Source organism: Castellaniella sp. UC4447_H14, assembly GCF_052978285.1.
The window spans coordinates 2,653,159-2,710,829 of the sequence record NZ_CM129666.1 but is presented as its reverse complement, the minus strand read 5'-3'; the positions used below and the strand labels follow the sequence as shown (position 1 = coordinate 2,710,829).

50 protein-coding genes and 1 pseudogene (2 of these 51 only partly in view) are annotated in these 57,671 nt (G+C 63.3%); 17 read left to right on the top strand and 34 right to left on the bottom strand.

Annotation, left to right across the window (positions count from 1 at the left end; all coding sequences use genetic code 11):
- The 21 genes and pseudogenes from ACVCMJ_RS13060 to ACVCMJ_RS12960 all read right to left on the bottom strand — a co-directional run.
- Window positions 1-1,507 carry the 5' portion of a cation:proton antiporter gene (locus ACVCMJ_RS13060; RefSeq protein WP_447081827.1) on the bottom strand. It extends 1,049 nt beyond the left edge of the window, so 1,507 of the gene's 2,556 nt are visible here — the first part of the coding sequence; the start codon lies at window positions 1,505-1,507; its stop codon lies off the left edge, out of view.
- A 347-nt stretch (window positions 1,508-1,854) separates the two neighbouring features.
- On the bottom strand, window positions 1,855-2,757 hold the full coding sequence (rpoH, locus tag ACVCMJ_RS13055) for an RNA polymerase sigma factor RpoH (protein ID WP_447081826.1): 903 nt from the start codon (window positions 2,755-2,757) through the stop codon (window positions 1,855-1,857).
- A 285-nt stretch (window positions 2,758-3,042) separates the two neighbouring features.
- Window positions 3,043-3,894 (bottom strand): endonuclease/exonuclease/phosphatase family protein, encoded by an 852-nt coding sequence (locus ACVCMJ_RS13050; RefSeq protein WP_447081825.1) that lies wholly within the window; start codon window positions 3,892-3,894, stop codon window positions 3,043-3,045.
- Between the two features lie 10 nt (window positions 3,895-3,904).
- Window positions 3,905-5,698: an aspartate--tRNA ligase gene (aspS, locus tag ACVCMJ_RS13045; RefSeq protein WP_447081824.1), complete on the bottom strand. Its 1,794-nt coding sequence runs from the start codon at window positions 5,696-5,698 to the stop codon at window positions 3,905-3,907.
- A gap of 31 nt (window positions 5,699-5,729) precedes the next feature.
- Window positions 5,730-6,380 (bottom strand): DUF502 domain-containing protein, encoded by a 651-nt coding sequence (locus ACVCMJ_RS13040; protein WP_447081823.1) that lies wholly within the window; start codon window positions 6,378-6,380, stop codon window positions 5,730-5,732.
- An 18-nt stretch (window positions 6,381-6,398) separates the two neighbouring features.
- Window positions 6,399-6,626 (bottom strand): FmdB family zinc ribbon protein, encoded by a 228-nt coding sequence (locus tag ACVCMJ_RS13035; protein WP_447081822.1) that lies wholly within the window; start codon window positions 6,624-6,626, stop codon window positions 6,399-6,401.
- A gap of 104 nt (window positions 6,627-6,730) precedes the next feature.
- A complete protein-coding gene (locus tag ACVCMJ_RS13030; protein WP_447081821.1) occupies window positions 6,731-8,002 on the bottom strand; it encodes a putative Na+/H+ antiporter in 1,272 nt (423 codons plus the stop codon).
- A gap of 50 nt (window positions 8,003-8,052) precedes the next feature.
- Entirely contained in the window at window positions 8,053-9,678 is a 1,626-nt protein-coding gene (locus tag ACVCMJ_RS13025; protein WP_447081820.1) for a GMC family oxidoreductase, read from the bottom strand.
- Between the two features lie 130 nt (window positions 9,679-9,808).
- Window positions 9,809-10,804 carry an acetamidase/formamidase family protein gene (locus ACVCMJ_RS13020; RefSeq protein ID WP_447081819.1) on the bottom strand — a complete coding sequence of 332 codons (996 nt, stop codon included), beginning with the start codon at window positions 10,802-10,804 and terminating at the stop codon, window positions 9,809-9,811.
- Window positions 10,805-10,852: 48 nt separating this feature from the next.
- Entirely contained in the window at window positions 10,853-12,250 is a 1,398-nt protein-coding gene (locus tag ACVCMJ_RS13015) for an amidase (protein WP_447081818.1), read from the bottom strand.
- Between the two features lie 38 nt (window positions 12,251-12,288).
- A complete protein-coding gene (locus ACVCMJ_RS13010) occupies window positions 12,289-13,017 on the bottom strand; it encodes an ABC transporter ATP-binding protein (RefSeq protein ID WP_447081817.1) in 729 nt (242 codons plus the stop codon).
- Window positions 13,017-13,766: an ATP-binding cassette domain-containing protein gene (locus tag ACVCMJ_RS13005; RefSeq protein ID WP_447081816.1), complete on the bottom strand. Its 750-nt coding sequence runs from the start codon at window positions 13,764-13,766 to the stop codon at window positions 13,017-13,019. The genes ACVCMJ_RS13010 and ACVCMJ_RS13005 overlap by 1 nt, the downstream gene beginning before the upstream one ends.
- The gene (locus tag ACVCMJ_RS13000) at window positions 13,759-14,784 is read right to left on the bottom strand and encodes a branched-chain amino acid ABC transporter permease (RefSeq protein WP_447081815.1); all 1,026 of its coding nucleotides are present in this window, start codon (window positions 14,782-14,784) and stop codon (window positions 13,759-13,761) included. Before ACVCMJ_RS13000 ends, ACVCMJ_RS13005 begins: the two co-directional genes overlap by 8 nt.
- A 65-nt stretch (window positions 14,785-14,849) precedes the next feature.
- Entirely contained in the window at window positions 14,850-15,719 is an 870-nt protein-coding gene (locus tag ACVCMJ_RS12995) for an ABC transporter permease subunit (protein WP_447081814.1), read from the bottom strand.
- A 78-nt stretch (window positions 15,720-15,797) separates the two neighbouring features.
- Window positions 15,798-17,354 carry an ABC transporter substrate-binding protein gene (locus ACVCMJ_RS12990; protein ID WP_447081813.1) on the bottom strand — a complete coding sequence of 519 codons (1,557 nt, stop codon included), beginning with the start codon at window positions 17,352-17,354 and terminating at the stop codon, window positions 15,798-15,800.
- A 134-nt stretch (window positions 17,355-17,488) separates the two neighbouring features.
- Complete coding sequence (locus ACVCMJ_RS12985; protein WP_447081812.1) at window positions 17,489-18,175, bottom strand: ANTAR domain-containing response regulator; 687 nt, start codon at window positions 18,173-18,175, stop codon at window positions 17,489-17,491.
- A 5-nt stretch (window positions 18,176-18,180) separates the two neighbouring features.
- A complete protein-coding gene (locus ACVCMJ_RS12980; RefSeq protein ID WP_447081811.1) occupies window positions 18,181-19,329 on the bottom strand; it encodes a transporter substrate-binding domain-containing protein in 1,149 nt (382 codons plus the stop codon).
- 499 nt (window positions 19,330-19,828) lie between these two features.
- Entirely contained in the window at window positions 19,829-20,713 is an 885-nt protein-coding gene (gene ubiA / locus ACVCMJ_RS12975) for a 4-hydroxybenzoate octaprenyltransferase (protein ID WP_447082593.1), read from the bottom strand.
- A gap of 55 nt (window positions 20,714-20,768) precedes the next feature.
- Complete coding sequence (locus ACVCMJ_RS12970) at window positions 20,769-21,971, bottom strand: aminotransferase-like domain-containing protein (protein WP_447081810.1); 1,203 nt, start codon at window positions 21,969-21,971, stop codon at window positions 20,769-20,771.
- 105 nt (window positions 21,972-22,076) lie between these two features.
- Window positions 22,077-24,656: a cyanophycin synthetase gene (gene cphA / locus ACVCMJ_RS12965; protein ID WP_447081809.1), complete on the bottom strand. Its 2,580-nt coding sequence runs from the start codon at window positions 24,654-24,656 to the stop codon at window positions 22,077-22,079.
- An 85-nt stretch (window positions 24,657-24,741) separates the two neighbouring features.
- Window positions 24,742-26,892, bottom strand: a pseudogene (locus ACVCMJ_RS12960) (cyanophycin synthetase); the annotation flags it as partial.
- Window positions 26,893-27,093: 201 nt separating this feature from the next.
- On the opposite strand from ACVCMJ_RS12960, the gene ACVCMJ_RS12955 reads away from it, so the two are divergent.
- Complete coding sequence (locus ACVCMJ_RS12955) at window positions 27,094-29,343, top strand: cyanophycin metabolism-associated ABC transporter (RefSeq protein WP_447081808.1); 2,250 nt, start codon at window positions 27,094-27,096, stop codon at window positions 29,341-29,343.
- Complete coding sequence (locus ACVCMJ_RS12950; protein WP_447081807.1) at window positions 29,333-29,812, top strand: cyanophycin metabolism-associated DUF1854 family protein; 480 nt, start codon at window positions 29,333-29,335, stop codon at window positions 29,810-29,812. The genes ACVCMJ_RS12955 and ACVCMJ_RS12950 overlap by 11 nt, the downstream gene beginning before the upstream one ends.
- An 86-nt stretch (window positions 29,813-29,898) precedes the next feature.
- Here the strand turns inward: ACVCMJ_RS12950 and ACVCMJ_RS12945 are convergent, their stop codons facing one another.
- The 7 genes from ACVCMJ_RS12945 to ACVCMJ_RS12915 all read right to left on the bottom strand — a co-directional run bounded on the left by ACVCMJ_RS12945 (window position 29,899) and on the right by ACVCMJ_RS12915 (window position 37,699).
- On the bottom strand, window positions 29,899-31,023 hold the full coding sequence (locus ACVCMJ_RS12945; RefSeq protein ID WP_447081806.1) for a hypothetical protein: 1,125 nt from the start codon (window positions 31,021-31,023) through the stop codon (window positions 29,899-29,901).
- Window positions 31,024-31,130: 107 nt separating this feature from the next.
- Complete coding sequence (locus ACVCMJ_RS12940) at window positions 31,131-31,763, bottom strand: DNA-3-methyladenine glycosylase family protein (protein WP_447081805.1); 633 nt, start codon at window positions 31,761-31,763, stop codon at window positions 31,131-31,133.
- Between the two features lie 55 nt (window positions 31,764-31,818).
- Window positions 31,819-32,556, bottom strand: coding sequence for an ABC transporter permease (locus ACVCMJ_RS12935; protein ID WP_447082592.1), 738 nt, complete (start codon window positions 32,554-32,556; stop codon window positions 31,819-31,821).
- An 82-nt stretch (window positions 32,557-32,638) separates the two neighbouring features.
- A complete protein-coding gene (locus ACVCMJ_RS12930) occupies window positions 32,639-33,799 on the bottom strand; it encodes an ABC transporter ATP-binding protein (protein WP_447081804.1) in 1,161 nt (386 codons plus the stop codon).
- A 127-nt stretch (window positions 33,800-33,926) separates the two neighbouring features.
- On the bottom strand, window positions 33,927-34,967 hold the full coding sequence (locus ACVCMJ_RS12925; protein ID WP_447081803.1) for an extracellular solute-binding protein: 1,041 nt from the start codon (window positions 34,965-34,967) through the stop codon (window positions 33,927-33,929).
- A gap of 122 nt (window positions 34,968-35,089) precedes the next feature.
- Window positions 35,090-36,190, bottom strand: a complete 1,101-nt coding sequence (locus ACVCMJ_RS12920) for an ABC transporter permease (RefSeq protein ID WP_447081802.1) — start codon at window positions 36,188-36,190, stop codon at window positions 35,090-35,092.
- A 168-nt stretch (window positions 36,191-36,358) separates the two neighbouring features.
- A complete protein-coding gene (locus ACVCMJ_RS12915) occupies window positions 36,359-37,699 on the bottom strand; it encodes an aminotransferase family protein (RefSeq protein WP_447081801.1) in 1,341 nt (446 codons plus the stop codon).
- A gap of 457 nt (window positions 37,700-38,156) precedes the next feature.
- Here ACVCMJ_RS12915 and ACVCMJ_RS12910 point away from each other — a divergent pair, with 457 nt between their 5' ends.
- On the top strand, window positions 38,157-38,765 hold the full coding sequence (locus tag ACVCMJ_RS12910) for a GntR family transcriptional regulator (RefSeq protein ID WP_447082735.1): 609 nt from the start codon (window positions 38,157-38,159) through the stop codon (window positions 38,763-38,765).
- Window positions 38,766-38,825: 60 nt separating this feature from the next.
- Here ACVCMJ_RS12910 and ACVCMJ_RS12905 read toward each other — a convergent pair whose 3' ends face one another.
- From ACVCMJ_RS12905 to ACVCMJ_RS12895, 3 genes are all read right to left on the bottom strand, one after another.
- Window positions 38,826-39,392: an NADPH-dependent FMN reductase gene (locus tag ACVCMJ_RS12905; protein WP_447081799.1), complete on the bottom strand. Its 567-nt coding sequence runs from the start codon at window positions 39,390-39,392 to the stop codon at window positions 38,826-38,828.
- 145 nt (window positions 39,393-39,537) lie between these two features.
- On the bottom strand, window positions 39,538-40,455 hold the full coding sequence (locus ACVCMJ_RS12900; RefSeq protein ID WP_447081798.1) for an EamA family transporter: 918 nt from the start codon (window positions 40,453-40,455) through the stop codon (window positions 39,538-39,540).
- Window positions 40,448-41,401: a LysR family transcriptional regulator gene (locus ACVCMJ_RS12895; RefSeq protein WP_447082734.1), complete on the bottom strand. Its 954-nt coding sequence runs from the start codon at window positions 41,399-41,401 to the stop codon at window positions 40,448-40,450. The genes ACVCMJ_RS12900 and ACVCMJ_RS12895 overlap by 8 nt, the downstream gene beginning before the upstream one ends.
- A gap of 219 nt (window positions 41,402-41,620) precedes the next feature.
- Here ACVCMJ_RS12895 and ACVCMJ_RS12890 point away from each other — a divergent pair, with 219 nt between their 5' ends.
- The 13 genes from ACVCMJ_RS12890 to ACVCMJ_RS12830 all read left to right on the top strand — a co-directional run bounded on the left by ACVCMJ_RS12890 (window position 41,621) and on the right by ACVCMJ_RS12830 (window position 52,736).
- Window positions 41,621-42,835 carry a CaiB/BaiF CoA transferase family protein gene (locus tag ACVCMJ_RS12890; protein WP_447081796.1) on the top strand — a complete coding sequence of 405 codons (1,215 nt, stop codon included), beginning with the start codon at window positions 41,621-41,623 and terminating at the stop codon, window positions 42,833-42,835.
- Entirely contained in the window at window positions 42,832-44,052 is a 1,221-nt protein-coding gene (locus ACVCMJ_RS12885) for a CaiB/BaiF CoA transferase family protein (protein ID WP_447081795.1), read from the top strand. Before ACVCMJ_RS12890 ends, ACVCMJ_RS12885 begins: the two co-directional genes overlap by 4 nt.
- A 41-nt stretch (window positions 44,053-44,093) precedes the next feature.
- Complete coding sequence (locus ACVCMJ_RS12880) at window positions 44,094-45,260, top strand: acyl-CoA dehydrogenase family protein (RefSeq protein WP_447081794.1); 1,167 nt, start codon at window positions 44,094-44,096, stop codon at window positions 45,258-45,260.
- Window positions 45,261-45,344: 84 nt separating this feature from the next.
- Window positions 45,345-45,755 carry a hypothetical protein gene (locus ACVCMJ_RS12875; protein ID WP_447081793.1) on the top strand — a complete coding sequence of 137 codons (411 nt, stop codon included), beginning with the start codon at window positions 45,345-45,347 and terminating at the stop codon, window positions 45,753-45,755.
- A 5-nt stretch (window positions 45,756-45,760) separates the two neighbouring features.
- Window positions 45,761-46,201 carry a MaoC family dehydratase gene (locus tag ACVCMJ_RS12870; protein WP_447081792.1) on the top strand — a complete coding sequence of 147 codons (441 nt, stop codon included), beginning with the start codon at window positions 45,761-45,763 and terminating at the stop codon, window positions 46,199-46,201.
- Between the two features lie 56 nt (window positions 46,202-46,257).
- Window positions 46,258-46,554, top strand: coding sequence for a hypothetical protein (locus ACVCMJ_RS12865; protein ID WP_447081791.1), 297 nt, complete (start codon window positions 46,258-46,260; stop codon window positions 46,552-46,554).
- Window positions 46,555-46,619: 65 nt separating this feature from the next.
- Complete coding sequence (locus ACVCMJ_RS12860) at window positions 46,620-47,372, top strand: enoyl-CoA hydratase/isomerase family protein (RefSeq protein ID WP_447081790.1); 753 nt, start codon at window positions 46,620-46,622, stop codon at window positions 47,370-47,372.
- A gap of 36 nt (window positions 47,373-47,408) precedes the next feature.
- Window positions 47,409-47,918: a TRAP transporter small permease gene (locus ACVCMJ_RS12855; RefSeq protein ID WP_447081789.1), complete on the top strand. Its 510-nt coding sequence runs from the start codon at window positions 47,409-47,411 to the stop codon at window positions 47,916-47,918.
- 13 nt (window positions 47,919-47,931) lie between these two features.
- Window positions 47,932-49,221, top strand: a complete 1,290-nt coding sequence (locus ACVCMJ_RS12850; RefSeq protein WP_447081788.1) for a TRAP transporter large permease — start codon at window positions 47,932-47,934, stop codon at window positions 49,219-49,221.
- Window positions 49,222-49,288: 67 nt separating this feature from the next.
- The gene (locus ACVCMJ_RS12845) at window positions 49,289-50,281 is read left to right on the top strand and encodes a TRAP transporter substrate-binding protein (RefSeq protein WP_447081787.1); all 993 of its coding nucleotides are present in this window, start codon (window positions 49,289-49,291) and stop codon (window positions 50,279-50,281) included.
- 29 nt (window positions 50,282-50,310) lie between these two features.
- Window positions 50,311-50,763, top strand: coding sequence for a MaoC family dehydratase (locus ACVCMJ_RS12840; protein WP_447081786.1), 453 nt, complete (start codon window positions 50,311-50,313; stop codon window positions 50,761-50,763).
- An 80-nt stretch (window positions 50,764-50,843) separates the two neighbouring features.
- Window positions 50,844-51,776 carry a dihydrodipicolinate synthase family protein gene (locus tag ACVCMJ_RS12835; RefSeq protein ID WP_447081785.1) on the top strand — a complete coding sequence of 311 codons (933 nt, stop codon included), beginning with the start codon at window positions 50,844-50,846 and terminating at the stop codon, window positions 51,774-51,776.
- A gap of 15 nt (window positions 51,777-51,791) precedes the next feature.
- Window positions 51,792-52,736: a dihydrodipicolinate synthase family protein gene (locus ACVCMJ_RS12830; protein ID WP_447081784.1), complete on the top strand. Its 945-nt coding sequence runs from the start codon at window positions 51,792-51,794 to the stop codon at window positions 52,734-52,736.
- A gap of 74 nt (window positions 52,737-52,810) precedes the next feature.
- Here the strand turns inward: ACVCMJ_RS12830 and ssb are convergent, their stop codons facing one another.
- On the bottom strand, window positions 52,811-53,296 hold the full coding sequence (gene ssb / locus ACVCMJ_RS12825; protein WP_447081783.1) for a single-stranded DNA-binding protein: 486 nt from the start codon (window positions 53,294-53,296) through the stop codon (window positions 52,811-52,813).
- A gap of 131 nt (window positions 53,297-53,427) precedes the next feature.
- Window positions 53,428-54,657 carry an MFS transporter gene (locus tag ACVCMJ_RS12820; protein ID WP_447081782.1) on the bottom strand — a complete coding sequence of 410 codons (1,230 nt, stop codon included), beginning with the start codon at window positions 54,655-54,657 and terminating at the stop codon, window positions 53,428-53,430.
- Between the two features lie 70 nt (window positions 54,658-54,727).
- On the opposite strand from ACVCMJ_RS12820, the gene uvrA reads away from it, so the two are divergent.
- Window positions 54,728-57,574: an excinuclease ABC subunit UvrA gene (gene uvrA, locus ACVCMJ_RS12815; RefSeq protein ID WP_447081781.1), complete on the top strand. Its 2,847-nt coding sequence runs from the start codon at window positions 54,728-54,730 to the stop codon at window positions 57,572-57,574.
- 37 nt (window positions 57,575-57,611) lie between these two features.
- Here the strand turns inward: uvrA and ACVCMJ_RS12810 are convergent, their stop codons facing one another.
- A protein-coding gene (locus ACVCMJ_RS12810) for a deoxyguanosinetriphosphate triphosphohydrolase (protein ID WP_447081780.1) crosses the window boundary here: on the bottom strand, window positions 57,612-57,671 show its final stretch. Its footprint extends 1,068 nt past the window's final position; 60 of the gene's 1,128 nt are visible here — the last part of the coding sequence; its start codon lies off the right edge, out of view; the stop codon is at window positions 57,612-57,614.

Sequence of the window (57,671 nt, the reverse complement as noted above, 5' to 3'; positions counted from 1 at the left end):
CGAAGAACATTTCCTCCTCGCGGCCAGCGAGGATGCTCATGCCGACGGCGACCTTCTGCTCTTCCGCCAACTGGCGGACCTGGCCGGCGCCCACTCCCGCCTGGCCAGCGTCGAATACCGCGTGCAGGCGGTTGAGGACTTCCGGGCCGATATGCTCGTGGCGCGCGATCTCGTCGATCTTCAGGCGCAGAGCCTCCAGTTCCACCACCTGGGCCTGATCCCGCAACGTCCGGTCCACCGGTGTGAGCTGGTTCAGGCCCAGCCGGTGGATCAGCGGCCGCAGCGTCAGGCCATTGACGAACAGCGTCATGAGCACGAATCCGGTCGTCACCACCGCGATGAACTGGCGCGCGTCATGCGGAACGGCCGGCTGTTCAGTCACGGCCAGCGCCAGAGCCAGCGAGACGGCGCCCCGCAAGCCGCCCACCAGCATCACAGTGCGATAAGAACGACTGACCTGGGTACTGAGCCGCAGGCGACCCAGCAGCGGCAGCAGCCCATAGACGATGACGCCGCGCGCGCACAAGGTGACGATGAACACCACGAGGATGAGCAGGACTTCCATCCAGGTGATCTCGGCCATCATCCGCGGAATCAGCATGGCGGCAAACAGGAAAATCAGGGAATTGGCCCAGAAGCCGAATTGCGCCCAGGCACCTTCGAGCTGCTCGAACGTGGTGGGCGACATGCGGGTGCGCCCGGTCGAGCCCACCACCAAGCCGGCCACCACCGTGGCAACCACCCCTGAAACGCCCAGATAGTGCTCGGCGACGAAAAACGTCAGATAGGCCAGGGCCACAGTGAGTGTGACTTCGGCGGCCGGCCAGCCGCGCAGCCAGCGAAACAACAGCCCCGTCATCCGGCCCATGACGAGGCCGGCCAGCCCTCCGCCGATGAAGCTCACCAGGAAGCTGCGCACGACTTCCGTCACCGACAGTGTGTTGCCGCCAAACAGCATGCTGAGCAGCACCGAATACAGCGCAATGGATGCCGCATCGTTGAAGAGCGATTCGCCTTCAACCAGCGTGGTGAGGCGGCGAGGCGCCCCCACCTCGCGGAAGATACCCACCACGGCCACAGGATCGGTCGTCGCCACGATGGCGCCCAGCATCAGGCAAACGATCAGCCCGTACGGCGAAATCGCCGCCAGCGAGAACCCCACGGCCACCGTACAAGCCACCACGGCGACGATGGCCATCACCAGAATGGTACTGATGTCGTTGAGCAGCCGCCTGATGTTCATTGCCAGCGCTGTTTCGAACAGAAGCACGGGCAGGAAGACGTAGAGGAAGGTCTCCGACGAAATATCGAAGTGCTGCAGCGAGTCCAGAAAATCGGCCACCACGCCCGGTGCCCAGCCATGCACATGGATCACCACGCCCAGCACGAAGCCCACGATCGCCAGCAGGACCGAGTAAGGCAGTCTCAGGCGGCCCGCCAGCGGCGGCATGAAAGATACCAGCGCCAGAAGCCCGGCCAGACCAAAGACCAGCAGGCCTATTTTCATGTTGAAGAATCGAAATGGAGGGAAGCCACCCAAAGAATAGCGGTTTTAGCGGGTCTTCGTGGCCCAAAAAAAAGGATGCCTTGGGGGCATCCTGTGAACATCTGCTCCAATAGGGAGGGGAAGAGGAGAAGCTGAAGCAGACGACAGAACGATGCGACCGGAGGTCGAGCATCAGTTCATGGTGATTTGTCCGACGGACAGAGGAAAAGTTCTGGGTTCCACTGGCCAAAAATGAAAGAATTTATGTCTGAAGTGTGCGGCGCGGCCCCGCTCGTTCCGGGTTCGCCGGGACAGGCCGGACAAGCCGGGCCAGCGGAGGCAGCGGAGCCAGCCCACTGACCGGGCGTCTATGCGGTCTGGAAGTCCGGTGCCTGGCCGTCCAATGCCGTGCGCAGCTTCTTCAGCGCGGCCGCCTCGATCTGGCGAACACGCTCGGCCGAGATCCCATATTCGGCCGCCAGCTCGTGCAGCGTGCTGCCCTCGTCAGCCAACCAGCGCGCCCGCATGATGCGCTGTGAGCGGGCATCCAGCGACTGCAGCGCCTGCTCCAGACGCTCCCCTTGCAGCGCATCCATGCCGCGCCGCGCCAGAACCTGGGCCGGCTCGTGCGACGGATCCGCGATCCAGGACGCCGGAGCAAAGCGGTCTTCATCGTCGGCTGGCGCATCCAGGGCATATTCGCCGCCGGACATGCGCACTTCCATCTCGGCGACGTCCTCCGGGCGCACGTTCAGCTCTTGCGCGATATCCGCGGTCTGGGCGGTCCCCAGGCTGCCCCCGTCCGGGCGCATGCGGCGCAAGTTGAAAAACAGCTTGCGCTGCGCCTTGGTCGTCGCGATTTTCACCAGCCGCCAGTTACGAATCACGTATTCGTGAATCTCGGCACGAATCCAGTACACGGCAAACGATACCAGCCGCACCCCGCGATCGGGATCGAATCGGCGCACTGCCTTCATCAAGCCGATGTTGCCTTCCTGGATCAGGTCCGCATGCGGCAGGCCATAGCCCAGATACTGGCGGGCGATCGACACCACCAGACGCAAATGGGAGAGAATCAGTTCCCGCGCGGCATCCAGGTCATTCTCGTCGCGCAAGCGGTGCCCCAGGCTGGTTTCCTGGTCACCCGTCAACATGGGGAGGCGATTCACCGCGCCGATGTAGGCTTCGATGGAGCCTAATGCACCGGGATTGGAGATGGCCAGCGCGAGTTGGGCCGGCGCCAATGCCATGGATGACGAAGCATGGGTCATAGAGTCAGGATCCTCCTCAGAATTCTACGATGATGTTAGCACTCCATGATGGCGAGTGCTAATGCCGGGCTGCCGCCTGATACAGATGGCATCGCAAACGCCGTCCGGGCAGCGCCCTCTGCGATCGATGCGCCCGCGGCTCCCGCCCTGCACAGGCCAGGCGTCGCGCACCCCGAATTCGAATGAGCCAGAGAGCACACCCGTTGGACGGTTCCGAAGCGGAAAAGTTCGGGCACCGGGTCCTTCTCCGGCCGCCGTGCTGCGCCCCCGCCCGGTGCCGTGCCCTCAGGGCAACTCCAGCTCGGTGACCAGCGGTGCGTGGTCGGACAAACGCTTCCATGGGGCACCGTGCAAGACCCGTGCCCGCCGCACCGCAAAGCCTCGCTGATAAATGCGATCCAGCCGCAGCCATGGAAAAACGGAGGGAAACGTCCGTGGCGGCGGCGTCAAACGGGCCTGGCCATTGACGCCCAGGGCCGGGACCATGACCCTAGGCTGCCCCGGCAACCAGGACAGACGCTCGCGCAAGCGCGCCACCGTCCGCCGCAGGCGGTAGATTTCGTCCACACCCTGGGGAGCCAGGGCAAAGACTTCGGACAGTCCCAACTGTTCCACGAACAGCGGCGCAAGCCGATTGGTCCAGTCATTGAAGTCCCCTGCAATGAGCAGAGGTTCCTGATCCGGCACCAGCCGCCGGATACGCTCCGCCAGGGCGCGCACCTGGCGTGTCCGGCCACCGGCCAACAACCCCAGATGGACCACCATGCAGTGGATCTGCACATCTCCGACCTGAACGACGCTGTGCAACAGCCCGCGCTGCTCAAGCCGGTGGTCCGAAATATCCTGGTTTTCGTGGAAGACGATGGGGTAGCGCGACAGCAGCGCATTGCCGTGATCCGTCTGGGCCCGGACGGCGTTGCAGCCGTAGACCGCGTTCAGATGCAGGGCCGCCGCCAGCGATTCATGCTGCGCGTCCAGGCTGCCGTGGATCTGATTGCGGCCCTGGACTTCCTGCAAGAACAGCAGGTCGGGCCGCAAGCCATAGAGCCCCAACCGCAGATCGGCCAGCGATTCCCTCCCGCCGGTCGCGGAGCGGCCCTTGTGGATGTTGTAGCTGACGACCCGCAAGATGGGCACGGGAAACCTCCTATTTGGCCTCCGTCTGGCGCAGGCGGATATGCAGTTCCCGCAATTGCTTTTCGTCCACCGGAGACGGCGCATGCGTGAGCAGATCTTGGGCGCGCTGCGTCTTCGGGAAAGCAATCACGTCGCGGATCGAATCGGCACCGGCCATGAGCGTGACCAGACGATCCAGGCCGAAAGCCAGGCCGCCGTGCGGCGGAGCCCCGTATTGCAAGGCGTCCAGGAGAAAGCCGAATTTCAGGCGGGCTTCCTCTTCGTCGATCTTCAGCGCCTTGAAGACTTTGGTCTGGACGTCGGCCCGGTGGATACGCTCCGACCCGCCACCGATCTCCCAGCCATTCATGACCATGTCATAGGCGCGTGCAAGCGCCTGTTCGGGGTGCGTTTCGAGCAGATCCTCATGGCCCTTCTTGGGGCACGTGAACGGGTGATGCGCCGCCGTGTAGCGACCCTCTGCCTCATCGTACTCGAACATCGGAAAGTCGACGACCCACAGCGGCTTCCAGCCTGCCGTGAACAGTCCGTGCGTACGGCCGAATTCCGACAGGCCGATCTTCACCCGCAGGGCGCCCATGGCGTCGTTGACGACCTTCGCGCGGTCGGCCCCGAAGAAAATCAGGTCGCCGTTCTGCGCCCCGGTGCGCTCGATGAGCGCGCGCAAGGCGTCCGCGTGGATGTTCTTGACGATGGGCGACTGCAGGCCTTCCGGGACCGCGGTGGCATCATTCACCTTGATGTAGGCGAGGCCCCTGGCGCCGTAGATGCCGACGAACTGGGTATAGGCGTCGATCTCGCTGCGCGCCAGGCTGCCGCCGGCGGGAACCCGCAACGCCACCACGCGACTGGCGGGATCGTTGGCGGGACCGGCAAAGACCTTGAAGGCCACGTCGCGCATGAGATCGGCGATATCCGTCAATTCCAGATTCACGCGCAAATCGGGCTTGTCCGATGCATAGCGGCGCATGGCCTCGCCCCAGGTCATCACAGGGAAAGGATCGGGCAGCGCCACGTCCAGCACCTGCTGGTAAATGGTGCGCACCATGCCTTCGAAGATTTCGCGGATCTGAACCTCGTCCAGGAAAGACGTTTCGCAATCGATCTGAGTGAATTCCGGCTGACGGTCGGCGCGCAGGTCCTCGTCGCGGAAGCACTTGGTGATCTGATAGTAGCGATCAAAGCCCGCCACCATGAGCATCTGCTTGAAGAGCTGGGGCGACTGCGGCAGCGCAAAGAATTCGCCCGGATTGACCCGCGATGGTACCAGATAGTCGCGCGCGCCTTCCGGCGTGCTGCGCGTCAGCATGGGCGTCTCGATGTCGATGAAGCCCAGTGCGTCCAGAAAGTTGCGGGCCACCATGGAGACCCGATAGCGCAGCATCAGGTTGCGCTGCATCTGCGGCCGGCGCAGGTCCAGCACCCGGTGCGTCAGGCGCGTGGTTTCCGACAGATTGTCATCGTCGAGCTGGAAAGGCGGCGTCACCGAAGCGTTCAGGATCTCGATCTCGCGGCACAGGACCTCCACATCGCCGGACTGCAATTCGGGATTGCGGGTGCCCTCCGGGCGCAAGCGCACCAGGCCGGTGATTCGCACGCAATATTCATTGCGGATGCGTTCCGCGATGGCGAAGCCCGCCTCATTGTCCGGATCGACCACCACCTGGGCCAGGCCCGTCCGGTCGCGCAGGTCGATGAAAATCACGCCGCCATGATCGCGGCGGCGATGAACCCAGCCGAACAGGGTCACGGTCTGGTCGAGGTGGGCTTTGGACACCTCGCCGGTGTAGCAAGTGCGGTTCAAGAATGGCTCCGTCTGAGGAAATGTTCGAAGATCAGTGAGATTCGGGCGGGATGAAGTTCGGCATCGGGGGCTCCGCATGCCGATGGCGCTGCACCACGGCTGGCGCAGCCACCCCCATGGACACGATGTACTTCAGCGCCGTCTCGACCGACATGTCCAGAATCTGCACATCGGCGCGCGGCATCATGAGGAAGAATCCCGATGTGGGATTGGGCGTGGTTGGCACGTATACACTGACGTACTCGCCCTTGAGGTGTCCCGCGACCTCGACGCTGGGGGTACCGGTGAGGAAGGCGATGGTCCACGATCCCGCCCGGGGGTATTGCACCAGGACAGCCTCGCGAAACGCCTGGCCATTGGGCGCAAACAACGTGTCGCTGACCTGTTTGACCGAGTTATAGATGGTGCGGACCAGCGGGATCCGCCCCAGCAGCGATTCCCAGCGCGACAGGATGGCTCGGCCGATGAAGTTGGCAAACAGCAGGCCAGTGGCCAGGATGACGATCAGCACCAGCGCCAGTTCGAAACCCGGAATGCGCACCCCGAAGAGCGCCTCCGGCGACAGGAACGACGGCACCAGCGCCCCGAGCGTGCTGGCCAGCGTGACCAGCACCCAGACAGTCGCGATCAACGGCAGCCAGATCAGCAGGCCGGTAATGAAGTAGCGTTTGAAAAAGCGCATGAACCCGTGGCCGGGGCGTCAGCCCGGTGTCGCGGCCGAAGAGGCGCCCTTGGACGCGCTGGCGCTGTGCGCAGGACTGTCCGAAGAAGCGGTAACGCCGGATGAATGGCTGGAGTGGGAGCCGCCCCCCCGGAAGTCGGTTTCGTACCAGCCCGAGCCCTTGAGCCGGAAGCCGGCGGCGGTCACCTGTTTTTCGTAAGTCTCATGTCCGCACGCCGGGCAATGCGTCAGCCGAGGGTCGGACATCTTTTGCAGCGCGTCCTGCTGGTGCCCGCAGTCGCTGCAACGATATACATAAATAGGCACAACCTGTGTCCCATAATAATCAGTCAACGGGATTTTAGTCCTTTTTAACTGAAGGAATTCGGCAGAAGAAACATGATGACGGCGACCAGGGTCGGCACGGCCGCCGCACCCAGGAGCTTCAGCGGGGCGATGGTGCCATCGGAAAAGCATCCCTTCAGGATCGAGAAGCCCGCCGGGTTGGGGGCATTGGCGATCACCGTCAGCCCGCCGCCCGTCACAGAACCAGCCACCAGCATGTAGCGCCAAAGTTCTCCGGTGCCTTCGACCAGCGAGCCCAGATAGGTCAGCGCGGCGTTGTCCGTAATGGCCGTGAGCCCCGTGGCTCCGAAATACAGCACATAAGGGGACAGTCCCGCCAGCAGATCCTGCAGCCACCACTGCTGCAGGCCTCCCAGCACCACGAGCCCCGCGAGGAAGAATCCCACCATCAGGCCCTCGCGCAGCAGCAACCGCGACTGGTGCTGCGGGTAAGCCTGGGTGTAGCCGATGAACAGCACCAGCAGTGCCATGAAGATGTGAATGTGATGCGAGGCCAGCACCACGCCGAGCAGAAAGAGCACGTGCACGCCCATCACGGCCCACGAGCACCTTGGCCTCTCGGATTCGGCGGAGCCGCCCGGTCCGATGCTCAGCAGGAAAGGCCGGCAGATGAATGTCAGCGCGAGGCTGTTCAGAATGATGGCGCAAGCGGCCCGCCAGCCGAAATGCGTCGCCATGAAGGCCGTATCCCAGCCGAAGGTCTGGGCCACCATCAGCACCGGGGGCGCCGCATACGCGGTCAGCACCCCGCCGATGGAGACGTTCACGAACAGCACGCCCACCATCAAATACTTGAAACCGTCGTGGCCGGGGCGCATGAAATAGGACCGCCGCAACAGCAGCGCGGCCAGCGTCATGGCGGCCGGCTCGGTGATGAGCGAGCCCGACAGCGGGACCAGCGACATGACGACGAAAAAGTGCGCCAGCGTCGACTGCACCGGCAGCAGCCGCGCCACCGCATCCACCACCAGCCGCACCAGTTCGACGATGGGGCGGCTGGCCGCGACCACCATGATGACGAAGACGAAGGCGGGCTCCGTGAAATTCCGGGTATCCAGGTAGTGCACGGCTTCCTGCACCCCGCCCGTGAGCCACATCCAGCCGAATAGCGCACACGCCCAGAACCCGAATACGGCTTCGACTTCCGAAAGCATGTGCCACAAGCCGGCATGCGGCCCCCCCCGCTCCGCCCGACGGGCAAAAACGGGCACGGAAAACGTATGCGCGATGGCAATGGCAAACAAAATCGTTGCCACGATCTCGGTGTGACTGACCATGGAAAGACCCAGAAAAAAGGGAGATTCGGACGATGCCGCGTGGTTCGGGGTCAGGCCGGCTGGCCAGCGTCCCCCAGAATCATGCGGGCACCCTTTTCGGCGATCATGATTGTCGGCCCATTGGTGTTGCCCGACGTGATGCGCGGCATGATCGAGGCATCGATCACTCGCAGGCCTTCCAGGCCCCGCACGCGCAATTCCGGATCCACCACGGCCAACGGATCGACGCCCATTTTACATGTGCCCACCGGGTGGAAAATCGTGGTCCCGATCTGGCCGGCAGCCGCCTCCAGATCCTGTTGCGTCTCGATGGCATCGCCCGGGAGATACTCCTCGGGGTGGTACCGGGCCATGGCCGGCTGGCCCATGATGCGCCGTGTCAGGCGCAGGGCATCGGCCGCGACGGCGCGGTCTTCCGGCGTCTGCAGATAGTTGCACAGGATGTCGGGATGGTCGGACACGTTGGGCGAGGTCACGCGCACATAGCCCCGGCTGGTAGGCTGCAGGTTGCAGGGAGCAGCCGTCATGGCCGGAAAGGTGTGCAGAGGGTCGCCGAATTTGTCCAGCGACAGCGGCTGCACATGGAATTCCACATTGGGGCGCGCCCGGCCTTCGTCGGAACGCGCAAACGCGCCCAACTGGGACGGCGCCATGGACAGCGGGCCGGTGTGCGAAACCAGATACTGCATGCCCATCCGGGCCTTGCCCCACATGGAATTGGCCATCGTGTTCAGCGTATGGGCGCCCTGAAGCTTGAAGATCATGCGCAGCTGCAGATGGTCCTGAAGGTTTTCGCCCACGCCGGGCAGGTCCAGCACCAGCGGAATCCCGAGCTGGCGCAGCCGCTCGGCCGGTCCCACACCCGATACCTGGAGCAGCTGGGGCGAACCGATCGACCCTGCCGCCAGCACGAGTTCGCGGCGCGCGCGCGCATGCACGCGCTGTCCCTCATGGACGAACGCCACCCCCAGAGCACGCCGCCCCGAAAATTCAATGCGTTCCACGTGAGCGCCCGTCATGACTTTCAGATTGGCGCGGGTCATCGCCGGGTGCAGGAACGCCCGAGCGGCGCTCCAGCGCACTCCGCGCCGCTGGGTGACCTGGAAGTAGTTGCAGCCGAAATTGTCGCCGCAGTTGAAGTCCGGCGTCCGAGGGATGCCAGCCTCGGCGGCGGCGTCCCGAAACGCATCCAGCACGTCCCAGCGCAGGCGCTGCAATTCGACGCGCAACTCGCCGGAGCCACCGTGGAACTCGCTTTCCCCAAGATAGTGGTCCTCGGCGGCCTTGAAGAGCGGCAGGACCTCCTTCCACGCCCAGCCCGCGGCGCCTTCATCGGCCCAGCGATCATAGTCGGCCGCCTGGCCCCGCAAATAGAGCATGCCATTGATCGACGAGGAACCGCCCAGCACGCGGCCTCGTGGATAGCCCAGCGACCGGTAATTCAGGCCCGGATCCGGCTGGGTGTGATAGCACCAGTCCGTCCGTGGATTGCCGATGCAATACAGATAGCCGACCGGAATGTGGATCCAGCGCCAGTCATCCGCACCGCCCGCTTCCAGCACCAGCACGCTGTGCGACCGGGACAGCCGGTTGGCCAGCACGCAACCCGCGGAACCCGCGCCCACGATCACATAATCGAATTCCAATACCGATGCCTCTGGCGCCTGACCAGCCATGCTGTCTCCTCGGGGGACGGCTGGAACGCTGACATTCCGGTCCCTGCCGTTTTTTCGTTGGCTGTCAGTCTAGTCTGATTCGCGCGCCCCTGCCAATGCCGCGCCGGCCGCGCGGCGATCCCTAAGTGGACTAGGCGGGCAAATAACCCTTTTCGAGCATTGCGCCCACGGAATATTTCGGGTCGACGAAATTTCCGAGGCGGACCTTTCCGCATTGGCTGAGCATCATGTACGCATCCCACTGATCGAATCCATAGTCTTCCACCAGCCAGCGAATCAGTTCCCGATACGCGATTCTCGTCGCATCTTCAAGAGGTCTGGCGCTACCGATGCCCATGATGCTCGTCGCATTCTCCATACGCGGCCAGTCGATCTTCCAATTCTTGATAAGGTCCACCCGAATGGTCGTGGTGCTGGAATACTCCACAGCGGTTCCGCACACTTCGCCGTCTCCCTGGCAAGCATGGGCGTCCCCAATGAATAGTCGAGCACCGGGCGACCGAATCGGCAAGTACGTGATGCTTCCTGGCCCGATATCCGGTATATCCATGTTCCCGCCGTGATTGTCGGGAACCAGCGCGTTGATGGAATCGATCTCGGGGGAAACGCTCAGCGTCCCGATGTGAGGCTTATACGCCAGCGTATGCGTCTTGCTCCAGTAGACATGCTCACGATCCACCTTGATCCGCCGCACGATCTCGGGAAGCGGCTCATGAAGCGAGGCGGTATAGTCAGTGGACGACAACCCGCCGAAGTACGGAATCATGCAACAGATTCCGTGGGGATCCTCGCCACGAGGCAACATCTCTTCGATATGGACCGCCAGGACGTCGCCCTTCTCGGCGCCATCGACCAAAATAGGGCCATTTTGGGGATTCAGGTAGGGGAGCTCCAGAACCTTCGACGGGACGTCCGATTCGCTCTGAATCTTTCCTTCGAAGGCATCACGAGTGTCCACGATGACGCGGTCGCCGGGCTTGATCGACAGCACTGGGTCCGAATACGGGCCGACGGTATAGTGAAACTTCTTTTGCATCTCCTCTGTGAGGTGATGAGTCTCGGGCGCGCGGCCCGCCCCGACCCCACGGCGATTCATGACGGTATTGTCCAACCAGGTCTTGTCCATGCGAAGCCTCTTCACAGAACGCAGTTAAGAACGACACATCTCCCGGGATTACTGATCGATCCCCTGGATAGGAGGGTGCCTCTCATGAAAATCCGTATGGGCCTGAAACAGCTGGCCCAGCCGGACAAGCAGCCTTTCACTGAGCGGTTTGCCAACGATCTGAACCGACACGGGCATGCCACTTTCGCCATAACCAGACGGCATCGTGATTGTCGGCAACTGACTCATGGTGAACGGCACGGTATATCGATGAACCTGAGCCAGGCGTTCCACGCTCATGCGAACCATTTGATCGGCCAACGGCGCTTCGAACGGCAACCCGGGAATCACCATGACGTCCACACACTGCAACGCCTCCAGAACGCGGCCCCGGAAGTCCAGGCGCCGCAAAATGACCTCCTGGTAATCCAGGGCAGACATACTGCGCCCGAGTTCGATGATGCCCCCGAGGCTCCCGCCATATTCGCCTTTGTGTTCCTCGTACCACCGGCCATGGGCGAACGCCGTCTGAACACCGCACACCTTGAACCAGTCCATATTGATCACTTCGGGGTCCGGGAAATTCATCGGCACGATTTCAACGCCCGCATCCGAAAATACCCGCAACGCCTGCTTCAACCCTTCGGCGACGGCGGCACTGACGTCAGAGAGCGCCCACTTGAAATCCACCCCGATGCGAATGCCGGCGCCGGTCAATTGCTGTCTGGATCCGTAGTCATCCGTCGGGTCGAGCAACGACGTTGGATCCTTGGGGTCGAATCCCGCGATCGCGTTCAGAATGATGCCGGTGTCCAGCGCACTCCGGGCCATCGGTCCGACGTGATCCAGCGTGGCGGCCAGTTCGAATACGCCATATCGGCTGCAGCGGCCCCATGTCGGCTTCAATCCGGTGACACCATTGCTGGCCGACGGCATCCGGATGGACCCGCCAGTGTCAGAGCCGAGTGTCCCGAAGGCCAGGCACGCCGCCGTCGAAGCCCCACTTCCGCTGGACGAGACTCCTGTCCAACGATCGACGCCCCAAGGATTTTTGGGCGATTCGAACGGCGGGGTATGTTCGGCCAGCACACCTTCGGTCGTGTGCACGCGGCCCACGATGACCGCGCCTGCATCCATCAGCCTCTGGACGACAGTAGCGGTTGCATCGGCCGTCAGGCCCTTGCGGCTCGGCATGCCGATCTCGAAGGGATCGCCCTCGATCCCATAGATGTCCTTGATTGAAAGCGGGACGCCGTGCAGCGGCCCTCTCCAGCGACCCGTAGCCAGCTCCCGGTCAAGGCCTTCGGCTGTGGCCAAAGCTCGATCGGCGTATACATGAGAATACGACTTGACCACGGGATCCACTTTTCGGATCCGCTCCAGCTGGCGCTGAGTCAAATCGAGGCTTGAAAGCTCCCGCGCACGGATCCGCTGCGATACATCACCAATAGTGCTGAACAAGTCCATCTTCAAACTCCTTCAATCAGTAGAACGGCATGCGCCCGCTATAGCGCCAGCGCATCCCGCAACTTGCCGTCATCGGCGATGTCGGTTTCGGAAAGTGCTGCGACGATGCAGCCCTTTTCCATCACATAGCCGCGCCGCGCGCCCACCCGCATCAGTTCCACATTCTGTTCGACCAGAAGGATCGTCATGCCCTTGCGATTCAAGTCGACGATGAGTTCTCCGATTTCGTCGACGATATTCGGCTGCACACCCTCGCTGGGCTCATCGAGCAGCAGAATCCTCGGCTCGCCCACCAGCGCCCGCGCGATGGCCAACATCTCTTGTTCGCCGCCGCTGAGCGAGCCCGCCCGTTGTTTACGCCGCTCGCGCAATCGTGGAAATTGCGAAAACATCTCCTCGATCGCATGGGGCTTGTTGCCTCTTTCGAGGGCCCCGACCCTGAGGTTGTCCTCGACGCTCATATAGGGAAAAACCATTCTTCCCTGCGGCACATACCCGAAACCGGAGACGGCGCGATCCTCCGGCGGCAGATTGGTGATCGGCTGGCCGCGGAATCGGACGTCTCCGCGCGTGCTTTTGATCAGGCCCACGATCGTGCGCATCAGCGTCGACTTCCCGACCCCGTTCCGCCCCAAAATGCCAATTGAGTCGCCTTCAGCGACCTCGAAGGAAACCCCCTGCAGCACGTCGCCGCTACCGTAGCCCGAAAAAAGATCCGAGACTTTCAACAGAGCTTCGCCGCTCGCCTCACTCCCTTCCGCCGACATCACTTCTTCCCCCTGCCGAGATAGACGTCCTGCACATCCGGCCGAGACGAAATGTCGTCCATGCCGCCCTCCGCCAACAGCTCTCCCTGGTGCAGCACCGTGACCTTGTCCGCCACCTCCCTGACGAAAGCCATGTCATGTTCCACGACAACTACCGAGAGGCCCTCACGCTTGAGCTGCTTCACGACCTCGGCGGTATGCATGGTTTCGCCAACGCTCATCCCGGCCGTCGGCTCGTCGAGCAGAAGCAGGCCGACGTCCGGCGCAATGGAACAACAGATTTCCAGCCACTGCTGCTCGGCGTATGACAACGCGGACACCAGCAGATTGGATTTGACGACGCTCTCGATACCGAACAATGAAAATGCTCGATTCCTGCTCACACCGGCGCCATTTTGGGCGGTGCTGCCGCGACGGGCTGTGCTCTCTTTGCGAAAGTCGGCGACCCGAATGTTGTGCGCTACATCCAGGTTCCGATACGCGCGATTGCTCTGCATCTTGACCCCGACGCCCCGGCGAATGCGGCGAAACGCGGGCTCCCGTGTCACGTCCGCACCAAACAGCCGCACGCTGCCGCGCTCCGCCTTCTCAAGGCCGACGATCAGCTTGAAAAGCGTCGACTTGCCCGCGCCATTCGGACCGATCAGGCACCGCAATTCGCCGGTTTCCACGGTAAACGAAAGGTTATTGGCGGGAACCACGCCGCCATAGCTCTTATAGAGGCTGCCGACTTCGATGGCATTATTCATGGCGACCCCCGATCGAAAGGCGATGGGTCAGATGAAGCCATCTGGCATAAAGCAATTTCCCCGTCCGGGTCGTCGGAATGACCATCACGACAACGAGCAGAATACCCAGGATGATGAACGCGTACTGATTGCCCGAGGATGAAAGCTGATAGGTCAACGCATTCAATACAAGCGTGCTCAATATCACGCCCAGGAGACTGGCCCTTCCCCCCACCGCCACCCAGATGACCGGGAGAGTCGCCTGTAGAAGGCCCATGGAGTCTGGCGTGATGTAGGATCCCCACTGCACATACAAAACGCCGCTGATCCCTGCCAACGCGGCCGAAATCATGAAGCACGAGGTCTGAAGAAATCGGATGTCGTGCCCAAACAGTTCTGTCCTGATCGGATCCTCTCTGAGAGCCACCAGCGAATCGCCATATCGGGACCGCGTGCAGAGCACGCAGACCACCCAAGCGAGCAGCGCGACAAAAAGAACGAAGAACAGGAATTCGCGTCCCTGGAGTTCGATCCCGAACAGATTCATTCCAGGTATGCCGGTCATCCCGTTATATCCGCCCAGATGCACATCCCCGACGCGCCATTGATAACCTGCGGTCTGGCCAAGGAAGGCGGCCAGGATTAACGAGATCACCAGGGTGACGATCGGTACGATCCATGCCTCGACCCGGCTATAGAAGACGAACCATCCCACGGCAAGGGCTAAGGCGACCGAGGCGGCCACCGCGCCACCGGTGCCCGCCCAGCTCGCCAACCATTCATAATTCCCCAGGTTGCCGGCGATTATCCCGTACGCGTAGCCCGACAGGCCAAAAAAGGCGACTTGCCCAAAGCTCAGCACACCGGCAAAGCCCCACAGGAGCGCCAAGCCCAGCGCCATGGGAATATTGAAGACGTACGAGGCCGCGATGGACGCCGAATAGTCATTCGCGAGAATTGCGAATATCACCATGGCGATCCACACCGGAATCGTCAGATAGTCTTCCAACTTGAGTCTGAGCCGAGTCATTTTTTCCATCTACGTTAGGACTTCGCGCTATGGCCTTCCGTACGACCAGCGAACCGTCGCACGCCACACCCTCATTACGACAGGAAGCGGCGCTGGATCCACTCCGACAGCCCATTGGGCAAAAGCCGGATGAGAATCAGCGACGCGCACATCATTGCCACAACGCCGAGGAAGGTACCGAGCCAGATAGTCACCGGCGTCTCCGCCAACGACAGAAGTCCCGCACTCGCCAAGGCACCCGCGATGACGTTGGAAGATCCACCCGTGACGACCGTGATGAACGCCGGGGCGAGATATTGTTGGCCCATGAACGGCGCGATGGTCGTGTTAGGCGCCAACAACGCACCAGAGAGGCCAGCGAGCCCCGACCCCAGTGCGAATGTCCAGGTATAGACTTTGTTGACGCGCACGCCCAGGGCGCGCGCCATGTCTCGTTCTTGCATTGCCGCGCGCGCCCGGAGACCGAATTTGGTGTGGTAATAGAGAAACCATAGGCTGATGAGCAACAGCGCCGCCACGCAGATCAGCAATATCCAATACCAGGAAAACGATAAGCTGCCGATCGTACCTGCGCCGAACGGAATGGGAATCGACGCAAGGGACGGACCGAACATCAACAGCGCGCCCTGCGCCAGTATCAGACTCAGCCCCCACGTGACGATCATCGCCGACATCTCATGGCCCAGGAATCGGGCGATGAGGAACCGTTGAAACAGGGCACCCACCAAGGCGACTACAAAAAAACTGATCACCACGCAAAGCAGGAGCGGCACTCCCGCCGTGTAGCAGAATTCGGTGATGAAGGCACCCATCATCATGAACTCACCATGCGCGAGATTGATGACGTTCATCATGCCGAGTATCACGACGAGTCCGATTGCGCTGAGCAGCAGGAATGCGCCATTCGTCGCGAATTGATAGACGATGCTGAGAATCGCGTTCACGGAGTCCTTCTCCCGATCTGCTTACGGAAATACGGTGCGCCCCGCCCTATACTGCACAGGCAGGGCGCGCCCCGAGAGTTACTTTTTCTTGGTCATCTTGGCCAACATCGGGAAGAACGGATCATCGCCCGGCGTGTACTGCTTATGTTCCGGGTTCCGGACCAGGTTCACGCCCAACCGCGAGAGCCACCACGGATCGATATTGGGCCACTCGCGCACAAAACTGATGTTCTGATCCTTGTCAGCCCGAGCCATCCGGATGGCGCGCGCGCAATGGTGAGTGGCCGGATCCAGGGATACCGACCCTTCGGGCGCTTCGATCGTCCAGCCACTTTCTAACACCTTTTTCACTTCGGCCTGATCCGTCGTTCCAGCGACTCGAACCGCTTTCGCATACAGGTGAATGGTGAAATAGGTGTTTTGCGCCATGCCGCCGACGTATGGGTCGTTGGGGAACATTTTGAAGAACCGCTTCAGGAACGCCTGATTTCTTTCCGTGGGAAGCTCGGCCATGTAGTGAACCGCGTTGTGCATATTCTCCATCGCCGGCGGGGCAAAGCGGATATGCTCGTAGCCCTGCATCATGTTGATGGTGGAGGCCATGGGGAATTTCAAGCCGGCCGCTGCAGCCTGAGGATAATAATTGGCGAGATTCTCGCTGACCAACAAGGCAAACACCCAATCGGGCTTCGCCTGCTGAACCTTCGCGATGACTTGGCTGAACTGGCTTTGATCCATCGGCAGGAATTCTTCACCGATGACCTCGCCGCCCACCAATGGCGCCACGGCCTTGGCCCATCCAGCGGTCAGCTGACCGAAATTGTAATCAGCGGCCAGCGTATAGAATCGCGGACCAAATTTGCTGACCATATACTGGACAACCGGCACAACCTGCTGCTCACAAACCGGCCCGGTGCAGAAGGTGAATTCGTCGGCCACCCCGCCTTCGTACTGGTTCGTATAGAAATAGAGCTGCTTGCCTTTGTCGACAATGGGCCTGATGGCTTCTCTCTCGGCGCTCGTGAAACCCGCCACCAGCGCGTCGACCTTGTCCTGCTGGATCAATTTCCGGGCCAATTGCTGCCATATCCTATTGTTGGATTGGCCATCCGCGAACGCCAGCTTGACTTCTTTGCCCAGAAGTCCCTTATCCCCTGACGGGATCAGTATCTCGCTTTCGCTGCGATACAGGGCCGGGCGATCCTCGGATGCGCCTCCGTCGGACAGGACCTTTATTGATGCGGCCTTGGTATCGAGCTTCAGCGTGGGGGCATCCTTCGCTGACTTTCCCTCGGAATTGATGCCACCGACCCCCACCGGGCCGCCCGCCAATGTCAGCCCCTGGTTGATCTCGGCCACCGCCAACTGAGCGCAGTGGTACTTCTGGATGCCGTAGATCGCGATATTCCCCGATATGTCTTCGATAAAGCCGATATTCACCGCGCTGTCAGAAGCCGCCACGGCGGGGATTCCAAACGTGGCAAGGCCACCCCCCAGCATGGAGCCAGCGGCCATTACGCCAGACCTTTGCAGAAAGGCGCGGCGGCTCACCCCCGCACCCGCCGGGGTGGATGATCGCACGCTGTCAACACTGTCGGATGAAACACCATTATTACGTTCTTGATCGTTTTTCATTTGTTTCTCCACCTTTGCCAGGGCCATTCTGGCCATTAACGGGAAGTCAAACCTCGTCCTTCAAATCGTGACGAGTGCAGCCACCTACGGATCTACGCCGGACCACAACGTCAATTTCTCCAATACCTTAGTGTTCAATCAAGCATGCCATTGGCGGCCCATTTCCTTCGCCCGATATGTCCAAGGATACCCACGTCATTCACATCATCTGACGTATCGGGCGACTCCTCATCAACGATCCGCTTGCACAGATCCTCAATGCTCATTTGCATATTCATACTTGTCTTGCGTAGGCGCTCGTATGCCTCTTCCTCCGTAAGGTTATTCTCGTCCATCATCATGAGAACCGCTTTCATCACGTAGCGCCGCATGCCCCGACGCAAGTCCAACTTGTGCTGAGACCGCATAAGCTGGAGCATCTGCATATGCCCATTGACCGACATGAAAAGACTCGGGAAGACTGCACCCGCGTATATCGGCTTTTTGATGAATGCGGTAGCGCCATAGGAAAACAACCGCTCCAACCTGCTCGGGGCTTCTATTCCCACCAGGCCTATAATCGGAATGAGCGGCACAGACGTCTTTTCGTAACACGGGACGTGAATCACTATATTCAGGTCGCCGTCCAGAAATAGAATGTCGCGTTCCGTACAAAGACTCTGGCCATGCAGATCTATGCCTTCTTGCATGAGCCGAGCGGCTTCCGTACGGACGCCCACACGACCCAGACTCAAGCCAAGCCTGGCCGAGGCCGCTGCATCGTCCGTGACGATGAGCGCGCGCCGCCGACTGAAATTCTTGACGCAAGAGACACTATTCATAGCATTCACATCTCGGTGCTCACCACCTTGAGGGGTGTGTCGGTCGACAAACCAACCAGATAAGGGTCGGGCCGCACGGGGTGGTCGGCTTCAGCCACGATATCGAATTCGCCACTCGTGTTTGACCTTCCTATTCGTGGAGTGAGGTAGGTATGAAATGTCAGAAGATCCAGATGCACCTCGCCTTGCGGGGCGAGAAATCGATAGTTGAGGGCCTGATTCCGCACACGCTCGATCTCGCTCCCTTCAGGAACGTCCGCCAGAGCGGCACCGAGAAATTTCGTGGCGATGTAGGCTGCCTCGGCTTCGACGGTGGGCAGACAATCGCTCGGGTACAAGCCGCGATAAGCCTGCACGAAAGCCTTGTTCTGTGGTGTATCGACGGTTGAGAAATACACGCTTGAACTGAAATGCCCATCTGCCGCTCCGGGACCGATTTCCTGCAAGTCCGCCTCGGAAAGATTGCAGCTCACGATTGGCATGTCGCCGACCTGGTCGATCCTCGCGTCCACGCACGCCTTCCGGAATTTTCGGAAAAAGTGATAGCTGGATCTGCCGATAAGCGTATTCAATATGAAGGCTGGCCGATGCTTCAAGATTGATCGAATGATCTCGTCAATATCCAGGCCATCAATAGGCACATATTTTTCACCCAAGACCGCTCCGCCTCTCCTGAGGAATTCATCTCTGAATACGCGATTGCTTTCCCACGCCCAAATATAGTCGGACCCCACGCAATAGGCTGTCCGACCGTGGTTATGCATCATGTAATCGATCATCGGATGGATGTGATGATTAGGCGCCGTGCCCGTGTAGACGACATTATCCGAAGCTTCGAAGCCCTCGTAATGGGCCGGATACCAAAGAAGAGCCCTATACCGCTCAAACGATGGCAGCAATTGTTGTCTGCTGGATGAGGTGTAGCAGCCAATGACATGCTTGATGCCACTTCGCAGCATGCTTTCTGCCAATGTGACATATTCTGAATTTTTTCCGCCGGGATCGGCATACGAAAGATTCAGTCTCAACCCAGGCGCCGATTCGGCGAGTTCTTTAACGGCAAGGCGGACGCCATTAACGACCGTGCGGCCCACGGCACCATAGGAGCCCGTCGTAGATATCAACACACCGACCTGGACGGTTTTACTGGCCATCGCAAACCCTGTCAGAAGAAAAAGGCCTATAGCGCAATATGCGCTATAGGCCTTTTTGCCTTGATGCGGAAACTGTGATTCGAGGCGACTGATTTAGAACGGCCGCTACCTGCCGGGCTACGCTGCCCTACACGGTCGCTTCATTACCTTCATAGTAGCGAGATATCGTCACTGGTCAAGTGGCAATCGTTGCAGCCTAGGGTAAACACCGACAGGAACCTCGGTCAGGCGTTCTGAAATTTGGGCCCGCGTGCACGCGGCTGATGCGGGCGAACGCCGCGGTGTCGTCAGTGGTATATCGGCGACTGGATCCGCGCCCTGAACCTCGGCATCGGCGGCCACCTCGGAGGCTACACCGGCAGTGCCGCGAGGAACTGTTCCGAACCCGCGAGCCTGGCGAATCCGTCGTCGTATACAGAGATGTCGCGCGGCGAAAAACGGCGGCATGCTCACGTCTCGGGAGCGTCCGGGCCGGATACCACCACGACAGCGGGCAACGCTACAGCACCGTCCCCGCCAGCGCCGCCACGATGAGCAGCACGCCCACCTGCATATTGGCGCGGAACAGCCGCAAGCCGCGCTCGGGCTTGCGCACGTCGAACACCGCCATCTGCCAGGCGAAATGCCCCGCGATCACGGCCATCACCCAAAAGTAGGGCTGATCCATGCCCATTCCGGCGCCCGCCGCGACCCACAGCACCAGAGTTGCGGCGTACAGGCCGCCGATCCAGCGCTTGCCCTGGTCGCCAAACCGCATGGCCACCGATTTCAGACCCAGCCGGAGATCATCGCGCAAATCGATGTAGGCGTAGATGCCGTCATAGCCGATCTGCCACAGCACCGTGCCCAGCCACATGGCAATCGCCGTCCACGGCACCACGTCGCGAGTGTCGGACCAGGCCATCAGCATGCCCCAGTTGAACGCCGCCCCCAGCACGGCCTGGGGCCAATAGGTGAAGCGCTTGCACAGCGGATAGATCACTACCAGCGGCACCAGAGCCAATGCCAGCCAGCGGCTGTACGCGTTGATCGCCAGCAGGAGGGTCGCGCTCACGGCCATCTGGGCCACGGCAAACCAGATAGCCGCCTTCAGGGTGAGCTGGCCGCTGGTCAGTGGCCGGAAGCGGGTGCGTTCGACCTGATGATCGAAGTCGCGGTCGAACATGTCATTGAACGTGCACCCGACACCGCGCATCAGCAGCGCACCGAGCGAGAAAATCACCAGCCGCCAGACGGTAGGCCAGCCATCGGCGGCCTGGACTAGCGCGGCCAGCGCCGGCAGCAGTGTGAGCCAGGTGCCCACCGGCCGGTCCAGCCGGCACAGGCGCGCATAAGGCCCCCAGGCGGCCGGCAGCCACCGCGCCACCCAGTCATCCGCATGCATGTCCGACAGATCGGGCGCCGTGCGCGGCGCATCGGGGCCGGATGGGCGCACAGACTTATTCCGCCGGACCGATCAGTTCACCCAGGATCTGCACGCCCGTCCGGATACGGACCTCGGGTACCGTCACGAAGCTCAGGCGCAAGGTATTGACGGGCGCACGGACTCCCGCATAGAACGGCGCGCCGGGGACGAAGGCGACATTGCGCGCAATGGCCGATTGCAGCAGCGCTGTCGTGTCGATGCCGGGCCGCAGCGTCACCCAGATGAACATCCCGCCCTGCGGGCGCGTCCACTGCGCGTCGGTCGGAAAATGCGCCTGCAGCGCATCCAGCATGTAGCCGCATTGCTGTTGATACAGGGCGCGGACCTTGGGGAGATGCGTCTCCAGAAACCCGGTTCGCACCGCTTCGAACACCGCCATCTGCGTCACCATGGCGGTATGCAGATCGGTCGCCTGCTTGATCTGGACGAGCTTGGAGATGATCTCGCGCGGGGCCACCACGTAGCCCAGGCGCAGCCCCGGTGCCAGCACCTTGGAGAACGTGCCCAGGCGGATCACCGTCGCGCCAGCCGCCCGCCCCAACCGCAACAGGCTGGGCTGAGGCTCGCCCGCATAGCGCAGCTCGCCATAGGGGTCGTCTTCGATGATCGGCAGCCCAAGCTCGGCGGAGCGGTCGACCAGCGTCTGCCGGCGTTCCCGATCCAGCGTCAGACCGGTCGGGTTCTGGAAGTTCGGCAGCACATAGATGAAGCGCGCGCCGCGCGTCAGGTCCTCGTCCAGCGCCTCGGCAACCAGCCCGCGCGCGTCGGTGGGAACCGCCTGGAATTGCGGCTCGAACAGCGAAAACGACTGCAAGGCCCCCAGGTAGCTGGGCGCCTCGACCAACACACGGGAGCCCGGATCGATGAACAGCTTGCCCAGCATGTCCAGCGCCTGCTGGGAACCCGAGACGATCAGGACCTCTTCGGGGTCCACCGGTGCGCCTTCACGCGACATTTGCTGCGCCACCCATTCACGCAACGGGGTGTAGCCCTCGGTGCGGCCGTATTGCAGCGCGAGCTCCGGCTGGGTCTCCAGGACACGATCGAATCCCGCCTTCAACTGGGCAACCGGAAAACCGGCCGGCGACGGCAGACCGCCCGCAAAGGAAATGACCTCGGGGCGTTCGGTGATCTTCAGGATTTCGCGGATAGCCGAACTGGTGAGCCGATTGGCGCGTTGGGAAAAAACGGTACGGGAAGTAGTGGACATGTCCATGATGGGTTCCGAATGGAGGTCTGCCCCGGGAGCCGGCCGATTGGAGGATCGGCCCGGATCTGTGGGCAGCCGGTGCAAGCCATCTATCTTAAAGCAAACAGACCACTAGGCCGGCATCGGCGTGCGCAGCCGGTGTTCGATGTGCGCCAGCGCCAGCTCGACCTGGTCGATCAGCACCAGACACAGGTCGCCAGGTTCGAGGGCATCCAGGGCCGTGTCGATGGCGAGCAGCTCGCCGTGGATCTCGTCCATCTGGCGGGTGCGGCGGGCGGCATGCAGTCCTTCGCGCAGCAGCGCCAGCACCTCGCCATCGGCGCGCCCGCGCTGGCATTGATCCTGGTACAGGACCACCGAATCGAAGACATCGCCCAGGATCTCCGTCTGGCGGCGGATGTCCTGATCGCGCCGATCGCCGGCACCGCTGATCACGACGGTGCGCCGCTTGGCCGGCATGGCCTGCACGGCTTGCACCAGTGCCTGCATCGCATCCGGATTATGGCCGTAATCGGCAATCACGGTCGCCCCACGATAGTCGAAGAGATTGAAGCGCCCGGGAACCGTTCCCGCGTCATTGACGAACGTGGCCAGCGCCCGCTGGATCTGCACCCAGTCCACGCCCATGGCCCACGCTGCCGCAGTGGCCGCCAACGCGTTCTCCACCTGAAAGGCGATGGTGCCCTGGTGCGTCAGCGGCACGGTGGACAGTTGCACGCGCGTCTCCATGCGGTCCTGGGCGAACACCATGTCGCCTTGGTCCACGAAGGCCACCCGGCCGCCCCGGGCGCGATGCGTCTCGATCACGGGATGGCGCGGATCCCGCGCAAAGAACGTCACCTCGCCCGGACAGCTCGCCGCCATCCCGGCCACGTGCGGGTCCTGAGCGTTTAGCACCGCCATGCCGCCAGGTTTCACGTTCTCTACGATCACGCGCTTGACGGTCGCCAGTTCCTCGACCGTATTGATGTAGTTCATGCCCAGGTGATCGCCGATGCCGATATTGGTGACCACGGCCACGTCGCACCGGTCGAATCCCAGCCCCGCTCGCAGGATGCCGCCCCGGGCCGTCTCGAACACGGCCATATCCACATCAGGGTGCAGCAGCACGCTGCGCGCGCTCTGGGGTCCGCTGCAGTCGCCCGTGTCGATACGCCGGGAACCCACATAGACGCCGTCCGAATTGGTCATGCCCACGCACACCCCGGGGCGGGAGCACAGGTGCGCAATCAGGCGCACCGTGGTGGTCTTGCCATTGGTTCCCGTGACGGCAGCCACCGGGATGCGGCCATTCGTCTTGGGCCCGAACAGCATGTTGATGATGGCGCCGCCTACGTCGCGGCCCTTGCCGAACGAGGGGCTCAGGTGCATGCGCAGCCCGGGCGCGGCATTGACCTCGACGATACAGCCGGTCTCGGGGGTCAGCGGCTGGAAGACGTCGCGGCTCACCACGTCGATGCCGCAGACGTCCAGCCCGACCATGCGCGCCGCCATCACGGCGCTGGCCGCCATGTCCGGGTGCACGTGATCGGTGACGTCGGTGGCCGAGCCCCCCGTGCTGAGATTCGCATTGTTGCGCAACACCACGCACACCCCGGGTGCCGGCACCGAAGTCGGCACATAGCCCTGAGTCGCCATGGTATTGAGGGCGATTTCATCCAGCCGGATGCGCGTCAGCGCGGTCCCGTGGCCCTCGCCGCGCAAGGGGTCCAGATTGATCTGTTCCACCAGCTGCTGGATCGTGCTGCGCCCGTCGCCCACCACCTGGGGCGGGTCCCGGCGCGCGGCGGCGACCAGATGATCGCCCACGACCAGCAGGCGAAAGTCATGACCCGGAAAATAATGCTCCACGATCACACCGCCGCTGAATTCGCGCGCGACGGCGTAGGCCGCGAGCACCTGTTCACGGCCCTGGACGTTGACCGCCACACCCTTGCCCTGATTGCCGTCCACCGGTTTGACAACAACCGGACCGCCGATTTCCTGGGCTGCGGCCCAGGCGTCGTCGGCATCTTTCACGGTACGTCCGCGCGGCACGGAGACTCCCGCGGAGGCAAGCAAGGCCTTGGTCAGAGACTTGTCCTGGGCAATGGCTTCCGCAATGGCGCCGCTGGCGTCGGTCTCGGCGGCCTGGATGCGCCGTTGATGGCGCCCCCAGCCGAACTGGACCAGGCTGTTTTCATTCAGTCGGCGATACGGGATGCCGCGGCGCTGGGCGGCCCGGACGATGGACCCGGTACTGGGTCCCAGGCGCACATCCTCGTAAAGATCCCTCAGGCGGAACAGCGCATCGGCCAGGTCGAACGTCGCATCGGCCAGCGTTGCCTGGCACAGGGAGAGCGCCAGATCGAAAGCCAGGCGCCCCACCGCTTCCTCGACGTACTCCACCACCACGCGGTAGACGCCCCGCTCGTGCGTGGCCGCCACGCGGCAGAAGGACACTGGGCACCCGGCCTGCGTCTGCAGCCGAAGCGCCGCGCACGCCAGGATGTAAGCCAGTGAATTGCTCTCGGCCTGGCCGGCGGGCCGCAGGATGTCGATGTCAGGGAAGCGCGCCCGCAATCGCGTTTCGAAGGCATCCATGTCGCCAATCGCGCGCTCGCTCTCGGAACAGGCGACGACGGCCTCGATGGCCGTTTGCCGACACCATAGATTGGGGCCGCGCAAGGCCCGGACTCGGGAGACTTCCATTTAGCAATATCCTAGGAAAAGGCGGGATCCAGGCGGAGTTCCAACGGATCGGTAGTCAAAGAGCGGGGGCCGTATCGACGGCCGGCACCTTGCGGGCATTCCAGGTGCGCAGCCCGACGCGCATGCGTTCCACATCCAGATCCAGCGCCCAGACAGTGGCCAACGCAGCCAGGACACAGCCCAGACCGTCGGCCTGGATGGCCTGGGCAATTTCGTTTTGCGCCAGCAGCGAGATTTCGACACCCGCTTCGGACAGCACGATAGCATCGTCCTGCATGAAGACGGCCCGCCCGCCCTGCGCCAGATGAGCCCGCAGCGCCTCGCCCTGCGCCTGCAAACCATAGACGACGACAGCCCCGTCGGACAATGGCGCCAGACCCATCGTCAGCGGGTCATCGGCATTCAATACCGACGCGCCGCCCGGCAGCACCACGTCGACCTGGGTGCGGAAGATACGCACCAGGTCTTCGGGCGATTCCATGTGAAATTCGGGCCAAGTGATCGCCGGATCAATCCCGGTCACCACCCCGACCTGGCAGCGGTCGTACGCCAGGCCTTCGCCCAGAATCACGCGGCCGCCGTTTTCCAGCACGGCATAGTCCACCGAACGGTTCAGCAGCACACGGCGCGCCGCGTCCCAGTGCGCCGCATCGGTGGTCGTGACATGGCTGTTGCCCAGCGTCAGCCCCTGGGACGAGGCCACGCCCACCAACTGACCGGTCAGGCACAGCAAATGGGCCACCAGTTCAGTGACCGGTCCCGTTCCACGGCTGCCGCTCACGCCCACGACCGGGATGCGGCCGTCGCGCGGCACCGGGAACAGATTGTCGATGATGGCCTGACCCACCGGGCGCGGCTGGCCCGCCGCCGGCTTGATGTGCATCAGCAATCCGGGGCCGGCGTTGACCTCTACCACGGCGCCCTCCACCTCTTCGAGAGGACGCGAGATATCGCGCGTCACCAGATCGATGCCGGCAATGTCCAGACCCACGATCCGGGCAGCCAGTGCCACCTGGAAGGCCACGTCGGGGTGTACGGCGTCGGTCACGTCGATGGAGACGTTGCCATTGCGCTGGATGAGCACCGCGCGTCCCCGCTCGGGGACGGCGTCGCCCGTCAGGCCCTGGCGTTCCAGTTCCATGCGCGCCGCCGAATCCAGGCGCACGACGTTCAGCGGGTGATCCTCGTCGCGGCCGCGCCGGGGATCCGAGTTGAGCTGGGATTCCACGAGCTGCACCACCGTGGAAGCGCCATCGCCCACCACCATGGCCGCCTCGCCGCGAGCCGCAGCCACCACGCGGCCGCCCACCACCAGCAGGCGGTGCTCGTCGCCCTGGATATAGCGCTCGACCATCACATCGCTGCCCTCATTCACCGCTACGGCATAGGCAGCCTCGATCTGCTCCTGCGTCGTCAGGCAGGTGAACACTCCGCGCCCGTGATTGCCGTCCGACGGCTTCACCACCACCGGCAGCCCCAGGTCCTGGGCAACTTCCCAGGCTTCCCCGGCCCCATTGACGATCCGACCTTCGGGGACGGGGACGCCGCACGATTGCAGCAACTGCCGGGTCAGGTCCTTGTCGCGGGAGATGTCCTCGGCGATGGCGCTGGTGCGGCTGGTCTCGGCCGTCCAGATCCGCTGCTGGCGCGAACCGTAGCCCAATTGCAACAGATTCAGGTCGCTCAAGCGGATGAAGGGTATGTCGCGGTCGTCCGCGGCGTCCACGATGCATGCCGTGCTGGGTCCCAGGCTGAGCGACTCGGCAAGATCCTTCAGGCGTTCCAGCGTGCCCTCCACGTCAAAGGGCCGGCTCTCTATCGCCGCCATCACCAGGTCACGCGCGGCGTACAGCGCTGCGCGGGTGAGAGGCTCGTGCCAGGCCCGTACGATGACCTTGTAGACGCCGCGCAGCGGTGTGCCGCGCGCGCGCCCCAGTCCGCCCGGCATGCCGACCAGGCTCTGCAGCTCCAGCGTGACGTGCTCCAGTATGTGGGCCGGCCAGGTGCCTTCGCGTACCCGCGACAGGAAGCCGCCGCGCTCGCCGATGCTGCATCGGTGCTCGATGAGCGTAGGCAGCCACGCGCTCAGGCGCTCGTAAAAGCCGGGGATGACGTTGGAGGGATAGTCCTCCAGGCCGTGGATATCGACCAACGCCTCGATGACGGGGCGATAGGTCCAGATGTTCGGCCCCCGCAAATACACCATATTGAGAAACTCAATATTCTTGTCGTCCATGATCGACCACGCAGTAGGGGCTCGCAGAGAGGCGCGGGAGCGCCGTGCAATGTAACGGCACACATATTAATTCGATCATTCCGGTTTTTGTTGCATGCCGATCAAAAAGAGATGAAAATTTGTGTCGCTTCACGACGCGCCCAAACAACAGTTTTCCGTTCTCGCGCCACTCTCTCGCGATACCCCCCTCGAATGCCGCTCATGCCGGGCCTCCTGAACGATTCCCCCGCTGAATTCGCCGACCCCTCGACCCTCCCCGAACCATGGCGCAGTGCCCTGCACAGCCATCTGGCCGAAGGCGAGCACCTGATCGCGTGGCTGCAGACGGACCTGGACTCGCAACTGCGCTTCGTCGAGGGCCTGGTCGCTCTGACCAACCGGCGCTGGCTCGCCAGCAGTCCGGACGCCACCGAAAACCGGTCCTGGCCGCTGCGTGCGGACATGGAACTGCGCCTGCAGGACCAGTCGGGCGTGGGCAGCATCGAGCTGGTCGACGCCCACTCCCGCCTGACGCGCTGGCGCTACACATTGAGCCACCATGCAGAGGCGCTGGCGCTGGCCGCCGCCTGGCAGGCTCTCCGCCATCCCGATCCCCAGAGGGCCCGCGCCGAAATCACGCCCGTCGACCACGAGATCAGCGAACCGCCCGCCCGGGCGCTGTTTCGCCTGTGGCGCTTTGCGCGGCCGTACAAAGCCAAGCTCGCCACCGGCATGGGCCTGACCATGGCAGCGACGGCGGCTTCCATGGTGCCTCCCTATCTCACCATGCCGCTCATGGACGACGTCCTGATCCCTTTCCAGAACGGCGAGCCCATCCATTACCGGCTGGTGACCGAATACCTGGCCGGACTGCTGGCGGCATCCTTGCTGGCCTGGGTACTGGGGTGGGCGCGCAGCGCCATCCTGGCCTGGGTCAGCGAACGCATCGGCGCGGACATGCGCACGGCCACCTTCCAGCACCTGCAGCAGCTCTCGCTGCAGTATTTCGGCGGCAAGCGCACCGGGGACCTGATTGCCCGGATCGGGTCCGAATCCGACCGCATCTGCCTGTTCCTGTCGCTCCATTTGCTGGACTTCGTCACCGATGTGCTCATGATCGTGATGACCACGGTCATCCTGCTGTCCATCAACCCGATGCTGACGCTGGCCACGCTGGCACCGCTGCCCTTCATCGGCTGGATGATCCACTGGGTGCGCGACAACCTGCGCCACGGATTCGAGAAGGCCGATCGCATCTGGTCGGAAATCACCAACGTCCTGGCCGATACCATCCCGGGCATTCGCGTGGTCAAGGCCTTCGCTCAGGAACGGCGCGAAGTCGCCCGGTTTCGCGATGCCAATGACCGCAACCTGGCCGTGAACGATCGCGTCAACGCCCTGTGGTCCCTGTTCGGTCCCACGGTCACTCTGCTCACGGAGCTGGGCCTGCTCGTGGTCTGGGCCTTCGGCATCTGGCTGGTCTCCCAGGATGCCATCACGGTGGGCGTGCTCACGGCGTTTCTGGCCTACATCAGCCGCTTCTACACCCGGCTGGATTCCATGAGCCGCATCGTGTCGGCCACCCAACAGGCCGCCGCCGGTGCCAAGCGCATCTTCGACATCCTGGACCACAACTCCAACGTGCCGGAGCCAGCCCAGCCGCAACGGCTCGAAAACGTGCGCGGGCACATCGAACTCAACCACATCGGGTTCCGCTACGGAAACCACAGCGTCATCCAGGATCTGAGCCTGGACATCGCACCCGGCGAAATGATCGGCCTGGTGGGCCACAGCGGATCCGGCAAGAGCACGCTGGTCAATCTGATCTGCCGCTTCTACGACGTCTCGCAAGGATCCATTCACCTGGACGGCGTGGACATCCGCCGCTACCCCACGGGCGATTACCGGCGCCACATCGGGCTGGTGCTCCAGGAGCCGTTCCTGTTCTACGGCACCATCGCCGAGAACATTGCCTACGGCCGTCCGGGCGCGACGCCCGCCGACATCATCACAGCGGCGCGCGCAGCCCATGCGCACGAATTCATCCTGCGCCTGCCGCATGGCTACGACTCGCTGGTGGGCGAACGCGGCCAGGCGCTGTCGGGCGGCGAGCGCCAACGCATCTCGATTGCGCGCGCCCTGCTCATCGACCCCCCCATCCTGATTCTGGACGAGGCCACCTCGTCGGTGGACACCGCCACCGAAAACGAAATCCAGAAGGCGCTGGACAACCTGGTGCAAGGCCGCACCACCATCTCCATCGCGCACCGGCTGAGTACCCTGCGCGAGGCCGACCGTCTGGTGGTCATGGACCAGGGGCGCATCGTGGAGATCGGCCGGCACGACGAACTGCTGGCGCGCGAAGGCGCTTATGCGCGGCTGTACCATGCCCAGTTGCAGGGCCAGTCCCGGCCTGACAGCGCACGCGAATGGCACCCACAGACCTCCAACGGAGCCTCCGATGGCCGCTAAGAGCGTGCGTCCCGACTACACGCTGTCGCGCGACACCTTCGGCCGGCTCATGCTGCAGCGGGCCGGGGCCGAACCCCTGGCCGTGCGGCCGGTGCGCAGCTTTCCCATCACGCATCGCGAAGAAGGGCTGGCGCTGATCGGCCCGCTGGGGCGGGAAATCGTCTGGATCGATCGCCTCGCGGACCTGCCCGAAGCCCATCAGCGGTTGATCACCGAAGAACTCGCACAGCGGGAGTTCCACCCGCTGATCCAGCGCATCCGGTATGCGTCGAGCTGGACCACGCCCAGCCGCTGGGAACTGGACACCGATCGCGGCGCCACACATCTGATCCTGAATTCGGAAGACGACATCCGTCGCCTGTCGGCCACGGCGCTATTGATCGCCGATTCCAGCGGCGTGCATTTCGTCATACGGGACATCACGGCGCTGGACAAGGCCAGTCGCCGGATCCTGGACCACTTTCTGTAAGCCCGAAACACCATCCGCAAAGGAAAACCGCCGAACGGGCTGCCCCGTTGCGGGAGGACCGAAGCCTTGCGCGGGGCCCCGGACCGCTACGCCGCCAGAGCCCGCGACTGCTCGGGCGGCAGCGTCAGATCGAGCGTGCCCGGGCACAGATGACGCACCGCCTCGCGCGAGGCATCGATGCAGCCGCCGTGAGCATAGACCCCGGCCGGATCGCGCAACCGCATCATCAGCTCCAGGATGCGGTTGACTTCGTCGGGATCCCGCAAGGATTCCTCTGCGCGCGCCTCGACGATGGATTCGTCCATCCACGTCCGGCCGCCATCATGGCGCACGCCGTGGCGCCAGTGATAGAGTTCCACGCACTTGTTGCGCAGCGTATACGAGGCGTCGGGCTTCCAGAAGTTCACGAAACGGCCGCCGCCAATGTAGAAGATCCAGGAGCCCTCGAAGCCTTCGATGTCGGCTGAGACGGGGTCAGGGTTGCGAAACCACAGGCGGTCGCCTGGAACATAATAGCCAAAGGGCAAAGGCGTCTGCAGAGAGCCGTATTCATGCAGGAACGCCGCCTGGAACTCCTCGCCCAGCAGCGCCCGGGTCTGCCATTGGCGCTGCAGGATCCGAAGGGCGTCCGGATTGCAGATCTGCAATTCCTGCGCCACGGCCAGCAGCAGCACGTATTCAGTCGCCCGATAACAGGAAAATGAATGCCGACGGCCCGAGACATCGGGCCAGAGAGCGAGTTCCAACGATGGGATCAGATCGAAGCCCGGACGCAGGACAAAGCCGGTAGCCTCCGACCAGGTCCAGCAATCGGGGCGCTCCGCGCCCTCGGTATCGAAGTCCACCACCGTCCGACGCGCAGCCTGGACTACCCGGCGGCGGACCCTCACGGCCGAACGGAATTCAGCCACGCTGGGATACTCGAATCGGATCGGCGAGGCCAACAGTGCCGCCAGGATTTCCGTCTCCAGATCGTCGGTATCGCGCCCGGCATCCAGCCCCAGCGCCTGTGCGATCCGGGACGTATCGCCATCGGGCACCCAGACTGCGGCCGCACCCGGGGTCAAGCGGTAGTCGCAATACGGACCGCCACCGTCGGACCCGGCCACATGCTCGACCGCGCGCGACAAGCCGGCGGCATCCAGCCACCGCTGCACAGAGTCCATGTCAGCGTCAATGCCTCGTAGGCGCACGCCTGCAGTAACACTCATGAGAACCAACCTTCCGGATGGCAATGCGGCCAAAATGCCGTCTTCGGGGCGCCATCGCGACAGAGGTAGAAATGTACCATTGTTGCAGTGCAGCCCGGCACCAAATCTCAAACGGGCACGCCGGACCGTTGCCGGACAGCCGCATAGAAGCGCCAGAACAACAACGCCGCCGTGGACCGGTACGGCGCCCAGCGTGCGGCAAGCTCGGACAGGGTCTTGTCGTCCAGCGCGGCATCCAATGCCAGCGCCTCCACTACAGCCTTGCGCAGCGCGAGGTCGCCCACGGGGAAGATGTCCGGGTGACCGGCGCAGAACATGAGATAGATTTCGGCAGTCCAGGGACCAACGCCTTTGTGCCGGATCATGGCGGCAATCGCCTCGTCAGCAGGCAGGGCCGCGATCGCCGCAAGGTCCAGGTCGCCGGACGCCACCGCCCGGGCGACGGCCTGCAAATAGACGTATTTGGTGCGCGACAAACCCACGCCCTGCACGCCGGTCTCGCCGAGTTCCAGGAAAGCCTGCGCGGACCGCGCACCGCCCCGATCCACCAACCGCGCCCAGATGGCATCGGCACTCTGCACTGAAAGCTGCTGACCACAGATGATGCGCGCCAGCCCCTCGAAACCCGCCGGCCTGGTCCGGGGCAGGACCTTGCCCGCCACGCGGCTGACAAGCAGCAACTGAGGATCCAGCGTCAGCAACTGCCGGAGATCATGAGTGACTTGTTTCTGGGTGCGCACGGGGCCATGGCCTCCAGTTCAGGAATCAGGCTCCCGCCTGAGCACGGACGTACAACTATGTACCCGGATTCAACTTGCTGCGGCCACGCATCAGGAGCCCGGCAAGGATCATCATAAGCGTGGAGATGAGCAGCAACAATGAAGCAATCGCGGTGATTTCGGGATTGATGCTGTCCCGGATGCCCGAGAATATCTGTACCGGTATTGTCTCCTGTCCGGGGCTCACCAGGAACAACGTAATCACCACCTCGTCGAACGAAACGGCAAATGCGAAGAGGCCGCCGGCGAGAACTCCGGGCATGATCATCGGGATGAGAATGGAGGTGAATGCCTTGGTCGGGGTTGCTCCGAGACTCAGGGCTGCCCGGATCAAGGTGTGATCGAATCCCTGCAGCGTCGCCGTGACGGTGATCACCACGAATGGCAGCCCGACCAATGCCTGGGCGATGATGATGCTCAAATAGGTTCCGGCGATGCCAAGATACGCGTCAAGAAAGAATATGCCCACACCGGTAATGACGATGGGCACCAGCATCGGCAACAGCAGCAATCCCAGGACAAGGTTGCCCGCCTTCGACCGATACCTTGCCAGGCCGGCACCCGCCAATGTCCCGAGGCAGGTGGCAATGCCAGTGGCACACACTGAAATGAAAAGACTGTTCATTCCTGCCTGAAGCCACCTTTCGCTGGTGAATATGTTTGCATACCATTTCAGCGAAAAACTGCTCGGGGGAAACGAGAAGAACTTGTCAGGGTTGAAGGAGAGCGGAACAATGATGATCAGGGGCAACATCAGGAACAGCAGAATCAGGACGCAGAGTGCCCGGAAAGAGAATATCCATACGCCATTTTGAGAAATCTTCATGGGCCGGCCCTCAAGTCACCACTTTCAGTATCTTCAGACTGGACTTGTCCCAATAAAGGACGATCGACTGCCCGACAATGAAGCCCGATCCTTCGCTGATCGGCAGCTTGGCGATGAAAGCCTGCCCGTTTCTCAACGCGACGCTCAGCCGGTATTGTTCCCCGAGGAACATGATGTCGGAGATGGTTCCCTCAAGGTAATTCAGCCCGGCAGGGTGTGTCTGTGGCAATTGATCCAGGGACCGGCATGCCTTGACATTCTCCGGCCGGATCGATGCTTCGACACGCAACCCCTTCCGTGACGTATCGCCATTGGTCGCGGCCGACTCCGCCACGATGCCGACATCGAGTGCCACCACGGCATGGCCGCCAGGCGTGATTTCCTCCACGGTGCCAGGCAACAGGTTGCTTTCACCGACAAAGGTCGCCACGTAGGAATCACCAGGGTTTCCATAGACCTCGCCCGGTGTATCGATCTGGCTGATTTCACCGTTTCGATACACGGCAATGCGGTCCGACATCGTCAGGGCTTCATTCTGATCGTGTGTCACATAGACGATCGTCACCTTCAGCTCCTGGTGGATGCGCCGGATCTCGATCTGCAAAGTCTCGCGCAGCTTGCGATCCAACGCCCCCAGGGGCTCATCCATCAGCACGATCGAGGGTTCGAACACCAGGGCACGGCTCAGGGCAACCCGCTGCTGCTGCCCCCCCGAGAGCTGGTAGGGCTTGCGATTGGCAAACCCCGACAATTGCACGAGTTCAAGCGCCGCCTGCACCTTTTCCTGCATCTCGCGCTTGGGAACCTTGCGGCACAACAGTGGATATGCGATGTTTTCCGCCACCGTCATATGCGGGAACAGGGCGTACTGCTGGAACACGACGCCAATGCCTCTGCGGTGGGGAGGCAGGGTATCGATGCGATTGCCCAACAACCAGATGGAGCCGTCGCTGGGCGTCTCGAAGCCAGCCAGCATCATCAGCGTCGTGGTCTTCCCGGATCCCGAGGGGCCGAGCAGGGTCAGGAATTCCCCCTTGCGTATGTCCAGATCAAGGTTGCGGACAGCCAATTCCTCGCCGTCATACGTCTTGGAGACATTCTTGAATTGCACCACTATATCCTGAGCCACTCCTGTCGAATGCTCGATATGCGGATTCAAACCACGATCCATGGCTGCCCTTTCATCGGTCCGGTTACTGGGTGTACTAGTCATTACGTGCTGCGGATAACGTCACCGCGCGGCGGTGGCCGAACGGTGACGTGCCCGGAACTGAACGGTCAAAGAATGCGCGAGATGATCAGTGTGATACCCAATCCTGGAATCTGGCCTGCAACTCGTCACCATTTCGCAGCCAGAATTCACCGTCCGACGCCACTGCGTACTTCAGATGTTCTGCATGGGTCGGCATCTGGTCGCGGAGGGATTCCGAGATGAGCGGATACGCCTTTGCGTTGGCCACGCCATAGGTGATGTGTTGCATGAATACAGCCTGACGCTGCGGCTCCAGTGCGAACTTGATGAAATCTTTCGCCGCCTTCATATTCGGGCTGCCTTTCAGGATCGTCCAGCTATCCCACTGAAGATAATATCCGGCCTGCCAGACCAGCTTCAGATCGTTTCCTGCCTTGTTGGCGTCCGCGACGCGTCCATTCCAGGCAGTGCCGATATTGCACTCGCCCGACAAAAGGCTCTGAATCTGCTGCGTGCCCGATTCCCACCAGACCACATTGCTCTTGATTTCATCCAGCTTGTGGAAAGCACGCTCGACCCCTTCGGGAGTGCCCAGGACCTTGTAGACGTCCTCCCGGCTTACGCCATCGGCGAGCAAGGCGTTGAGCAGCGTCTCGGTCCCCTTGCGCATGCACCGTTTGCCTGGGAACTTCTTCGTGTCCCAGAAATCCTGCCATGACTTCGGACCGTCCTTGACGACTTTCGCGTTGTAGGTCATGACGGTTCCCGCGAATTCGGAGGCAATCCCACATTCCGAAACCGTATTGGGAAGAAGGTCGTTCACAGGCAAACCCGCCACGTCGATCTTCTCGAACAGGCCCTCGCTGCAGCCAATGGTCATATTGCCCAGGTCTGTCTGTGCGACATCCCATACGACATGGCCGCTCGCGACTTGTGTACGGATCTTCCCTATGCTTCCGTCGGAAAGGCTTTCGTTCACTTTGGTCCCGGTTGCCGCCTGGAATGGCTCCCAGTAGGCGGCGCGATATGCGGCCGCATCGGCCCCACCATACGACGAGACGTTCAGGTCCGCAGCCTGGGCTTGCAGTGCAAGTCCCGCGATCGCTAGCGCCACGGTGGTCAGTGCAGCTTTTGTACCAATCATCATGTCTACCCCTATAATCATTCGGAAACTGTCTCAAGGACGGAAAGATTTGGATCTGGTAAAGAAAGTGCTTCGGTACTTTTTCAAGCCTCCTTTTATATGCGCCTTGTATGCTCGCCAACCTGTCAACTGGTTTTGTTCACACCAATGAACTTGTTGACGAGTGCGAATGCGATCAAGGTGAACGCCAACAGCCACACCCCCAACGATGCAGCCATACCCCAATTGGCGTTCTGGTTCGTGAAATAGGCGATGTAGTAGCTGACCATCTGATCATGAGGGCCGCCCAGGAACATCGGGGTGATATAAAAGCCCAGCGCCAGCACGCCGACCAGGACGATTCCCGCGCCCACTCCCGGCAAAGTCTGTGGCCAATACACGGAATAGAAGGCATAGAGTGGCCTCGCCCCCAGCGACATCGCCGCCCTCGTATATATCGGCGATATTCCCTTCATGACGGAATAAATGGATAACACCATGAAAGGAAGGAGAAGCTGCACCATCCCGACGTAGAGCGCACCCCGGGTATACAGCATCGATATGGGTTGCGTGATGACGCCTATCTGGGTCAATATCGAGTTCGCCACGCCGTCTTTGGCAAATATCACGATCCATGCCAGTGTGCGCACCAGCAGGGATGTCCAGAATGGAGTGAGGACCAGGCCCAACAGTACCAAGTGGGCCACTCTGCCCTTTGTGCTGGCCAGCAGATACGCCACCGGGTAACCGAACAGAAGACATATCGCGGTCACGATCGCCGAAATCCAGAATGTCCGGATCAGGGTGCTCGAGTAGACCTTGCCCCCCGCGTCGGTCGCATCTCCGTACTTGGTGCCGGCCAATCCTATGGTGCTTCGCAGAAAGAACGAGGTCAGGGAGGAAGACTCACGCTGAATGAGTTTCCAGACACTCGGCTGCCCCCACTTCGGATCAATGTCGATGAGCGTTGCCTGGTAGGGCTGTGCGACGTTGGGCGGCAGTTGACGGGCTGTCCTGGATATCAGCGACATCACGCCCGGTTGCTGATAGTTCAACCGCCTGGAAAGCAGGAACAGATCCTGATGCCCCTTTGCCTTGGTGAGGTCGCGATAAAGCGCTGCATATACGTCTTCGCTCGGCAATCCGGTTCCGGACCAGCCGCCGATTGCCACTGTCGTCTCGGGGAGTGCGTCCGGGACGACGCTATTGTCGACGCTTTTGTACAGGAAGAAGGCTATGGCCGACACAAACGTGATACAGACGAATGCGACAGCCGGCAACACGAGCAAGGCCGCCCCGATTGCCTTCCTCCTGTTATCCCGTTTGTATTCTTTTTTAAGTTTTTGCGGATCCGCGATTGTGTTCATCATGCTGCAGGCGTGATTTTGCTTCTCTCGTTCACCCTATACTGGCGCTCACGAAGTCCCGAGACCAAATTCCTTTTCGAAACTGCGCATACCCGTTTCGAGGCGGTCCAACAGGATATTGAGCTCCTCTTCCGTAATGGTCAGCGGAGGCGATATGATCAGTGCGTTGTTGTAGGGCGCTACGCCAGCCGGGTAAATGACGAGTTTGGCATCGAAGCAATGCTTGACGAACTTTCTGTTGGCCTCGAACTCCGTCGCCATGGGCGAGCGCTTTGCCGGATCCGCCAATAGTTCAAAGCCCCACAGCAGACCTCGACCCCGGACGCCACCCATCCAGGGGTGTGCGCGCGACAAACGCTCCAAGCCGGCTTTCAGCTGCCGTCCCCTGGCTTGCACGTTGTCCAGGATGTTGTTTCTTTCCATATACTGGACGACCGCCAGGCACACAGCGGAACTCAGCGGGTTCCCGCTGAAGGTGTGGCCTTGGGGCTGCGCATTGCTGAAGCTGCTGGATACTCGATGGTGGTAGAGGACGGCTCCCATCGGGGTATAGCCGGAACTCATGCCCTTTGCTGTCACGATCATGTCCGGAACCACGTTGTCGTGCTCGCACCCGAACCAGGTACCGGTACGCCCCAGGCCGGTGATGACCTCGTCGGCGATCATCAGGACATCATGCTTGTCGCACAGCTTGCGCAGCCCGGACAGATATCCGTCCGGCGGCGTCAGTGCTCCACCGGCGGCGCCTACGATGGGCTCGACGATCACCCCGGCCGTGGTGGCCGCTTTTTCGGTCAGGACGCGATCCCATGCAGCGAGGATTTCGTTCAGGTAATCTTCATCGGATTTCGGGGTGCGGAAAGAGTAGGGAGTGACCCCAAGGTCGAATTCATGCAGCAGGCTGGCGTAATCCTTGCGTCGGCTGGCGTGGCCCGACATGGAAAGCGAACCCATCGTCATGCCGTGGTAGCTGATGCTTTGCCCCAAGACGTTGACCTTCTCAGGCTTGCCCACGTATTCCCAATAGTGAATGGCCGATCTCAGGGCCAGCTCGGTTCCTTCCGAACCGCTATTGACCAGAAACGCCCAATCAAAACCCTCGGGCGCAAGATGGATCAAGGCTTCGATCAACGCTTCTTTGCTGCGCGTATTGAACTGTGTCCGGTAGGCGAAGCAGATCTTTGCGGCCTGTTCGCGCATGACATCCAGGATTTCCGGCACACCGTGCCCCAGAGACACGGCCATGGGGCCGGCGGAGCCGTCCAGATAATCGTTGCCGTCCTCGTCATAGATGAAGACACCCTGGGCCCGGCTCGCATAGGGCAGTTGCGGGGTCACCGACATGTTGACGCGGGATGAAACACCAGCTTCCGCCAATTTCGCATTCATGGTATTCGTGCCTCTCTCTCAAGAAGTCATTCAGGAGCCAATTTGATTGCCGCCCTCAATTGGCAGCGTGTGTCTTGCACCATCGGAAGTCGTCACTTCGACGCTGATCAATAAAATGCGCCATCTCTCGAAATACAACGCCGGCCGCTTGCGGATACAGGGGGGAATCGGCTGATAAGGAGCGGCCCCATGCCCGAGCGGACACGGGGCGGATACGTGGGGTCTTGCGGCTTAAACTAGTAGCTGAAGCACAAAAACCGGCCAAAGGAAGCTGGATTGAGGCTTATACTAAACAATTGTGATCACAGATCACACCTAGTGGTTACCCTAGTCGATAGAGATGAATACGATGCCGACCTCACTGAAACCAGCGCCGCGGGCCGAGACACTCGGCGCAAACGTGCTGGGTCAGATCAAGGAGATACTGCTGACAGGACAATCGCACCCTGGGGAGGCCATGTCCCTGCGATCGCTGGCACAGGCCATGGGCGTGAGCATGATGCCCATTCGCGAAGCGGTCTACCAACTCGTGGCAGAAGATGCGCTGGAAGTCGCGCCGAATCGCTCCGTGTGCGTACCGGTCCTGACCGCCGAGCAATTCGACGAACTGACCCGCATTCGCCTGCACGTGGAGGGCTACGCAGTCGAAGAGGCCACCAAGTACGTAACGCCGGATCTGCTGCGGAATTTGCGCGACCTGAACGATGCGCTGTCCCTTCGCATGGCCGAAGGGGGTGATGGACTGGCTCAAACCATTCTGTTGAACAAGTCGTTGCACTTCCAGATATATGAGGCCGCCCACATGCCGATGCTGCTGAAGATCATCGAAAGCCTGTGGCTGCGCATCGGCCCCATCCTGAACTATGACCTGAGAGTGGGATCCGAGCGCACGCGCGAGCGAATCGCGGTAGGCCACCATGCCCACATGATTGACGCGCTGGAAGCAGGTGACCCAGCGGGGGCCCGCGAAGCCCTGTGCCAGGACATCACGAGCGCTTACCGGCACATCATGGCGAAACAGTATGCGGGCACAGACGGTTCGAGTCTGGCCGGTGTTCAGAAATAGGATCTGGAACCGTCAGACGCACTAGAACCGTCGTACCATGCCGCGCGCCCAGAGGATCGCTCAGCGCCGCATCGGCCTCAACGCCTCAGCCCAGCGGAACAATTCATCCAACAACGTCTTCGCCGACGCGTCGATCAGTTCGTTCGACCCGAAGACACCGCCATCGTCGATGTGGCTGGCAACCATGGGAACCGCCACGCCTTCCACCATCGGCATCATCTTCAGGGTCGTGACATGGAGCCTCTCCATCTGCGCCGCGCGCAGGCCGCCGGATACGCCGCCATAGCTCACGAAGCCGCAAGGCTTGTAATTCCATTCCCGATAGACATAATCGAGCGCGTTCACCAATGAAGGCGGCGGGCTGTAGTTGTATTCCGGGGTCACGAACACATAGGCGTCCGCGGCGGCGACACTTGCGCTCCATCGCTTCGTGTGCTCGTGTTCATACTGCTGCATGCGCGGGTGCAAGGGCTCGTCGTAGAGAGGCAGCTTGAAATCCGCGAGATCAACCAGTTCGGCGTCGAACCCGCCGTGCGAACGGGCGAATTCGTGAAACCAGCGAGCCACGGCCGGCCCAACCCGGCCGGGCCGGGTACTACAGATGATGATGTGCAGCTTGAGTGACATGGGGTCTCCATTTACCGACGACTCGCAACGACTGTTGTAAAGAGGACATTCGCCGTAAGTCCGTGTATTTTACCCAACCCACGAGGAGGACTCCGAAATCGAGGCAGCATGAAGTCTGTCTGGATTGCGCTGCTAGCGCTTCGAGCTAGCGCTTCGAATACGCCAGCAGCACGATGCAGGCCAGCACGATGGCGCCGCCCAGCAGCTGCAGCCCATTGAAGGTCTGATCCAGCACCAGCCAGCCGAAGAACAGGCTGGCGACGGGCTCGCTGTTCATCACCGGCGCATTGCGCGGCATGTCCAGCCGGGGGATGGTGATGAACAGGATGGAAAAGGTGGTGGCGTAGAGCACGGACAGCACGCCCAGGCCCCACCATCCGGCCGAGGACAAGGGGACGTCCAGTCCCCCGGGCACCACGCCCGCCATGCCGACCGCCAGCATACTGCCGAAGACGATGGTGATCGTGTACAGGCTGCGCACCGGGCCAATGATGTCCGACAGGCGGTTGTCGCTGATCCACAGGCCCACGGTGAAAAAGCTGGCGGCGCCAAAGGCGAACAGCACGCCGACGATCCATTCGGGCCCCATGCGCCCGCGCGCCGACAGCACGCCAGGCAGGTCCAGGACAAAGATCAGGCCCAGCAGAATACTGGCCATCAGGATCCCGGCGCGACGCGTGGGCCGGGCGCCGCCCAACGCCCACGTCAGCAGGGCGAGCAGGATAGGGAACAGGTTGCCCAGCAAGAGCGCCAGGGCGACCGGGATGCGGGCCACGGCGGAATACAGGCACAGGCTCTGCATGGCGACCATCAGCCCCAGCAGGAGCTGCCAGGAGCCGCAGTTGCCGGGCAGGCGAAGGGCATGCCCCTGCCACAGCACGACCGCCAGCAGGGCCGCACCACTGAACGCGGCGCGGCAGACGACGGCCAGCATGACGCCGGCGCCGTCATCGAAAGCGATCCGCGCCGCGACATGGTTCAGGGCGGACAAGGTCCCGATCATCAACAGCAGGCCGATCGCCACGTGCTGCGGGAACAGCGGGTTTCTGCCGGGTTCAGTCATGGTTGGACGCGGAATCACCGGCTGGCGCCGGGTTCTGGCCGGACGCCGCCACGCTGGTGCGGGTGGACAGCATCAAATCGATGTCCTCATAGATGTAGTCGAGCAGCCTGCGGGTGATCCGCTGCATGGGTTGCGCGCTGGAGACGATGGCGTTGATCTTGACCCGGATGCGCGGCCGGAAGGGAATGATGCAGACGCCGCGGTAGCGCGGCGAGGACGCGGTCAGAGCGTCCATGATGGCGGCGCCCAGGCCCTCTTCTACGAACAGGCCCGCCAGGTTCATGAAGCGCACGTTCATGACGGGGGAATAGTCGACCTTGCTGCGCCGGAAAGCCTCCTGGACCGCGCTGTGCAGGCGGCTGCGCGTGCTGGCATTGATCAGCGGCACGTCTTTCAGGTGGTTGGGCGTGACGTACGGCAGCTGGCACAGCGGGCTGTCCGCGGGACACAGGCACACGATGTCGAGGCCGGACAGCGGAATGTATTTCAGCGTGGGGCGCGCGTAGGGCTCGATGGCGAATCCGATGTCGGCGGCGCCGGTCTCGACATATTCCAGCACGTTGTCCAGCCGCAGCGTTTCCATCGACACCCGCACGTCCGGATGCTGCTTGATGAAGCGCGTCAGGACCTGCGGCAACAGGCTGTCCGAGGGCTCGGCGGTGGCGACGATGTTGATGTGCCCCATGGTGCCGTCGCGCAGATGCCGGGCGGTCTGCTCGACCATTTCCTGGATCGTGAACATGGGCTCGGCCTGGTTGAGCAGCACCGTAGCTTCCCGGGTGGGCACCAGCCGGTTGTGCACGCGACTGAACAGGGCGAAACCCAGGGAACGCTCCATGGCCTTGATCGCGTTGGAGATGGCCGGCTGCGACATGTGCAGCGTGCTGGCCGCCCCTACCGTGGTCCCGGCATGGATCACCGCGCGCAGGATTTCGAGTTGCCGCAAGTTCATGTTTTCCAGCCGCTGCCGAGGTCGAAGGGCCTCAGTCTAGCACCGATACCGGCCATTTCATGTATTCAAACAATCTATACATACCCACCAAAACATAATTGAGAATGATATTGTGTGCACGCTTCGACACCCCTACTATGGTCTCTATCGCAACGATGGGCGATCCGGCCGCGGCAGCGCGGCACGGCGAGAAGAAAAGAGGGAGACATTGCAATGAAGCTCCTTGATGGCGTCAAGGTCCTCAGTTTCAACCATTTCCTGGCCGGTCCGCTGGGGGCGCAGATTCTCGCGGATCTGGGCGCCGACGTGATTGCGGTCGAGCCGCTGGACGGCGCCTTTCAGCGCCATTGGGCGGTGGCCAACCGCTTCGTGGGCGGCACCAGCGTGAATCACCTGACCTGCGGCCGCAACAAGCGCAGCATGGCGGTCGACCTGAAGAACCCCGAAGGCCTGGCCATCGTCGAGCAGCTGGTCCGGGACGCGGACGTCGTCATGGAAAATTTCCGGCCGGGCACGATGGACAAGCTGGGGCTGGGGTACGAGGCCTTGCGCGCGCTCAACCCCGGACTGATCTATGCCGTCTGCACGGGCTACGGTTTCCGCGGTCCGTACAGGGACCGTCCTGGCCAGGACATGCTGCTGCAGGCCATGTCCGGCCTGATGATGCGCACCGGCCGCGCCGACGGCCCGCCGACTCCGGTCGGCTCGCCGATCATCGACCACCATGCCGCGGCGCTGTACGCCAACAGCATCCTGGCGGCGCTGTATGCCAAGGCCAGGACCGGCGAGGGCCGCATGGTGGAGGTCAGCCTGCTGCAGGCCGCGATCGACCTGCAGATCGAGCCGCTGACGGCATGGCTAAACGGCGCCGACTCGCCTCAGCCCCGCGCCGAGGAAGGCATCGCCTCATGGTGCAGCGCCGGTCCCTACGGGCCGCTCGCCACCGCCGACGGCCACCTGGTCATCTCCATGTCGACGCCCGACGCGCTGGGCAAGGCGCTGGGCATCGAGGCGCTGGTCGGGTGCCCTGACAGCGACAGCTTCGACCGCCGCGAGGAAGTCACCCGCGCCGTCGCGGCGCGCCTGCGCGAGAAGCCGACGGCGGACTGGCTGCCCATCCTGGCCGACCACCGGATCTGGCACGCCCCGGTGGTGGACTACGACACCGTCAAGGCCGACCCGCAACTTGCCCATCTTGGCGCGTTCGAAACCCTGCCCGGGATCGAGGGCGAGGACATCACGCTGGTCATGCACCCGGCGCTGTTCGACGGCGCGTCGCCGTCCGTGCGCATCCCGCCCCAGGCCCTCGGCGCCCAGACTCGCGAGGTATTGCAGCAACTCGGCTATGACGAGGCCCGCATCCAGGACCTGCTGCAGCGCAAGGTGGTCCGGGGCCTCCAGGACGACGCCCCAGGAGCGCGAGCATGACGGGTCCCTTGTCTTCCAAGACGCGCGTACTGAGCTTCTGCCACTATCTGCAGGGCCCCGCGTGCGCGCAATACCTGGCCGACATGGGGGCCGACGTCATCAAGATCGAACCCTTGTCGGGCTCCTTCGAGCGTCACTGGTCGGGCGGCAATTCCTGGGTCACCGACGTCAGCGCGTTCTCGCTGGCCATGAACCGCAACAAGCGCAGCCTGGCGGTCAACCTGAAGACACCCGAGGGGCTCGCGCTGGTACGCGAGCTGGCGGTCAAGGCGGACATCCTGGTCGAAAACTACCGCCCGGGCGTCATGTCGCGGCTGGGGCTGGGCTACGAAGACGTGCGCGCCCTGAATCCCGACATCATCTATGCCTCGGCGTCCGCCTTCGGCGCGACCGGGCCGGCGGCCGCGCGGCCGGGGCAGGACCTGCTCATGCAGGCGCGATCCGGACTGATCGCGGCCACCGGCGGCCGACAGCACACCGTGGTGGGTGCGGCAGTGATCGACCAGCACGGCGCCGCCCTGCTGGCCATGGGCGTACTGGGCGCATACATCCGGCGCCTGCAGGGCGGCCCCGGCACCCGCGTCGAATCCAACCTGTTCGGCGCCGGGATCGACTTGCAGATCGAGGCCCTGACCAAGTTCTATGCCGCGCCGGGCGGGCGCGACCTGCTGCCGCGCAACGAGCACGTCGGCAGCTGGTACCACGACGCCCCCTACGGCCTGTACGCCCTGCAGGATGCCGAGATCGTGCTGTCCATGAACGATCCGGCGCGGCTCGCCGAAGCACTGGACAGCGACGCGCTGCGGGAGCTGGCCGCGATCGACCGCTATCAGGAACGCGACCGCTACGCGGAAGCCACCGCGCACGCCCTGGCCGGACGCCGCTTCGCCGAGCTCAGCATCCGGCTGGACGGCCACCAGATCTGGTACGAACGGGTCCAGGACTACCAGGACCTGCGCGCCGACGCCCAGGCGCAGCATCTGGGCGTCTTCCAGACGATCGAGGTCAATGGCCAGGCCGCCACGCTGATCGGCCATCCCCTGACCTACGACGGCACGCGCCCCGCCCTGCGCGCCATGCCCCTGTACCCCGGCGCGCATAGTCGCGAGATCCTGGAGGAAATGGGGGTGTCCCCTGAGCAGCAGGACAGGCTGATCCAGGCCGGCGTGGTCGGCGAGCCGGCCGCCGCGCGCCCCGCGCCCGTCCCCATCGATTGAATCCACTGACTTGATTGAATATTGAAAAGGCAGACCCACCCATGATTGATTTTTCAGTCCCCAGTGAAAGCCAGCTGCTGATCGACACGGTCCGGCGCTTCATCAAGGAAGAAGTCCAGCCCCTGGAACAGCCGACCGAGGAAAGCGGGGTGATTCCGCCCGAAGCGCTGGCGCGCGTCAAGCAGAAGGCCCAGTCGCTGGGCCTGTTCGCCATGAACATGCCCGAATCCGTGGGCGGCGGCGGACTGAGCTGCGTCGACCAATGCCTGGTGGAGCAGGAATTCGGCCGAACCACGGACGCGCTGATCCGCCGCGTGTTCGGGCAGGTCTACCCGATGCTGATGGCCTGCAAGGGCGAGCAGATCGATACATACCTCAAGCCGACAATCGCCGGCGACCAGATCTGCGCCATGGCCATCACCGAGCCGGGCGCCGGCTCGGACGCCGCGTCGATCTCGACCACCGCCCGACTCGAGTCGGGCGAATGGGTGCTGAACGGCACCAAGCATTTCATCAGCGACGGCGACCTGGCCGACTACGTGATCGTCATGGCGCTGACGGACGCCGAAAAACGCGGCCGCGGCGGCATCACGCTGTTCCTGGTGGACAAGGGCACGCCGGGATTCCGGGTCAGCCGCGTGCAGCCCATGATGGGCCACCGCGGGTACGGCCACGCCGAGCTGGTCTTCGAAGACTGCCGCATCCCCGGGCACGCCGTGCTGGGCGAGGTCGGCCAGGGCTTTTCGCTGATCATGGGCAGCGTGTCGCAGGTCCGCCTGGCGCACATCGGCGCACGCGCCGTCGGCATGGCCAGCAACGCGCTGGAAATGATGAGCGAGTACGCCATGGACCGCAAGCAGTTCGGCCGACCCATCGGCGAGTTCCAGATGGTGCAGAAACTGATCGCCGACAGCGCCACCGAAATCTTCGGCGTCAAGATGATGGTGCTCAATGCCGCCTGGGAGGTCGACCAGGGCCTCGATCCACGCGCCAAGGTGTCCATGGTCAAGGTCGCCGCCTCGGAGATGCAGGGCCGTGTCGTGGACCGGGCGATCCAGGTGTTCGGGGGCATGGGCTTCACCCGGGAAATGCCGCTGGAACGCATGTACCGCGACGCGCGGGTCACCCGGATCTACGACGGCACCTCGGAGATCCACCGGATGCTGATCGCCCGGGACATCATGAAACGTGGCCTGCCCGCGTTCTGATCCGGAGACCCGCGCGCGCCCATTCCTCACCAACCACATCGCGCCGGCACGGGGCCGGCGCACCATGAACCTGGAAGAGAGACCATGACGAACCAAGGCACGCCGCCCGCAGCGGGCGAATTCAAGTTCTCCAAGACCCTGACGGTGGCTGAGCAGGCCCTGTTCACCGGGATCAGCGGCAATATGGGCGCGCAGTACGTAGACGCCACGTGCGGACAGAAGAACGGTACCGGCGGGCTGATGGTGTTCGAGCTCGCGATCGCGGCGCTGGCGACCACGGGGCTGGCCAAGCTGGGCGGCCCCGGGCGTCGCATCGCGGCCCTGAACGTCGAATTCGCGCAGCCCGTGGCGGTGGGCACCACCGTCGAGGCGCAGGCGCACGTCGAACAGTCGCAGGGCGACACGCTGCTCTGCCGAATCCGCTGCACGGACGCGCAGACCGGCAAGATCCTGGTCGGGGGCACGGCGCAGCTCGTCCCGCTGGCGCAAGGGTGACGGCCATGTACGACAGCAAGCCTTTCGAGACGCTGAACGTGGGCGACCGCGCGCAGCTGTCCAAGACCATCACGGAAGCGGACGCCGCGCTCTACATCGCCAGCACCGGGGACTTCGGTCCGGTGCACGTGAACGACGCCTATGCCTCGACCACCCGCTTTGGCCAGCGCCTTGCGCCGGGCATCATGGTTGCCGGACTGTGCACGAGCGTGCTGACCAGCGAGCTGGTGGGCGTGGCGGGGGTGTCCATCGAGGACCAGTTCTGGTTCACCGGCCCGGTGTTCTACGGCGACACGATCCGGTTCGAGGTCTGGATCGACGCGCTGGAACCCGAAAACCGCACGGTGCACTGGAAAGCCAGCGCGCGCAACGAGGACGGAATTGAAGTCCTCAAGGCGCGGGCCACCCTGAAATTCCCGCGCGGCAAGAAAAGGGAAACTCCATGAGCCCGGGCCGCCGGACCGCGCCCCCACTGATCAATATCACAGAGTCGAGTACCTTCATGACCACGAACGACGAAGAATTCACGCACATCGTGATGGTGGATATCGCGCCCGAGCACGAGCGCGCCTTCAACAAATGGTATGTGCAGAAGCATTTTCCGGATCTGCTGTCCTGCCCCGGCTGGCTGTCGGCCAGCCGCTACATCAACCTGGGCGAAGGCCCCAAGTACGTCGCCATGTATTCGGTGGCCGGCCAATGGGCGTTCGAGACCGAGGATTTCATCAAGGCGAAAGGCTTCGGGCCCTTCACGGATCACGTGCGCAATTTCAAGCGGTTTCAACTGAAGCCCATCTGAGCGCAGGACCCGCGCGCCCGGGCTTGGCCGCCCGAGGCGCCCGAAGATAAAAAAGGAGACAAACCATGGACCCCCTCTTGTTGCAGCAGCGGCCCGCGCCCGGTGTGCTCCTGCTGACCCTGAACCGGCCGGACAAGCGCAACGCCCTGAACAGGGCCCTGGTGTACGCCCTGGACGAGGCCCTGGCCGCCGCGACCGCCGACGAGGACGTGGGCTGTGTCGTGCTGACCGGCGACCAGCGCGCCTTCTCGGCCGGTGCCGACATCCACGACCAGCACGCGCATGGCGCGGGCGTGGCGCTGTCGGAAGAGCGCCTGGCCGCCTGGCAGCGCATCGCCGATTTCGAGAAGCCTTGCATTGCCGCTGTGAACGGCTATTGCCTGGGCGGCGGCAACGAGCTGGCCATGATGGCCGATTTCATCATCGCCGGCAGGAACGCCGTTTTGGGGCAGCCGGAGATCAATCTGGGAATCTTCCCGGGCGACGGCGGCACCCAGCGCCTGCCGCGCCTGATCGGCGCCCAGAACGCCGCGCGCATGATCCTCACCGGCGAACGGGTGCCGGCCGAACGCGCCTGGCGCATGGGCCTGGTCTCCGAGGTCGTCGCCGATGAGGACACGGTCGCGCATGCCGTGCGGCTGGCGGCCGGCATCGCGGAAAAAAGCCGGCTGGCGGCGCGCCTGGCCAAGGCCACCATCCGCCGCGGCCTGGACCTCAGCCTGGCCGACGGGCTGGCGCTGGAGCATGAGAACCTGCTGCCGCTGTTCGGCACGGAGGCCCAAAAGGACAACATGGCCCGATTCGCCTCAGGCGAATGATGCCCGGGCGAGGCCATACAGAAGGAACGAAGAACGATGAAAGAGATCAGCTTGAAAATCATCCACGCGCTGCGAGCCCTCGTGGACGTGTTTCTGGTGGTGGCCTTCCTTTTGATGTTCGGCGCCGTCCTGGCGCAGGTCGCCGTCCGCACCTTCACCCCGTTTTCCATCGTCGGCACCGAGGAGATCGCCAAATACAGCCAGCTCTGGCTGGTGATGATGGGCGCCGGCGTGGCACTGCGCTTCGGGCGCCACGTGGCCGTGGACGTCCTGGTCACCTTGATTCCGAAACGCGTCCGATCGGTGATCCAGTTCATCAACGCCTTGTTCATCCTGTGGTTTCTCATCCTCGTCTTCAAAGGCTCGCTGCCCCTGATCGACATGGGCAGCTTCCAGAAGTCGCCCGCGCTCGGCATGCCCATGTGGATCGTCTACGCCGGCCTGGCGGCCGGCGCCGTCTACATGATGATCGAACTCGTGCTGTCGCTGTGCTGCCCCGAACCGGATGCCGCGGCCGAGCAGCACACCATCCCCGAACAGATCTAGAGAGCAACGACAAATGTTCATTTCCGCCACTCTTTTCGCGCTGTTCCTGTTTTTCGGCATGCCGGTCGTCTTCGTGCTGGGGCTTGCCGGTGCGAGCTTCGTCGTGCTGGGAACCGACGTCCCGATCACCCTCGTCAGCGAACGCATCTTTTCCGGCCTGAACTCGTTCACCATCATGGCGATCCCGTTTTTCATCTTCGCGGGCGCCGTGATGGAGGGCGGAGGCCTGTCGCGCCGCATCGTGGACTTCGCCACCGCACTGATCGGCTGGGTGACGGGCAGCCTGTACCTCGTGTCGGTGACCACGGCCACTGCCCTGGCCGCCATTTCCGGGTCCGGCTCGGCCGACGCGGCCGCGGTGTCCTCGATCATGCAGCCCGAGCTCAAGCGGCGCCGGTACGACACCGACTTCGCCGCCGCGCTGATCGCCGCCTCGTCGTCGCTGGCGCAGATCATCCCGCCCAGCCTGCTGCTGGTCGTGGTCGCGGCCGTCTCGTCGCAGTCCACGGGCGCCCTGTTCATCGCCGGCGTGGCGCCCGGCCTGCTGGCCGCCGTGGGCCTGCTGGTCGCGGCGTACCTGTATGCGCGCAGAAGGCGCACCCAGTACCAAAGCGATACGCGCAGCTTTTCCGCGACTTATCTCGCGCGCACCTTCTGGTCCGCCATCCCCGCCCTGTTCATGCCGGTCATCATCGTCGGCGGCATCGTCAGCGGCGTGTTCACGGCCACCGAAGCGGCGGCGGTCGCGGCCTTCTACAGTCTGTTGATCGGGATCTTCGTCTACAGGGAACTGCAATTCAAACAGCTCCACGACGCCATCCTGCGCACTGCGATCCTGTCGGCGGCCGTCATGCTGATCATCGGCACCGCCAATATATTCGCCTGGCTGATCGCCTCCGAGGGCGTCGCCGACCACTTGGCCGAATTCCTGGAATCCGTCACGAACGATCCCTTCGTGTTCCTGCTGATCCTGAACGGCATCCTGCTGGTCGTGGGCATGTTCATGGAAAGCATCGCCGCGATCCTGATCCTGATGCCGATCTTCCTGCCGATCGCCCAGGCCTTCGGCGTGCATCCCATCCACTTCGGCGTGATGTTCGTCTTCAACCTGGCCATCGGCATGTTCACGCCGCCCTACGGCATCACCCTGTTCGTCTGCTCCAGCATCGCCGAGCGCACCGTCATCCAGGTGGCACGCCGCATCCTGGCGCCCTTGTGCGTCATGTTGCTGGTCTTGCTGGCGGTGAGCTACTTCCCCGAAATCACCTTGTTCCTACCCCAGCATTACGGCTTGATCAAATAGCCCGCATGCTTTTTCACCACGACAGCGCTTCCATAACCACCGCACTATCCAATCAGGAGACACGACCATGAAGAAGCTATCCATCTGCATTCTGTCCGCACTGGGCTGCCTGGCCGTATCCAGCAGCATGGCCGCCGAATTCAATTTCAAGGCCGGCACCGACCAGCCCGTGGGCAGTTCGTACGCCACCTTGCTCGAGGACTTCGCCAAAACGGTGCAGGCCAAAAGCGACGGGCGCATCCGCATCAAGGTCTATCCCGCCGCCCAGCTGGGCAGCGAGCTGGAACTGGCCCAGGGCCTGCGCCTGGGCACCGTGGACTTCACGGCCACCTCGGTGGGCAACATTTCCTCGCTGCTGCCCAAGGTCGCCATCCTCGGGGCGCCGTACATCTTCGAGAACATTGAGCACCGGCAGAAGGTGATTTCGGACGACACCGCCTTCTACGCTTCGCTGGAAGAATACGTGAACCACTCCAACGTGGGCGTCCAGCTGCTGGGCATCACTACGGCGGGGATCCGCAGCCTGTACAACTCCAAGGGGCCGGTCAAGACGCTGGAAGACCTCAAGGGCATGAAGGTGCGCACGCTGACGTCCGAGGAGCAGGTCCAGGGCTGGGAGAACCTGGGCGCCCGCCCCACGCCTATCGCGTTTTCCGAGTTGTATTCGGCCCTGCAGACCGGGGTCGTGGACGCCGCCGAGAATTCGCCGGAGTTCTACTACTCGATGAAGCACTACGAGCAGGCTCCGTATTACACGCTCACCGACCACATGATGGCGACCGGCCTGTTCATGGTCAGCAACCTGGCATGGAAGAAACTGCCCGACGATCTCAAGAAGATCGTGCTGGAGGCCGGCCACGCAGCCAGCCGCCGCGAGCAGCAATTCGACATGGACATGTCGGCCAAGTACATGGAAAAGCTCAAGGCCGAGGGGATCAAGATCAATGAGATCGACAAGGGTCCCTGGATCGAACGGTCCCTGCCGCTGCAGGACAGGCTGGCCAAGAAGGTCGACGCCGAAAAGATGCTCGGCCTGATCCGCCAGGCCGGCAGCCGCTGAGCCCACCCCGTCACCCTCCGGAGGATGAAGTGAAACAGCTGTACTTTGAGGACCTGGTGGTCGGCACCGAATACACCAGCCGCGGGCGCACGATCACCGATGCCGATATCCGCCTGTTCATCGGCGCCACCGGCGACGACCACCCGCACCACACGGATGCCGAATACTGCAAGAACCATCCGGTGTTCGAAAGGCCCTGCGCCCAGGGCGTTCTGGTGTTGAGCGTGAGCGATACCTTTTTCGCCTACGAGATCGGTTTCAACCTCGCCCATAGCCTGAACTACGGCCACGACAAGATCCGCTATCTCCAGCCGGTCTATGACGGGGACACCGTGCATTCGGTCATGCGCATCGCCGCCTGCGAACCCAAGGACGCAACCTGGGGCCGCGTCGTCGTGGAATGCAATGTGATCAACCAGAAAGGCCAGTTGGTCCTGGTGAACCACCAGGTCATCCTGGCCGGGCGCAGACCCCCGGCCTGAGCGCGCATCCGCCGCCCGGTGCGCGGGTTTCGGCCCGCGCACCGCCCACCAGCCCCCCGGGTGCCTCACCCGGGCGTCTCATGGAATTGTCTGAAATGCATCCCAGCTTTGAAGGTATTTTCGCATCCACCGTCGTCCCCATGCAGGCGGACGAACGGATCGATTTCGAGGCGCTGGCCCGGCATCAGCAGACCGTGGCCGGCCACCCCGGCATCCGCGGCCTGCTGATCAACGGGCATGCCGGCGAGAACTTCACGCTCAGCGCCGGGGAAAAGCAGGACGTGGTCCGCTGCGCGCGCGAAGCCGTGGGGCCGGAGTCCCGGCTGATCTGCGGAATCTATGCCGAATCCAGCGCCGACGCGGCCGACCAGGCCCGCCAGGCGGAAACTGCAGGCGCCGACGCGCTGCTCGTTTTCCCGCCCTTTTCCTGGGCGCTGGGACACACGGTCGACAGCGCGCTCGCGCACCATCGCGCCATCCGGGCGCAGAGCCGCCTGCCGCTGATGCTGTACCAGGCCTCAGTGAACGCGGGACAGATGGCGTACACGCCCGACACGCTGGCTGCGCTGGCGCAGCTGGAGGGCGTCGTCGCCATCAAGGAAGGCAGCTGGGAGACCGCCCGCTACGAGGCCACGCTGCGCCGCATCCAGGCCGACGCACCGCACGTGGGCGTCATGCCCTCGGGCGACGAGCACCTGCTGAGCACCTTCCTGCTCGGCGGCACCGGCTCGCAGGTCAGCATCGCGGCCCTGGACCCCGAGGCCGTCGTCCAGCTGTGGGACGCCGTCCGCCAGGGCGACCTCGCCCGCGCCCGCGCGGCCCACGCACGGCTGTACCCCCTGGTGAAAGCCGTCTACGGCACCGCGCCCGGGACGCGCGCCACTGCGCGCCTGAAAACCTGCCTTTCCCTGCGGGGGCTGATCCCGGCGCCCACCATGCGGGCGCCCATGACGGCATCCGACCCCGCCGAAACGCAATGGCTTCGATCCGTGCTCGACGAAGCCGGTCTTTAATCCTAGGAGTTCATCATGACGACCAAACACGATCTGAGCGGGGTCACCGTGGCCCCGGTCCTGCCTTTCCACGAAAAGGACCTGAGCATCGACTGGGACAGCTACGAACGCCTGATGGCCTACTGCATGAAGCCCAGCCAGATGGTGTCGGCCTTCGTCAACGGGCATGCCGGCGACGGCGCCATGCTGTCGCCGGCCGAGCGGTCCGAGGTCATCCGGCGCACCCGCCCGCTGATCGGGCAGAACACGCCCCTGATGGCCGGCATCATTCCCTACAGCACGGAGGACGCCAAGGCCCAGGCCATTCAGGCCGAACAGGCCGGCGCCGACGTGCTGGTGCTGTTCCCCATGCCGCAATTCGGCGGCGGCGCCTCCGGCGAGGCGCGCTACGCCATGCACTACCTGCAGTCCATCCGGGCGGTCACCAAGCTGCCGCTCTCCATCTTCCAGCAGGACGTACGCGCGGGCTACGGATACAGCACCGAGGTGCTGGCTGAACTGGTCCAATGCGAGCAAGTCATCGCCGTCAAGGAAGGCAGCGGCAGCATCCAGCTGTACGAGGACAATCTGCGCATGATCCGCGCACGCGCTCCGCACGTCGCCATGCTGCCGTCCAACTACAACTGGATGTTCGCCCAGGCCGCCACCGGGGCCGACGGCCTGCTCTCGGGCATGGCCAGCCTGGTGCCGCAGGAACTGTGCGATCTGTGGTGCGCCACCGAAGCCGGGGACCTGCAGGCGATGCGCGCCGCCAACGACAGGCTGTACGGGTTCGTGCGGTCGGTCTACGGCGCCGCCCCGCTGATGGACATGCACACCCGGCTGAAGGTCGGGCTCGCGCACCTGGGGATCATCGATTCGGCCATCCCCCGCCCGCCGCTGCGGCCCGTGCCCGAGGCGCACGCGCAACGGGTCGTGGCGGAGCTGGACAAGCTGAGGCCGAAACGCCAGGCCCGCTAGGCCGGACCGGCGGCAAAAAAGAACCTCCTCGCGGCGACGCGCAGGAGGTTCTTGCGTGAAAGAACGACTCGCGTCTAAAAAGGGATGTCGTCGTCCATGTCGGCCATATTGCTGGCGGGAGCAGCCGCCGGCGCGGCCGGGCGCGGCTGCTGGGCCGGACGCCGGGCCGGGGCCGGCGCCTGCGAGAAGCCGCTGGCGTCCCCAGCGGCATCGCCGCCGCCTTCGCGCCCACCCAGCATCTGCATCTGGTCGGCCACGATCTCGGTGCTGTAGCGGTCGGCGCCGGTTTCCTTGTCCTGCCATTTGCGGGTCTTCAGGCGCCCCTCGACATAAACCGAACGGCCCTTGCGCAGGTATTCACCGGCAATTTCCGCCAGGCGGTTGTAGAACACCACGCGGTGCCACTCGGTTTCATCGCGGCGCTCGCCGCTCGCCTTGTCCTTCCAGGTGCTGGTGGTGGCGATGGATACGTTGCAGATGGCGGCACCGTCCGGACTGTAACGGACTTCGGGGTCGCGCCCCAGGTTGCCGACGAGAATGACTTTGTTGACGGAGGCCATGGCGAGAATCCTGTGTTGAACGATGTGGCCCGATTATCGCGGCAAACGCCGCCGGGCGAACACATCGAAAGACGCTAAATGGACATTATCGCCCATGAGGGTTTGCCTCTCAACAGCGGCCGGCTGCCGCCTCAGGCGTGCGCCATTTCGTGGAACCCGCGCGCGGTGAACAGCCACACGGCGGCGAGCATGGCGGCCACCCAGAAGACCAGCGACGGGCCGCCCGAGCGCACCAGCAGGCCCCCGAGCACGCCACCGGCGAACACGCCCAGCGACTGCGCCGTGTTGTAGAAACCCAGCGCCAGCCCCTTGAAGGTAGGCGGCGCCACGCGCGACACCAGGGACGGCTGCAGCGCCTCCAGGATGTTGAAGAACACGAAAAAGCCGATAAGGGCCGCCACCACCAGCGCAAACGACGCCTGGAGCCAGGGCAGCAGGCCCAGCACCACCACCAATCCCAGCACCGACCATTCCAGGGCGGCCTTGTGCGCCTTGCGCGTCTCGGTATAGAACACAGCCGGCACCATCAGCACGAAGGACGCCAGGATCACGGGCAGATAGACCTTCCAGAGCGTGGCGGAATCAAAACCGCCCAAATGCCCCAAAAGCCCGGGTGCCACCATGAACAGCGACATCAGGATGAAATGCAGGCAGAACACGCCAAAATTCAGGCGCAGCAGCCCGCCATGGTGCAGCACGTCGCGCGCGGTGGCCTGCACGATGTCGGCTTCCGAGCGCGGCACGCTGGGGACGAAGAACATGGCGATCAGCAAGCAGAGGAAGCCCAGCAGGCTGATGGCCCAGAACAGGCCCGACAGGCCGAATTCCCCCACCAGCATGGGTGACAGGACCAGCGACAGCGCGAACGAGATTCCGATGGAACCGCCCACCATGGCCATCGCGCGGGTGCGGACCTCCGGGCGCGTGGCATCCGCGATCCAGGCCGTAATGGCCGCCGACACGGCGCCCAGCCCCTGGACCACGCGGCCCGCCGTCACCCAGTCCACATCATTCGTCAACGCGCAAATCACCCCGCCCAGTACGAACAACAGCATGCCAAAGACAATCACGGGCCGGCGTCCGTAGCGGTCAGATGCCATGCCCAGCGGAATCTGCATCACGGCCTGCGTCAGGCCATAGGCGCCCAGCGCCAGGCCTACCCGTGCCGGATCATCGCCGCCCACCAGCGTGCGGGCGGCCACGGCAAAGATGGGCGTGAGCAGAAACAGGCCCAGCATGCGGGCCGCGAACAGCGTGGCCAGCGCCACGCTGCTCTGGCGCTCAAGCGGGGTCAGCTTCAGCGCAGAAGACGCGGAAGAATGAGAGCGTGGCCGGAAGGACATGATTGCAGGGCGTTCCATGCAGGGGTGAGCAGAGGCTGCGCGTTATAGTACCAAGTTGGCCTTTTCAGAACCTGAACCCCGGATGGGCATGGACGCCATTTGCATTCGCGGTGCGCGCACGCACAATCTCAAGGATATTTCGCTGGACTTGCCCCGGCGCAAACTGGTCGTCGTCACCGGCTTGTCGGGTTCCGGCAAGTCATCCCTGGCCTTCGATACGCTGTATGCCGAAGGCCAGCGCCGCTATGTGGAAAGCCTGTCGGCCTACGCGCGGCAGTTCTTGCAGATGATGGACAAGCCCGACGTGGACGTGATCACGGGCCTGTCACCGGCCATCGCCATCGAGCAGAAGTCCGCGGGCCACAATCCCCGCTCCACGGTGGGAACGGTCACGGAAATCCATGACTACCTGCGTCTGCTCTATGCGCGCGTGGGAACGCCCTATTGCCCGGAGCACGGGCTGCCGCTGCAGGCCCAGAGCGTGAGCCAGATGGTGGACCAGGTGCTGGCCTTGCCCGAAGGCAGCCGCCTGGCGATCCTGGCCCCTTTTGCGCGCGCCAGCCAGACGGACCTGACGGCGGAGTGCCGGCGGCTGCAGGCACTGGGCTTCGTGCGCGCCCGTATCAACGGCGAGATTACGGTGATCGACGGCAGTTCACCCCTGCCGGCGGCCGACGCGCCCTGGGATCTGGACGTTGTGGTGGACCGCTTGCGGGCGCGCCCCGACAGCCGCCAGCGCCTGGCCGAGAGCTTCGAGACGGCTTTGGAGCTGGCCCACGGACGCGCGCTGGTGCTGGACATGGATTCGAACCAGGAATGGGCGACCTCCTCGGCCTATGCCTGTCCAGTATGCGGGCGCGGCATGGCGGGGCTGGAGCCCCGGCTGTTCAGCTTCAACAATCCGGCGGGTGCCTGCCCCACCTGCAACGGCCTGGGGCAGGTCGAGTCCTTCGACCCGGCCCGCGTGGTCGCCTTTCCCGAACTGAGTCTCGCCGCCGGGGCCATCTACGGCTGGGACCGGCGCAACGCCTTCAGCTATGCCACGATGGCGAGCCTGGCGCACCATTACGGCTTCAGCCTGGACACCTCCTATCAGAAGCTGGACGCCGCTGTCCGCGCGGCCATCCTGCATGGGTCGGGCGACGAACAGATCGCCTTCCAGTATCTGGGCGAGGGGGGTGTTCCGACCTTGCGGCACCACGCTTTCGAAGGCGTGATCCCCAATCTGGAGCGCCGCTGGCGCGAAACCCATTCCACCGCCGTGCGCGAAGAGCTTGGACGCCTGCGCCATACCCTGGCCTGCCCCGCGTGTCATGGGACGCGCCTGTGCGAAGAAGCGCGCCACGTCCTGATCGGCGACGAACCAGGGCCGGGCGAGCGCCGCGGCCGCGCCATCTTCGAAATCGAAGCCATGTCGCTGGCCGATTGCCGCCAGTGGTTCTCGACCTGGACGCTCTCCGGTCCCCGCCGGGAGGTCGCGGAACGCATCACCCACGAAATCCGGGCGCGCCTGGACTTCCTGGACAACGTAGGGCTGGGATACCTGGCACTGGACCGCAGCGCCGACACGCTCTCGGGCGGTGAAGCCCAGCGCATCCGGCTGGCCAGCCAGATCGGCTCCGGCCTGACCGGCGTCATGTACGTGCTGGATGAACCCTCCATCGGCCTGCACCAGCGCGACAATCACCGCCTGATCGAAACCCTGCAGCAGCTTCGCGACCTGGGCAACAGCGTGATCGTGGTGGAGCACGACGAGGACATGATCCGCGCCGCCGACCACGTCCTGGACATGGGGCCGGGTGCCGGAGAACAGGGCGGCGCGATCGTGGCGCAAGGCACTCCGGCCGAAATCGCGGCCGATCCGCAGTCCCTGACGGGCCAGTACCTGGCCGGAACCCGGCGCATCGTCGTCCCGACCCGACGCCCCGTGAGCGACGACCAGGCATGGCTGCGCCTGCTGGGCTGCAGCGGCCACAACCTGAAGCAGGTGGACCTGGCGATTCCGGTCGGCCGTCTCACCTGCGTGACCGGCGTATCCGGCTCGGGGAAGTCCACGCTCGTGAACGACACGCTGGTGGCGGCGCTGGCCCAGTCCCTGAATCGGGCCCAGGCCGCCCCCGCGCCTTACCGAAAGCTCGACGGCCTGGAGGCCTTCGACAAGATCATCAGCGTGGACCAGAACCCCATCGGCCGCACGCCGCGCAGCAACCCGGCGACCTATACGGGCCTGTTCACCCCCATCCGCGAACTCTTCGCGGGCGTGCCGGAGGCGCGCCTGCGCGGCTACGACCCGGGGCGATTCTCCTTCAACGTGAAGGGCGGACGCTGTGAAGCCTGCCAGGGCGACGGCGTGGTGCGGGTGGAAATGCACTTCCTTCCCGACATGTATGTGCCCTGCGAAGTCTGCCAGGGACAGCGCTACAACCGGGAAACGCTGGACATCCGCTATCACGGCCACAACATCAGCGAGGTCCTGGACCTGACGGTCGCCCAGGCGCTGGACTATTTCGAGGCTGTTCCCGTCATCGCGCGCAAGCTGCAGACGCTCATGGACGTGGGGCTGTCCTACATCCGGCTGGGCCAGAGCGCCACCACACTGTCGGGCGGCGAGGCGCAGCGCATCAAGCTGTCCCAGGAACTCTCGCGGCGCGGCTCGGAGCGCACGCTGTATGTGCTCGACGAGCCCACCACGGGACTGCACTTCCACGACATCGCGGTGCTGCTGGATGTGCTGCAGCGCCTGGTGGACGCCGGCAGCACCGTGCTGGTGATCGAACACAACATGGACGTCATCAAGACGGCGGACTGGATCGTGGATCTGGGTCCCGAGGGCGGGGCTGGCGGCGGGCGCATCGTCGCCCAGGGCACACCCGAAACCGTCGCCACCGCTCGCGGCAGCCACACCGGCGAATGCCTGCGCGGCGCGCTCGCCTGAAGCCCGCGGGCCGCGCGGCCCGCGGGCGACACCGCAATCAATCCATGCGAAACAACGCCCGGTGCTCGCGGATGGCGTAGCGGTCGGTCATGCCGGC

What these genes read in the sequence shown, in the direction of transcription:
- rpoH (WP_447081826.1), bottom strand. Translation starts at nt 2,757, where the DNA reads ATGACCCATGCTTCGTCATCCATGGCATTGGCGCCGGCCCAACTCGCG.
- ACVCMJ_RS13040 (WP_447081823.1), bottom strand. Translation starts at nt 6,380, where the DNA reads ATGCGCTTTTTCAAACGCTACTTCATTACCGGCCTGCTGATCTGGCTG.
- ACVCMJ_RS13035 (WP_447081822.1), bottom strand. Translation starts at nt 6,626, where the DNA reads ATGTCCGACCCTCGGCTGACGCATTGCCCGGCGTGCGGACATGAGACT.
- ACVCMJ_RS13030 (WP_447081821.1), bottom strand. Translation starts at nt 8,002, where the DNA reads ATGGTCAGTCACACCGAGATCGTGGCAACGATTTTGTTTGCCATTGCC.
- ACVCMJ_RS13025 (WP_447081820.1), bottom strand. Translation starts at nt 9,678, where the DNA reads ATGGCTGGTCAGGCGCCAGAGGCATCGGTATTGGAATTCGATTATGTG.
- ACVCMJ_RS13020 (WP_447081819.1), bottom strand. Translation starts at nt 10,804, where the DNA reads ATGGACAAGACCTGGTTGGACAATACCGTCATGAATCGCCGTGGGGTC.
- ACVCMJ_RS13015 (WP_447081818.1), bottom strand. Translation starts at nt 12,250, where the DNA reads ATGGACTTGTTCAGCACTATTGGTGATGTATCGCAGCGGATCCGTGCG.
- ACVCMJ_RS13010 (WP_447081817.1), bottom strand. Translation starts at nt 13,017, where the DNA reads ATGTCGGCGGAAGGGAGTGAGGCGAGCGGCGAAGCTCTGTTGAAAGTC.
- ACVCMJ_RS13005 (WP_447081816.1), bottom strand. Translation starts at nt 13,766, where the DNA reads ATGAATAATGCCATCGAAGTCGGCAGCCTCTATAAGAGCTATGGCGGC.
- ACVCMJ_RS13000 (WP_447081815.1), bottom strand. Translation starts at nt 14,784, where the DNA reads ATGGAAAAAATGACTCGGCTCAGACTCAAGTTGGAAGACTATCTGACG.
- ACVCMJ_RS12990 (WP_447081813.1), bottom strand. Translation starts at nt 17,354, where the DNA reads ATGAAAAACGATCAAGAACGTAATAATGGTGTTTCATCCGACAGTGTT.
- ACVCMJ_RS12985 (WP_447081812.1), bottom strand. Translation starts at nt 18,175, where the DNA reads ATGAATAGTGTCTCTTGCGTCAAGAATTTCAGTCGGCGGCGCGCGCTC.
- ACVCMJ_RS12980 (WP_447081811.1), bottom strand. Translation starts at nt 19,329, where the DNA reads ATGGCCAGTAAAACCGTCCAGGTCGGTGTGTTGATATCTACGACGGGC.
- ubiA (WP_447082593.1), bottom strand. Translation starts at nt 20,713, where the DNA reads ATGCATGCGGATGACTGGGTGGCGCGGTGGCTGCCGGCCGCCTGGGGG.
- ACVCMJ_RS12970 (WP_447081810.1), bottom strand. Translation starts at nt 21,971, where the DNA reads ATGGACATGTCCACTACTTCCCGTACCGTTTTTTCCCAACGCGCCAAT.
- cphA (WP_447081809.1), bottom strand. Translation starts at nt 24,656, where the DNA reads ATGGAAGTCTCCCGAGTCCGGGCCTTGCGCGGCCCCAATCTATGGTGT.
- ACVCMJ_RS12955 (WP_447081808.1), top strand. Translation starts at nt 27,094, where the DNA reads ATGCCGGGCCTCCTGAACGATTCCCCCGCTGAATTCGCCGACCCCTCG.
- ACVCMJ_RS12950 (WP_447081807.1), top strand. Translation starts at nt 29,333, where the DNA reads ATGGCCGCTAAGAGCGTGCGTCCCGACTACACGCTGTCGCGCGACACC.
- ACVCMJ_RS12945 (WP_447081806.1), bottom strand. Translation starts at nt 31,023, where the DNA reads ATGAGTGTTACTGCAGGCGTGCGCCTACGAGGCATTGACGCTGACATG.
- ACVCMJ_RS12935 (WP_447082592.1), bottom strand. Translation starts at nt 32,556, where the DNA reads ATGTTGCCCCTGATCATCATTGTTCCGCTCTCCTTCAACCCTGACAAG.
- ACVCMJ_RS12930 (WP_447081804.1), bottom strand. Translation starts at nt 33,799, where the DNA reads ATGGATCGTGGTTTGAATCCGCATATCGAGCATTCGACAGGAGTGGCT.
- ACVCMJ_RS12925 (WP_447081803.1), bottom strand. Translation starts at nt 34,967, where the DNA reads ATGATGATTGGTACAAAAGCTGCACTGACCACCGTGGCGCTAGCGATC.
- ACVCMJ_RS12915 (WP_447081801.1), bottom strand. Translation starts at nt 37,699, where the DNA reads ATGAATGCGAAATTGGCGGAAGCTGGTGTTTCATCCCGCGTCAACATG.
- ACVCMJ_RS12910 (WP_447082735.1), top strand. Translation starts at nt 38,157, where the DNA reads ATGTCCCTGCGATCGCTGGCACAGGCCATGGGCGTGAGCATGATGCCC.
- ACVCMJ_RS12905 (WP_447081799.1), bottom strand. Translation starts at nt 39,392, where the DNA reads ATGTCACTCAAGCTGCACATCATCATCTGTAGTACCCGGCCCGGCCGG.
- ACVCMJ_RS12900 (WP_447081798.1), bottom strand. Translation starts at nt 40,455, where the DNA reads ATGACTGAACCCGGCAGAAACCCGCTGTTCCCGCAGCACGTGGCGATC.
- ACVCMJ_RS12890 (WP_447081796.1), top strand. Translation starts at nt 41,621, where the DNA reads ATGAAGCTCCTTGATGGCGTCAAGGTCCTCAGTTTCAACCATTTCCTG.
- ACVCMJ_RS12885 (WP_447081795.1), top strand. Translation starts at nt 42,832, where the DNA reads ATGACGGGTCCCTTGTCTTCCAAGACGCGCGTACTGAGCTTCTGCCAC.
- ACVCMJ_RS12880 (WP_447081794.1), top strand. Translation starts at nt 44,094, where the DNA reads ATGATTGATTTTTCAGTCCCCAGTGAAAGCCAGCTGCTGATCGACACG.
- ACVCMJ_RS12875 (WP_447081793.1), top strand. Translation starts at nt 45,345, where the DNA reads ATGACGAACCAAGGCACGCCGCCCGCAGCGGGCGAATTCAAGTTCTCC.
- ACVCMJ_RS12870 (WP_447081792.1), top strand. Translation starts at nt 45,761, where the DNA reads ATGTACGACAGCAAGCCTTTCGAGACGCTGAACGTGGGCGACCGCGCG.
- ACVCMJ_RS12865 (WP_447081791.1), top strand. Translation starts at nt 46,258, where the DNA reads ATGACCACGAACGACGAAGAATTCACGCACATCGTGATGGTGGATATC.
- ACVCMJ_RS12860 (WP_447081790.1), top strand. Translation starts at nt 46,620, where the DNA reads ATGGACCCCCTCTTGTTGCAGCAGCGGCCCGCGCCCGGTGTGCTCCTG.
- ACVCMJ_RS12855 (WP_447081789.1), top strand. Translation starts at nt 47,409, where the DNA reads ATGAAAGAGATCAGCTTGAAAATCATCCACGCGCTGCGAGCCCTCGTG.
- ACVCMJ_RS12850 (WP_447081788.1), top strand. Translation starts at nt 47,932, where the DNA reads ATGTTCATTTCCGCCACTCTTTTCGCGCTGTTCCTGTTTTTCGGCATG.
- ACVCMJ_RS12845 (WP_447081787.1), top strand. Translation starts at nt 49,289, where the DNA reads ATGAAGAAGCTATCCATCTGCATTCTGTCCGCACTGGGCTGCCTGGCC.
- ACVCMJ_RS12835 (WP_447081785.1), top strand. Translation starts at nt 50,844, where the DNA reads ATGGAATTGTCTGAAATGCATCCCAGCTTTGAAGGTATTTTCGCATCC.
- ACVCMJ_RS12830 (WP_447081784.1), top strand. Translation starts at nt 51,792, where the DNA reads ATGACGACCAAACACGATCTGAGCGGGGTCACCGTGGCCCCGGTCCTG.
- ssb (WP_447081783.1), bottom strand. Translation starts at nt 53,296, where the DNA reads ATGGCCTCCGTCAACAAAGTCATTCTCGTCGGCAACCTGGGGCGCGAC.
- ACVCMJ_RS12820 (WP_447081782.1), bottom strand. Translation starts at nt 54,657, where the DNA reads ATGGAACGCCCTGCAATCATGTCCTTCCGGCCACGCTCTCATTCTTCC.
- uvrA (WP_447081781.1), top strand. Translation starts at nt 54,728, where the DNA reads ATGGACGCCATTTGCATTCGCGGTGCGCGCACGCACAATCTCAAGGAT.